This is a genomic window from Caballeronia sp. Sq4a (genome assembly GCF_023170545.1).
GTDB lineage: Bacteria > Pseudomonadota > Gammaproteobacteria > Burkholderiales > Burkholderiaceae > Caballeronia.
This window is the reverse complement of the sequence record NZ_CP084250.1, coordinates 451,294-508,413: the sequence shown is the minus strand read 5'-3', so window position 1 is coordinate 508,413 and position 57,120 is coordinate 451,294. Positions and strand designations below refer to the sequence as shown.

51 protein-coding genes and 1 tRNA gene (2 of these 52 cut by a window edge) are annotated in these 57,120 nt (G+C 65.2%); 24 read left to right on the top strand and 28 right to left on the bottom strand.

Annotated features, from left to right (window positions below):
• The 3 genes from LDZ24_RS02375 to LDZ24_RS02365 all read right to left on the bottom strand — a co-directional run.
• Positions 1–774, bottom strand: the 5' portion of a protein-coding gene (locus tag LDZ24_RS02375; RefSeq protein WP_248321328.1) for a DegQ family serine endoprotease. It extends 729 nt beyond the left edge of the window; the window shows 774 of its 1,503 coding nt (coding positions 1–774); its start codon is at positions 772–774; its stop codon lies off the left edge, out of view.
• 812 nt (positions 775–1,586) lie between these two features.
• Entirely contained in the window at positions 1,587–2,912 is a 1,326-nt protein-coding gene (locus tag LDZ24_RS02370; RefSeq protein WP_248321326.1) for an ATP-binding protein, read from the bottom strand.
• A complete protein-coding gene (locus LDZ24_RS02365; RefSeq protein ID WP_040051669.1) occupies positions 2,912–3,574 on the bottom strand; it encodes a response regulator in 663 nt (220 codons plus the stop codon). The genes LDZ24_RS02370 and LDZ24_RS02365 overlap by 1 nt, the downstream gene beginning before the upstream one ends.
• Positions 3,575–3,776: 202 nt before the next feature.
• On the opposite strand from LDZ24_RS02365, the gene dacB reads away from it, so the two are divergent.
• Positions 3,777–5,381 carry a D-alanyl-D-alanine carboxypeptidase/D-alanyl-D-alanine-endopeptidase gene (gene dacB, locus LDZ24_RS02360; protein ID WP_248321325.1) on the top strand — a complete coding sequence of 535 codons (1,605 nt, stop codon included), beginning with the start codon at positions 3,777–3,779 and terminating at the stop codon, positions 5,379–5,381.
• A 309-nt stretch (positions 5,382–5,690) separates the two neighbouring features.
• Positions 5,691–6,797 carry an SGNH/GDSL hydrolase family protein gene (locus LDZ24_RS02355; protein WP_248321324.1) on the top strand — a complete coding sequence of 369 codons (1,107 nt, stop codon included), beginning with the start codon at positions 5,691–5,693 and terminating at the stop codon, positions 6,795–6,797.
• A gap of 200 nt (positions 6,798–6,997) precedes the next feature.
• Here the strand turns inward: LDZ24_RS02355 and LDZ24_RS02350 are convergent, their stop codons facing one another.
• From LDZ24_RS02350 to LDZ24_RS02300, 11 genes are all read right to left on the bottom strand, one after another.
• Positions 6,998–8,659: a hypothetical protein gene (locus LDZ24_RS02350; protein WP_248321323.1), complete on the bottom strand. Its 1,662-nt coding sequence runs from the start codon at positions 8,657–8,659 to the stop codon at positions 6,998–7,000.
• Positions 8,660–8,842: 183 nt separating this feature from the next.
• The gene (locus LDZ24_RS02345; protein ID WP_248321321.1) at positions 8,843–9,652 is read right to left on the bottom strand and encodes a hypothetical protein; all 810 of its coding nucleotides are present in this window, start codon (positions 9,650–9,652) and stop codon (positions 8,843–8,845) included.
• 363 nt (positions 9,653–10,015) lie between these two features.
• Positions 10,016–11,047: an L-threonylcarbamoyladenylate synthase gene (locus LDZ24_RS02340; RefSeq protein WP_248321319.1), complete on the bottom strand. Its 1,032-nt coding sequence runs from the start codon at positions 11,045–11,047 to the stop codon at positions 10,016–10,018.
• A 33-nt stretch (positions 11,048–11,080) separates the two neighbouring features.
• Positions 11,081–12,277, bottom strand: a complete 1,197-nt coding sequence (locus tag LDZ24_RS02335; protein ID WP_248321317.1) for a 5-(carboxyamino)imidazole ribonucleotide synthase — start codon at positions 12,275–12,277, stop codon at positions 11,081–11,083.
• Between the two features lie 78 nt (positions 12,278–12,355).
• The gene (gene purE / locus LDZ24_RS02330) at positions 12,356–12,877 is read right to left on the bottom strand and encodes a 5-(carboxyamino)imidazole ribonucleotide mutase (protein WP_248321315.1); all 522 of its coding nucleotides are present in this window, start codon (positions 12,875–12,877) and stop codon (positions 12,356–12,358) included.
• Between the two features lie 61 nt (positions 12,878–12,938).
• On the bottom strand, positions 12,939–13,829 hold the full coding sequence (locus tag LDZ24_RS02325; RefSeq protein ID WP_175939569.1) for a phosphoribosylaminoimidazolesuccinocarboxamide synthase: 891 nt from the start codon (positions 13,827–13,829) through the stop codon (positions 12,939–12,941).
• Positions 13,830–13,977: 148 nt separating this feature from the next.
• Positions 13,978–15,042, bottom strand: coding sequence for a class II fructose-bisphosphate aldolase (fba, locus tag LDZ24_RS02320; protein WP_248321314.1), 1,065 nt, complete (start codon positions 15,040–15,042; stop codon positions 13,978–13,980).
• A 184-nt stretch (positions 15,043–15,226) separates the two neighbouring features.
• Positions 15,227–16,663, bottom strand: coding sequence for a pyruvate kinase (gene pyk, locus LDZ24_RS02315; RefSeq protein ID WP_175940593.1), 1,437 nt, complete (start codon positions 16,661–16,663; stop codon positions 15,227–15,229).
• Between the two features lie 345 nt (positions 16,664–17,008).
• A complete protein-coding gene (locus tag LDZ24_RS02310; protein WP_248321313.1) occupies positions 17,009–18,199 on the bottom strand; it encodes a phosphoglycerate kinase in 1,191 nt (396 codons plus the stop codon).
• 381 nt (positions 18,200–18,580) lie between these two features.
• Entirely contained in the window at positions 18,581–18,904 is a 324-nt protein-coding gene (locus LDZ24_RS02305; RefSeq protein WP_175939566.1) for an AzlD domain-containing protein, read from the bottom strand.
• Complete coding sequence (locus LDZ24_RS02300) at positions 18,901–19,695, bottom strand: AzlC family ABC transporter permease (protein ID WP_248321311.1); 795 nt, start codon at positions 19,693–19,695, stop codon at positions 18,901–18,903. The genes LDZ24_RS02305 and LDZ24_RS02300 overlap by 4 nt, the downstream gene beginning before the upstream one ends.
• A gap of 333 nt (positions 19,696–20,028) precedes the next feature.
• Between LDZ24_RS02300 and LDZ24_RS02295 the strand changes: the two genes are divergently transcribed.
• The 6 genes from LDZ24_RS02295 (at position 20,029) to LDZ24_RS02270 (ending at position 24,801) form a co-directional block, all read left to right on the top strand.
• A complete protein-coding gene (locus LDZ24_RS02295; RefSeq protein WP_244847975.1) occupies positions 20,029–20,949 on the top strand; it encodes a branched-chain amino acid transaminase in 921 nt (306 codons plus the stop codon).
• Positions 20,950–21,016: 67 nt separating this feature from the next.
• Positions 21,017–21,211: a zinc-finger domain-containing protein gene (locus LDZ24_RS02290; RefSeq protein WP_244847974.1), complete on the top strand. Its 195-nt coding sequence runs from the start codon at positions 21,017–21,019 to the stop codon at positions 21,209–21,211.
• Positions 21,212–21,391: 180 nt separating this feature from the next.
• Entirely contained in the window at positions 21,392–22,465 is a 1,074-nt protein-coding gene (gene waaF, locus LDZ24_RS02285; protein ID WP_248321310.1) for a lipopolysaccharide heptosyltransferase II, read from the top strand.
• A 167-nt stretch (positions 22,466–22,632) separates the two neighbouring features.
• Positions 22,633–23,076: a nuclear transport factor 2 family protein gene (locus LDZ24_RS02280; protein WP_175939561.1), complete on the top strand. Its 444-nt coding sequence runs from the start codon at positions 22,633–22,635 to the stop codon at positions 23,074–23,076.
• Between the two features lie 48 nt (positions 23,077–23,124).
• Entirely contained in the window at positions 23,125–24,216 is a 1,092-nt protein-coding gene (locus LDZ24_RS02275) for a YheT family hydrolase (RefSeq protein WP_248321309.1), read from the top strand.
• A gap of 3 nt (positions 24,217–24,219) precedes the next feature.
• Positions 24,220–24,801 (top strand): DUF2946 family protein, encoded by a 582-nt coding sequence (locus LDZ24_RS02270; RefSeq protein WP_248321307.1) that lies wholly within the window; start codon positions 24,220–24,222, stop codon positions 24,799–24,801.
• Between the two features lie 4 nt (positions 24,802–24,805).
• On the opposite strand, the gene LDZ24_RS02265 is transcribed toward LDZ24_RS02270, so the two are convergent.
• A complete protein-coding gene (locus LDZ24_RS02265; RefSeq protein ID WP_248321306.1) occupies positions 24,806–27,622 on the bottom strand; it encodes a M48 family metalloprotease in 2,817 nt (938 codons plus the stop codon).
• A 157-nt stretch (positions 27,623–27,779) separates the two neighbouring features.
• On the opposite strand from LDZ24_RS02265, the gene moaC reads away from it, so the two are divergent.
• On the top strand, positions 27,780–28,271 hold the full coding sequence (moaC, locus tag LDZ24_RS02260) for a cyclic pyranopterin monophosphate synthase MoaC (RefSeq protein WP_248321305.1): 492 nt from the start codon (positions 27,780–27,782) through the stop codon (positions 28,269–28,271).
• A gap of 19 nt (positions 28,272–28,290) precedes the next feature.
• On the opposite strand, the gene LDZ24_RS02255 is transcribed toward moaC, so the two are convergent.
• The 8 genes from LDZ24_RS02255 to recA form a co-directional block, all read right to left on the bottom strand.
• The gene (locus LDZ24_RS02255) at positions 28,291–30,114 is read right to left on the bottom strand and encodes a Wzy polymerase domain-containing protein (RefSeq protein WP_248321304.1); all 1,824 of its coding nucleotides are present in this window, start codon (positions 30,112–30,114) and stop codon (positions 28,291–28,293) included.
• 136 nt (positions 30,115–30,250) lie between these two features.
• Positions 30,251–30,844 (bottom strand): pilin, encoded by a 594-nt coding sequence (locus LDZ24_RS02250; protein ID WP_256465379.1) that lies wholly within the window; start codon positions 30,842–30,844, stop codon positions 30,251–30,253.
• A gap of 121 nt (positions 30,845–30,965) precedes the next feature.
• Entirely contained in the window at positions 30,966–31,664 is a 699-nt protein-coding gene (locus LDZ24_RS02245; protein ID WP_248321302.1) for a TerC family protein, read from the bottom strand.
• Between the two features lie 124 nt (positions 31,665–31,788).
• The gene (gene sucD / locus LDZ24_RS02240; RefSeq protein WP_175939552.1) at positions 31,789–32,670 is read right to left on the bottom strand and encodes a succinate--CoA ligase subunit alpha; all 882 of its coding nucleotides are present in this window, start codon (positions 32,668–32,670) and stop codon (positions 31,789–31,791) included.
• A 99-nt stretch (positions 32,671–32,769) separates the two neighbouring features.
• On the bottom strand, positions 32,770–33,936 hold the full coding sequence (gene sucC, locus LDZ24_RS02235) for an ADP-forming succinate--CoA ligase subunit beta (protein ID WP_248321301.1): 1,167 nt from the start codon (positions 33,934–33,936) through the stop codon (positions 32,770–32,772).
• A 120-nt stretch (positions 33,937–34,056) separates the two neighbouring features.
• Positions 34,057–34,683 carry a DUF2889 domain-containing protein gene (locus LDZ24_RS02230; RefSeq protein ID WP_248321299.1) on the bottom strand — a complete coding sequence of 209 codons (627 nt, stop codon included), beginning with the start codon at positions 34,681–34,683 and terminating at the stop codon, positions 34,057–34,059.
• Positions 34,684–34,804: 121 nt separating this feature from the next.
• Positions 34,805–36,100 carry a recombination regulator RecX gene (gene recX / locus LDZ24_RS02225; protein WP_371747376.1) on the bottom strand — a complete coding sequence of 432 codons (1,296 nt, stop codon included), beginning with the start codon at positions 36,098–36,100 and terminating at the stop codon, positions 34,805–34,807.
• Positions 36,003–37,073, bottom strand: a complete 1,071-nt coding sequence (gene recA / locus LDZ24_RS02220) for a recombinase RecA (protein ID WP_175939548.1) — start codon at positions 37,071–37,073, stop codon at positions 36,003–36,005. Before recA ends, recX begins: the two co-directional genes overlap by 98 nt.
• A gap of 261 nt (positions 37,074–37,334) precedes the next feature.
• Between recA and LDZ24_RS02215 the strand changes: the two genes are divergently transcribed.
• The 5 genes from LDZ24_RS02215 (at position 37,335) to LDZ24_RS02195 (ending at position 42,404) form a co-directional block, all read left to right on the top strand.
• The gene (locus LDZ24_RS02215; protein ID WP_248321297.1) at positions 37,335–38,051 is read left to right on the top strand and encodes a response regulator transcription factor; all 717 of its coding nucleotides are present in this window, start codon (positions 37,335–37,337) and stop codon (positions 38,049–38,051) included.
• Positions 38,052–38,062: 11 nt separating this feature from the next.
• Positions 38,063–39,658 (top strand): sensor histidine kinase, encoded by a 1,596-nt coding sequence (locus LDZ24_RS02210; protein ID WP_248321295.1) that lies wholly within the window; start codon positions 38,063–38,065, stop codon positions 39,656–39,658.
• A gap of 229 nt (positions 39,659–39,887) precedes the next feature.
• The gene (locus tag LDZ24_RS02205; protein ID WP_175939545.1) at positions 39,888–41,546 is read left to right on the top strand and encodes an MFS transporter; all 1,659 of its coding nucleotides are present in this window, start codon (positions 39,888–39,890) and stop codon (positions 41,544–41,546) included.
• Between the two features lie 96 nt (positions 41,547–41,642).
• Positions 41,643–41,719: transfer RNA gene (locus tag LDZ24_RS02200), tRNA-Met, on the top strand.
• 43 nt (positions 41,720–41,762) lie between these two features.
• Complete coding sequence (locus LDZ24_RS02195) at positions 41,763–42,404, top strand: hypothetical protein (protein WP_248321294.1); 642 nt, start codon at positions 41,763–41,765, stop codon at positions 42,402–42,404.
• A gap of 270 nt (positions 42,405–42,674) precedes the next feature.
• Here LDZ24_RS02195 and LDZ24_RS02190 read toward each other — a convergent pair whose 3' ends face one another.
• The 3 genes from LDZ24_RS02190 to LDZ24_RS02180 are packed head-to-tail and all read right to left on the bottom strand — an operon-like array spanning position 42,675 to position 44,572.
• The gene (locus LDZ24_RS02190; RefSeq protein ID WP_248321293.1) at positions 42,675–43,061 is read right to left on the bottom strand and encodes a hypothetical protein; all 387 of its coding nucleotides are present in this window, start codon (positions 43,059–43,061) and stop codon (positions 42,675–42,677) included.
• A gap of 36 nt (positions 43,062–43,097) precedes the next feature.
• A complete protein-coding gene (bamE, locus tag LDZ24_RS02185) occupies positions 43,098–43,649 on the bottom strand; it encodes an outer membrane protein assembly factor BamE (RefSeq protein WP_248321292.1) in 552 nt (183 codons plus the stop codon).
• 14 nt (positions 43,650–43,663) lie between these two features.
• On the bottom strand, positions 43,664–44,572 hold the full coding sequence (locus LDZ24_RS02180) for a peptidoglycan DD-metalloendopeptidase family protein (protein ID WP_248321290.1): 909 nt from the start codon (positions 44,570–44,572) through the stop codon (positions 43,664–43,666).
• Between the two features lie 529 nt (positions 44,573–45,101).
• Between LDZ24_RS02180 and LDZ24_RS02175 the strand changes: the two genes are divergently transcribed.
• Complete coding sequence (locus tag LDZ24_RS02175) at positions 45,102–45,353, top strand: GlsB/YeaQ/YmgE family stress response membrane protein (protein WP_248322250.1); 252 nt, start codon at positions 45,102–45,104, stop codon at positions 45,351–45,353.
• Positions 45,354–45,431: 78 nt separating this feature from the next.
• Here the strand turns inward: LDZ24_RS02175 and LDZ24_RS02170 are convergent, their stop codons facing one another.
• Positions 45,432–46,091, bottom strand: coding sequence for a VTT domain-containing protein (locus tag LDZ24_RS02170; RefSeq protein ID WP_206467606.1), 660 nt, complete (start codon positions 46,089–46,091; stop codon positions 45,432–45,434).
• A gap of 169 nt (positions 46,092–46,260) precedes the next feature.
• Between LDZ24_RS02170 and mutL the strand changes: the two genes are divergently transcribed.
• From mutL to LDZ24_RS02155, 3 genes are all read left to right on the top strand, one after another.
• Positions 46,261–48,198, top strand: a complete 1,938-nt coding sequence (mutL, locus tag LDZ24_RS02165; RefSeq protein ID WP_248321289.1) for a DNA mismatch repair endonuclease MutL — start codon at positions 46,261–46,263, stop codon at positions 48,196–48,198.
• Positions 48,195–49,160 (top strand): tRNA (adenosine(37)-N6)-dimethylallyltransferase MiaA, encoded by a 966-nt coding sequence (gene miaA, locus LDZ24_RS02160; RefSeq protein WP_248321288.1) that lies wholly within the window; start codon positions 48,195–48,197, stop codon positions 49,158–49,160. The genes mutL and miaA overlap by 4 nt, the downstream gene beginning before the upstream one ends.
• A gap of 115 nt (positions 49,161–49,275) precedes the next feature.
• Complete coding sequence (locus LDZ24_RS02155) at positions 49,276–50,541, top strand: hypothetical protein (protein ID WP_248321286.1); 1,266 nt, start codon at positions 49,276–49,278, stop codon at positions 50,539–50,541.
• A gap of 107 nt (positions 50,542–50,648) precedes the next feature.
• On the opposite strand, the gene purM is transcribed toward LDZ24_RS02155, so the two are convergent.
• On the bottom strand, positions 50,649–51,704 hold the full coding sequence (gene purM, locus LDZ24_RS02150) for a phosphoribosylformylglycinamidine cyclo-ligase (protein WP_248321284.1): 1,056 nt from the start codon (positions 51,702–51,704) through the stop codon (positions 50,649–50,651).
• Between the two features lie 234 nt (positions 51,705–51,938).
• On the opposite strand from purM, the gene hda reads away from it, so the two are divergent.
• The 6 genes from hda to panB form a co-directional block, all read left to right on the top strand.
• Positions 51,939–52,754 carry a DnaA regulatory inactivator Hda gene (gene hda / locus LDZ24_RS02145; protein ID WP_248321283.1) on the top strand — a complete coding sequence of 272 codons (816 nt, stop codon included), beginning with the start codon at positions 51,939–51,941 and terminating at the stop codon, positions 52,752–52,754.
• 11 nt (positions 52,755–52,765) lie between these two features.
• Positions 52,766–53,452: an HAD family phosphatase gene (locus LDZ24_RS02140; protein WP_175939534.1), complete on the top strand. Its 687-nt coding sequence runs from the start codon at positions 52,766–52,768 to the stop codon at positions 53,450–53,452.
• The gene (gene pcnB / locus LDZ24_RS02135; RefSeq protein ID WP_248321281.1) at positions 53,445–55,100 is read left to right on the top strand and encodes a polynucleotide adenylyltransferase PcnB; all 1,656 of its coding nucleotides are present in this window, start codon (positions 53,445–53,447) and stop codon (positions 55,098–55,100) included. Before LDZ24_RS02140 ends, pcnB begins: the two co-directional genes overlap by 8 nt.
• A 117-nt stretch (positions 55,101–55,217) precedes the next feature.
• Positions 55,218–55,781 (top strand): 2-amino-4-hydroxy-6-hydroxymethyldihydropteridine diphosphokinase, encoded by a 564-nt coding sequence (gene folK, locus LDZ24_RS02130; protein ID WP_248321280.1) that lies wholly within the window; start codon positions 55,218–55,220, stop codon positions 55,779–55,781.
• Complete coding sequence (locus LDZ24_RS02125) at positions 55,778–56,458, top strand: deoxynucleoside kinase (protein ID WP_248321279.1); 681 nt, start codon at positions 55,778–55,780, stop codon at positions 56,456–56,458. Before folK ends, LDZ24_RS02125 begins: the two co-directional genes overlap by 4 nt.
• A 55-nt stretch (positions 56,459–56,513) precedes the next feature.
• Positions 56,514–57,120 carry the 5' portion of a 3-methyl-2-oxobutanoate hydroxymethyltransferase gene (panB, locus tag LDZ24_RS02120; protein WP_248321277.1) on the top strand. It continues 209 nt past the right edge of the window, so only the first 607 of its 816 coding nucleotides appear in the window; it begins with the start codon at positions 56,514–56,516; its stop codon lies off the right edge, out of view.

The following is a 57,120-nucleotide window of genomic DNA, read 5'->3' as shown; positions in this document are numbered from 1 at the left end:
GATCACTTCGCCTTGCAGGTTGAAGAGCGGCCCGCCCGAATTGCCCGGATTCACCGGCACGTCGGTCTGGATGAACGGCGTGTAGTTTTCGTTCGGCAGCGCGCGCGACTTCGCGCTGATGATGCCGGAGGTCACGGTGTTGTCGAAGCCGTACGGCGAACCGATCGCCACGACCCACTGCCCGACCTTGCTACCGTTCGGATCGCCGATCTTGACCGTCGGCAGGTTCTTGGCGTCGATCTTCAGCACGGCGACGTCGGACTGCTTGTCGGAGCCGATCACTTTCGCGCGATACTCGCGCTTGTCCGTGAGCTTGACGGTGACGACGTTCGCGTTATCGACGACGTGCGCGTTCGTCAGAATGTAGCCATCGCTGCTCACGATGAAGCCCGAACCGAGCCCTTCGCTCGGACGGTCCGCGCCGGGGCCGTTGTCGCCGCCGCCGAAGCCCGGCATGCCGCCGAAGCGCTTGAAGAACTGGTAGAACGGGTCGTCCGGGTCCATCGGCAACTGGTTCTGGCTGCGGCGCGCGGACGTCTGCTTGACGAGATGCTTCGCGCTGATGTTGACCACGGCCGGGCCGTACGTTTCGACGAGGCCGGAGAAGTCGGGCACGCCCGTTTTGGCGGCGGCTTCCGCCGGCATCATCGCGGCTTGCGCGGGGGCAATGACCTGCGGCGCGGGCATGTTGTTGTGACCGGCGACATAGCCTGCCGACAAGGCAACGGCGACGGCGGCTGCGACGGCGCTGCGGGTAAGGATCTTCGCTTTCATCGTGTGCTCCTGACGGATTGCAATGCGCTTGTGAAGTTCGCGCAGTGGGATGAACGAAGATTACGGGGCGTGGCTTAAACGTCTCTTAAATGGTTCAAATGGCGTGAGATGGGTTTGCTTTTGCTGTCGTGGCTGCTGCGGTTGTGGCGAGGTTCGAGGCGCGGTGAGAAGCGGCAATCAGTTCGGATGACTCGTTGGTTGGGCTCTTGGGTTCTCTACCCGCTTGCGCTGCTCGGGTCGGTGCGGTCGCGCGGGCCGCTTCGCCCCTTTGTCCGCTTCGGTTGCGATGGCGTTTAGAGCCGAACGGACCGCTCCCATGAACTTCGCGGTGCTGCGTAAGCGGCGCGGCATCGTTCACGGGCCATTGGCTGTCGCTGAAACCGATACGTGGCATCAAGCCCGTCGCCGTAATTCATTGTCGCCGACGACTACCGCTGTCTGGCAGGCTCGACCTGAACGTTTGCATGCCCAGCGTGACAACGGCCACGCGTGCTGCGCAGTCGCGTCGGCGCAGTTTGCACCGCGTTCATCTGATCAGGCTTGTGCGCGTCCATGCCGTGGACGCCCGGCTGAACGTTCGTTGCGCGAAGATCGAATCGACCGGGCGCGGACGCTGCCACCTCGCAATATGAGGAATGCAAACAAAGCCTCGGGGCAGCGTAAGCACGACGAAGCCTACACGCATATTCCGTTGTTTCCAGAAGGTCTACCGATGTCCCTCAAGGTTCGTGCTTGCAAACAAGGAATTCTCCTGCCGCCGACCGACGCCGATGCTGCCGCTCCAGCACGCGCCAAGGCAGAGCAAACTCCCCTCAATCCCGCCCGTGCATTCCCGCCGCGAACTCGACCGTGACCTTCAACCCGCCCGCAACCGATTCGCCCAGCGACACGACCGCGCCATGCTGAACCGCGATCCGCCGCACGATCGCGAGCCCGAGCCCGCTGCCCGCCACGTCGGTACGCGCGCGATTCACGCCTCCGCCCACGCGATAAAACCGGTCGAACACTCTCTCGCGTTCTTCTTCGGGAATGCCCGGCCCGCTATCCGCGATCTCGACGACCGGCCGCCCTGCCGCGACCTTCAGGCACACGTCGACGCGCCCGCCCTTCGGCGTGTACTTGATCGCGTTATCGATGAGATTGTTGAACATCACGCGCAGCGAATTCGGATCGCCGATGACCGTCGCCGGCTCGCTCGCCTCGACGCCCAGATCGACGCCGCGTTCCTGCGCCACGAGCACGTACGCGCGCACGCAATCGTCGAGGAGCGCGCGCAGGTCGAAGGCGGACGCGACCGCCTTGCCGTCCGGCTCCGACCGCGCGAGCGCGAGCAGTTGCTCGGCAAGCCGCGTCGCGCGCCCGATGCCTTCGTTCAGATCGTCGAGCGCCTCGCGGCGCGCGGCGTCGTCCTGCGCGCGCCCGACGAGTTGCGCCTGAATCTTCACGGCGGCGAGCGGCGTGCGCAGTTCGTGGGCGGCATCCGCGACGAAGGCCTTCTGCGTGTCGAGCGCCGCGGAAAGCCGCGCGAGCAGCGCATTGAGCGCGCGCACGAGCGGCCGCACTTCCTGCGGCAGTCGCTGGTCCGACAGCGGATCGAGCGCCTCCGGATGCCGCGAGTCGAGCGCGCGCGTCACGCGTTGCAGCGGCGCGAGTCCCCGCCCGACGATAATCCAGATCGCGAGCCCGAGCAGCGGCAACAGCAGCACGAGCGGCCATAGCGTGCGCCACGCGACGCCCGCCGCGACACGGTTTCGGATCGACAGCGGCTGCGCGAGCTGCACTACGTTGTCGCCGACGATCGCGCTATACACGCGCCACTCGCCGCGCGGCGTCATCTCGGTGGAAAAGCCCAGTTCGGCATGCGGCGCAAGCGGCACGCGCGGGTGCGAGTAGTACATCAGCACGCCGTTGCGGTTCCATATCTGGATGACGACGCCCTCGTCCGTCTCGCTGCGCGAACTGAGCACCGACGAGAACGGCTCGGAAGGCAGCGCCGCGGCGATCTGTTGCAGCTGATAATCGAAGAGTTCGTTGGCTTCGGCGAGCGCCTGCCGGTAGATGAGCCATCCGGCGAAGCCCACGCCCACGAGCACGAGCGCGAGCAGCCAGACGAGAAGCTGGCGGCGAATCGACCGCATCAGGCGTCCTTCGCGACCATGTAGCCGAGGCCGCGCACGTTGCGGATGAGATCGGCGCCGAGCTTCTTGCGCAGCGAATGGATGTAGACCTCGACCGTGTTGCTGCCGATTTCCTCGCCCCAGCCGTAGATTTTTTCTTCGAGCTGACTCTTGGAGAGCACCGCGCCGGGCCGCGCCATCAACGCTTCGAGGAGCGCGAACTCGCGCGCCGAGAGCGCGACGGGCGCACCCGCGAGCGTCACCTGATGACCGACCGGATCGAGCGTGAGATTGCCATGCCGCACGAGCGATTCGCCCCGGCCCGCGTGACGGCGGATCAGCGCGCGCATGCGGGCGCCGAGTTCGTCGAGATCGAACGGCTTGACGAGATAATCGTCCGCGCCGGCGTCGAGACCTTTCACGCGATCCGCGATGGCATCGCGTGCCGTGACGATCAGCACCGGCAGCGCGTTCGCGCGGGCGCGCAGCGTCTTCAGCACGTCGAGGCCGTCGCGCTTGGGCAGGCCGAGGTCGAGCAGCATCAGGTCGTAGGCCTCGCCGCTGACGGCCGTGAGCGCGGCCTCGCCGTCCTGCACCCAATCGACCGCAAAGCCGTCCGCGCGCAGCGCCTTGCGCACGCCCTCGGCGATCATCCGGTCATCTTCGACTAGCAGGATTCGCATGGTGATTCGGGAAGATTGGTGTGCGGCTCATTTTAGCCGCGCGGCTCGGCGGCAGGCTTAAGCCGGACTTAACGGCAAGCGCGCTCGGCCCGCCGCGTACGATTTCCGCAAGCCGGCTTGTCTACAATAGCCGCTTCGCCCGCGCGGCCCGGCCCAGCCGCGCGGGGCAGTCTCAGAACTCACACCAAGAACGCACGTCCGTATGCCGCTCTTTTCCGCTATTCCCCGTTCACTTTCCGCGCGTCTGTCGACGCTCGCTTTCGCGGCGGCGCTCGCCTGCGCCGGACTGTCCCACGCACCGGACGCCCACGCCCGCGGCGGCACGCGGTCCGACTCGCAGAAGCACGCGCCCGAGCGCGCGGCGCGCGGCGCTTTCGGCGCGAAGAAAAGCGCCAAGGCGGAGAAGGTTGCACGCGTCGCGCCGGCCGGTCCGCTGCCCGCCTCCGTGATGAGCGCGCTCGCCCACGCGCATGTGCCGCTTTCGTCGATGAGCGTCGTCGTGCAGCGAATCGGCGCGCCGGAGCCGCTCGTCGCGATCAACGCCGACCGGCCGATGCTCCCGGCCTCGACGATGAAGCTCGTTACTACATATGCGGGCCTTTCGCTGCTCGGGCCGGACTACCGCTGGAAGACGACCGCCTACGCCGACGGCGACGTGGACGCGCAAGGCGTCTTGCACGGCAACCTGTACATTCAGGGCACCGGCGACCCGAAGCTCGTGCCGGAAGAATTGATCGATCTCGTCGAGCAGATTCGCAAGAACGGCATCACCGGCATCGACGGCACGCTGGTGCTCGACAAGCGCTACTTCGACGCCTCCACGCGCGATCTGCCCGCCTTCGATAGCGACGAAGCCGCGCCGTACAACGTCGGCCCCGATCCGCTGCTGTATGCGTTCAAGTCGCTCTCGTTCACGCTGACGCCGAATCCGGACGGGCAAGTGTCCATCGACGTGCTGCCTCAACTCGCGCAGCTTCAGATCGACAACGAACTGCGCGTCACGCGCGGCGCGTGCGCGGGCACGCTGCCGGCGGCGTCGCCGAGCGTCGCGCAGACGCAGGGCGGCTTCGTGCAGGCGTCGTTCATCGGCGACTATCCGCTGCGCTGCGGCTCGCGCACCATCAACGTCGCCGCGCTCGATCACTCGACCTTCTTCGCGGGCGGCTTTCTCGCGTTATGGAAGCAGGCGGGCGGCACGTTCCAGGGCGCGACGCGCGAAGGCCCGACGCCTTCGAGCGCGCGGCTCGTCGGCACGCATCGCAGCCCGGTGCTGTCAGACATCGTGCGCGACATCAACAAGTTCAGCAACAACGTGATGGCGCGCAACCTGTTCCTGACCATCGGCGCGGTGCAGTCGAAGCCGCCCGCGACGACCGCGAAGTCCGCGCAGGCCATCCAGACCTTCCTGCGCCGCAGCGCGCTGCCGATGGACGGCCTTTCGCTCGACAACGGCTCGGGACTCTCGCGCGACGAAGCAATCTCCGCGACGTCGCTTGCCGACGTGCTTCAGGCCGCGAACGCCAGCCCGGTCGCGCAGGTCTTCGTCGAATCGCTGCCGATCGCGGGCGTGGACGGCACCATGCGCAACCGCCTGACGAACGCGGGCGCGGGCGGCAACGCGCACATCAAGACCGGCACGCTGCGAGATGTGCGCGCCATCGCGGGCTACGTCGGCGCGGCCAACGGCGAAAGCTATGTCGTGGTGAGCTTCATCAACGATCCGCGCGCGGAAGCGGCGCGCGCTGCCCATGACGCGTTGCTCGAATGGGTCTACGAAGGCGCGCGCAAGCCGGGCATCGAAGACTAGGCGGGCATGCACGACGTCGCGGGAGCGGCAATCCTGCAAAACCCGCGATTTCGCGAACGATCGTGCGCGAGAGCCGAAGATTTCTTCTACGAAGTCGCGCGCGCCGGGGCTCGCGCGCCGTGTACGCTGTCGGGACGGCGCGCGTCGCCGGTCGCGCGTCCTGGCTGAGCGGATGAATGAGCCGCCGGCCGCATCGCTCGACATTCGCCTGCTTTGCGGCACAATGAGACGCGGCAGTGACACAGCAGCAACGCGGCCGCGAGCGCCGCGAGAAACAAATACAAAACACCGAAAACGGAGACGAGGTCCATGAAGAAGCAACTCTCGATGCGCGCCGCATTCGTACGCACCACGCGCATTGCGGCCGCGAGCGCGGCATTCGCCTTCATCGCAGCGTGCGGCGGCGGCGGCGACAACAACAATTCGACGCCCGCGGGCGGCATCAAGCTGCAAGTCGTGTCCTTCGGCGACAGCCTCTCCGATGTCGGCACGTATTCGCCGGTCGCGGCCGCGAATTTCGGCGGCGGGCGCTTCACGACGAACCCCGGCGAAATCTGGGTGCAGGACGTCGCGAAGTATTACGGCGACACGCTCACGCCCGCGATGAGCGGCGGCTTCGGCGCGCCGCCGACCACGCTCACCGGCTTCGGCTACGCGCAAGGCGGATCGCGCGTGACGAATCCTATCGGCGTCGGCCATCAGAGCACCGACCCGGCGAACTACGCGGGCGCGCTGACGGTGCCGGTCGTGCAGCAGGTGACGAACTATCTGTCGTCGCATGGCAGCTTCAATTCGAATCAGCTCGTGATCGTTAACGGCGGCGCGAACGACATCCTCTACAACCTGACCGCGGTGCAGGCCGGGCAGATCAGCCCCGCGCAGGCGCAGGCGGCGATCGGACAGGCGGCGATCGATCTCGCGGGCGTGATCGGCAAGATCGTGCAGAGCGGCGCGACGCACGTGCTGGTGTCGAATGTGCCGGATATCGGCGCGACGCCGCAGGGCGTGGCGAGCAATGCGTCGACGCGCGCGCTGCTCACGCAGGCATCGCTCGGGTTCAATCAGGTGCTCGCGGGCGCGCTGACGCAAACCGGACTCATGTCGAAGGTGATCTATCTCGACATCGTGCCGGCGCTCGCCAATATCACGGCGAACTATCAGCAGTACGGGTTCGCGGTGTCGAATACGGGCACCGCGTGCAACCTTCAGGCGATGGCCGCGGCGGCGCAGAAGTTCGGCGAGCCGAATCCGCAGGCGTTCGCCACGTCGCTGTTCTGCTCGCCGCAGACGCAGACCGTGGCCGGCGCGGACCAGACGTACATGTACGCCGATACCGTGCATCCGACGACGCATCTGCATGCGCTTTACGCGCAGACTGCCGAGCAGACGATCGCGAAGTCGGGACTGGGGAAATAACGTCTCGCGTTGATGCGCTTTAATGAGCCGCCCTGGTTTCGGCCTGGGCGGCTCTGTTTCTTGTTGCTTTTCAGCGCTTTTACGCACGCGGTCGAATGCGAAGTCAGCTAGCTCTCTCTGCCGTTACACCTCAAGCGCTGCTATTCGTCAGGGATACTAAATAAGTAGAGCGAAGAAGCGCGTTGATATCATCCGTCCGCTTACCAGCGGTATCCGACTTGCGCCTTGATGCCCGCCGATCCGCTATCGGTCGTCGAAACGCCCATTCCGACGTTCAGATTCGCCGACGCCTGATACGCCGCCGCCACGCCGATGCCGACGCGGCTGCCATACGCGCCCACGCTCGTCCCCACCCATTTTTCGCCCGCCTGGAGCATCGGAATGCTCGGCATGGCGAGAACCGTCGCCACGGCTTTGTCGGTGTAGTTCCTGGACTGTTGGACGCCCGCCGCGACTGCCCTGTCCGTGTAAGCGTTCGCGCCCGACACCGCTCGGTCCGTATAGCCGTTCGCCTGCTGCACCGCGCCGTTCAACTGATTGACGTTGACGGCATCCGTGCCTTGGGTGCCGGCCGCCACATTCACGATCTGCCGCTCGTCACCCGCCGAGCCGACGGAAACGGTATTCGCGCGATCCGCACGCGAGTTCGCGCCGATCGCGACCGAATTATCGGCGGACGCCGTCGCGTTCGCGCCCATTGCCGTCGCATGGATGCCGCTTGCGACGGCCGCTTCTGTCGATGCGTTGCCGTCAGCCGCGAACAGCGGATTGCCGCCGCCCGCCACCGACAGATTCGCGATCCTGCTGCTGATCGCGGACATCGCTGAGTCGAGTTGGCCGAGATTCACGGCGTCCATGTCGGCCGAACCGGCCGCGAGGTTGTGGATCGCCGTGCCATTCGCCCCGCCGAGCGTCACGTTGTCGAAATCCGGCGACGAACCGCCCTTCGTGTCGTATCGCACGGCGCCGGTGTCCGTCGCTTGCGCTGCACCGTTGGCGCCGTTCGTCGAGCTCGCGATGTTCGCAATGGCCGTGTTGATGTTCGTGAGGGAACTGTCCACGCCGTTGAGCGCGCTGCCGACATCGCGATACGTGACGCCGTTGACGACATACGACGGCGCCATGATGCTTCCATCGGGCAGCGCCGCCGCGCCGCCGCCCAGTGCCGACGCCGTGCCATCCGCCAGGAGCAGCAGCTGGTTCACGTTGACTGCGTCCGTGCCTTGCGTGCCGGCCGACACATTGATGATGCGTCGCTCGGCCCCGGCTCGCCCGACGCTCACGACATTGCTCTGGCCGCCGTCGTAGCTGCTCGCGCCGATAACCACGGAGTTCTGGCCTTTCGCGAACGCATAGTTGCCAATAGCCACCGAGCTCTGTCCGGCCGAGGTCGTACCGTTGCCGATGGCAACCGACGTCGCGCCCTGCCCGTAGGCATTGCTGCCGATCGCTACCGCACCGCTGCCGCTTCCGCTTGCATTGCGCCCTACTGCAACCGCGGCGTTCGATGCGGTGCTGCCTGCGCCGGCCGCAACGGCCGCGTCCGCCGCTTGGGAATCGATGCCCAAGGCGAGCGCGCGAAAGCCCGCGTTGGCGTTATCGCCGATAACGGTCGCCTGATTATTCATCGCGATTGCGTTGCGGCCGATCACCACGCCGTTCTCCTGCGATCGCGCACCGAAGCCGATCGCGACGGCGGCTTGCGCTGGCGCCTGATTTCCCCCGTCCACGATTGCGCCATCCCCGACGACCACGCTTTCCTCGATGCTGTTATGCGTCCCGTTGTTACCGATCAGCACGCCGGTATTCGCGGTCGTCGTTCCATTACCTTCAATGATGGCTTGTCCGGAGGCCGAGTTCATCGCTAAACCTGCGAAACTTGTGGCGAGAGCGACGAGAATGGGTTTAAGCGGGAAATTGGTTTTATTCATATCAACTATTCCTTACAATGTACGATGCGTGCGTACCTCCTCGTTTCACTGCGTTTCGGCTTCCGGCCAGGGCGCCCGAATGCAGTGAAGTTTCGTGTGGCGAAAATCAATCGGTCAGTTGAATTGTGAATCCGGCTTCGGTGCGAAATGAAGCCAGGTCATCGGCTTTGCGCGCCCTTCCGAACATAGGAGCCAACGGTCGGAGTCGGTCCAGTGATCGGCAATTAGCGGAATGCGCGACAAGTCGCGGGCGCCGGCTTTGATCTCGGCGACATCAAAAAATTCGCTTGCGCGGGCGATGAGACTCGGCAGCCATTCGTGCCGCTGCGGGCCCACGATCATAAAGTCGTGAATCTCGACGATGACATGCGCATGCCTCAGCGTGCGAAGGCATTCTCCCGTGAGCGTCTCGAATTCATGGCCTTCGATATCGCAAAGCACCACCGCGTCTTTGAAATCGACGCCTTGTGCGGCGAGTTCGTCGGCAAAACCGGAAGTGGCGGCGCCCCGAATATCCACCCGGTTCGCGATTCCGCGTTCGATGGCGAGGTGTCGCAGGTTGTCGCGGCTCGCTTGATCGATCTCGTAGCAAATGGAACGCTCGAAGAGGCCCGTGGAGACGAGTCCTATCCCGTAGAAACCGTCGGCCGCGCCGAGGTCGATGAATGTGCTGCGGCCACCATGAATCCTGCCGATGAGTTCACAGACCTCGAGTTCGTAAAGTCCGAGCAGTTTCGTTCCGGTGTCTTCGTAACGCCAGGTGGCGCGTTCACCGAGAAAGTAGCCTTTGAGAAGTCCATGTTGAACAATACCGTTCGTCGCGCGCCAGAGCCGGCGTCCGTTATACATGCGTCGCGCTTCCACGACTTCGGCGCTCATTTTGATGAAATCGGTCGAGTCCAGAAATGAATCGGCAGGGTTCATCGAGTACCAGCAGCGGGTAAGGTTGTTGATTCGGCTAAAGCGGACGAGATGCTTTTAACGCACGCGAGAAAGCGAAATGGGAATTCATGATCCTTTCGCAGTGCGTGATATTACCGCGTGACCGAAGGACTCGATTCACGCAGACTGGCGATTTTTTTCCGAGCGATGCGCTTTTATCGGCGATATTGCCGCTGTTAATCAAGTCAACGAGTGATTACTTTGCGCCAAGACAACCGCTTATCAGAAAGGTCCGATCAGCAGCGCTGAATCAACTGGCCGACATAATGGATGTCAGCACGCAGCCGCGCGTTGCGCGCGGCAGACGGTTGTTTTATCGCCCGATAAAATATTCGAAGCGCCGATTTATTCCTGCGCCTCGAACGCCGCGGCCGCCCTTCCCAGCCGATCGTTCACCGCGACCCACTCCGCCGTCTCGGGCAACTTCTCGATCAAGATGCGCTCGACATTCGCCCGGTCCAGCGCCCGCAGCAAGCCGTATAGCTCGCGCGCATAGCTCTGTGGGTCTTCCGGCGCGGCGACGAAATGCACGTGCGGCGCATGCGCCCACTCCCCCGCGCTCGACGGCCGCGCGACCAACGCAAGCTTCCCTCCACCCGCGCGATCGAACGCCGCGAGCAGCGGCTCGATCGCCGCGAACGGCAACAGCGCCAGCGGCGTGCGCGGCGCGTAATGCGCCTTGAGCGTGCCCGACGCGCGCGGCGCGGTCGCATCGCCGCCATCGGGCAGACGCGGCGCGGTGCCGATCACGTCGGCAATGGCCTGCGGGCTCACATGCCCCGGCCGCAGCAACGCCGGAAAGCCGCGCGACAAATCCAGAATGGTCGATTCGATGCCGACATCCGCCGCGCCGCCATCGAGCACATGCACCGCGCTGCCGAACTCATCGCGGACGTGTTGCGCGGTAGTCGGGCTGACGTGGCCGAAGCGGTTCGCCGAAGGCCCGGCCACGCCCGCTTGCCTGCCTGATCCCTGACGCCGCGCATGAAACGCCGACAAAAGCTGCTGCGCGACCGGATGCGAAGGACAGCGAATCCCGACCGAGTCCTGCCCGCCGCTCACCGCCGCCGGAATATGCGCGGCACGCTTCAAAATCAAGGTCAACGGACCGGGCCAGAAGGCATCGATGAGCTTTTGTGCATCGGCGGGCAACTCGCGCACCCAGTAGCCGGGATCCGCCTGCGGCGCGAGGTGGACGATCACCGGATGATTCGCCGGCCGGCCCTTCGCGGCATAGATTCGCGCGACCGCCTCCGGGTTCTCGGCATCGGCGCCGAGGCCGTACACCGTTTCGGTCGGGAACGCGACGAGTTCGCCCTCGTCGAGCAGAGCCGCGGCTTCGTCGATCTGCGCCGCGCTCGGGTAAATGATGGTCATTGCCTAACTACTGCTTAAGGGTTGCCTGAGAGTTCAGTCGGTCGCGATGTGCAGCATGCGCGCGCAGTCGCGCGCCGCCGTGCGCGCTTCTTCGAGCGTCGCCGCCGTGAAGTTGATGTGCCCCATCTTGCGGCCCGGACGCGCTTCCTCCTTGCCGTAGAGATGCAGCCGCGCCGCCGGCATCGCCACGACCTCGGTCCACGCGGGCGGGCGCGGCTTGTCGTCCTGGCCATCGTCGAACCAGATATCGCCGAGCAGGTTCAGCATGGCGGCCGGCGAATGCTGGCGCGTGTCGCCGAGCGGCATGCCGGTCATCGCGCGGACCTGCTGCTCGAACTGGCTCGTGGCGCAGGCATCGACCGTGTAGTGGCCGGAATTGTGCGGACGCGGCGCCATTTCGTTCGCGATCAGCGTGCCGTCTTCCAGCACGAAAAATTCGACGCACAGCACGCCCACGTAGCCGAGCTTCGCGGCGATGGTGAGCGCCGCGTCCTGCGCCTGCGCGACGAGCGCGTCCGACGCGTCCGGCGCGGGCACCACCGTCTTCGCGAGAATGCCGTTCACGTGCGAGTTCTGCGCGAGCGGAAACACGGCGGACTTGCCGTCGCCGCCACGGGCGATCAGCACGGACACTTCGTATTTCAACGGCATGCGCTTTTCCAGCACGCACGGCACGCCCGAAAGCGACCCGTACGCCGTGCGCACTTCGTCGACGTTGCGCACGCTTACCTGGCCTTTGCCGTCGTAGCCCAGGCGCGCGGTCTTGAGAATGCCCGGCAGCACGGCGGCGATTTCATCGTCGGACAACGCGGCGAGTGCTTCCGGCGATTCGATCACCACGTGCGGCGCGACCGGCACGCCGGCTCGCGCGATAAAACGCTTCTCGGCGACACGATCCTGCGCAATCGCGACGCAACTCGCCGCCGGACTCACGAACGTGAGCGACGCCAGAAAATCGAGGCTCGTGGACGGCACGTTCTCGAATTCCGTCGATACCGCCGCGCACAGACGGCCGAGTTCGGTGAGCGCAGCTTGGTCGTCGTACGCCGCGCGGATATGGCGATCCGCCACCGCGCCCGCCGGGCTGGTTTCGTCCGGATCGAGCACGGCCACGCGATAGCCCATGGATTGCGCCGCGAAGCAGAACATGCGGCCGAGCTGGCCGCCGCCGACCATGCCGAGCCACGCGCCCGGCAGAATGGGGGAATTCGGGGAGTTTTGTGGGTTCATCGTGGGACTGGCGGATAACCTGTATGGGGAGTTTCGCCGACGCCGCGCACGAGACGCGCGGCCCGGCCGACGGAACGCTCAGAGCGGCGGCAGCGTCATGGCGTGCGCGGCCTGATTCTGCTTTGCGCGAAACGCGGCGAGCGCTTCGGCATAGCGCGCATCCGTCACGCTCAGGATGGACACCGCGAAGAGCGCCGCATTCGCCGCGCCCGCCTCGCCGATTGCAAACGTCGCGACCGGCACGCCCTTGGGCATCTGCACGATTGAATGCAGTGAATCGACGCCCTTCAGATACTTGCTCGCCACCGGCACGCCGAGCACCGGCACCGTCGTCTTCGCAGCGAGCATGCCCGGCAGATGCGCCGCGCCGCCCGCGCCCGCGATGATCGCGCGCAGTCCGCGCTCGCGCGCGCTTTCCGCGTAGGCGAACATCTCGTCGGGCATGCGGTGCGCGGAGACGACCTTCGCCTCGTACGGCACGCCGAAATCCTGCAGGATCGCGACCGCGTTCTTCATCACGTCCCAGTCGGAACTGGAGCCCATCAACACGCCGACGAGCGGCGCATCGTGCGCATGCGCTCCGGTCTGTACTTCGCTCATTGCTTTTCCCTCGATCCGAGCGCGCCGTGCCGGTGTCGGTGCCACGGCGCGCGTGCCGACATTACGACAGCGTCTTGCCCGTGATGCGTTGCAGCGCTTCCTGATACTTCTCCGACGTCTTCGCGATCACGTCGTCCGGCAGCTTCGGCGCGGGCGGTTCCTTCTTCCACGGCTGCGTTTCGAGCCAGTCGCGCACGAACTGCTTGTCGAACGACGGCGGATTCGTGCCGACCGTGTAGCCGTCCGCCGGCCAGAAGCGCGAGGAATCGGCGGTGAGCACTTCGTCCATCAGGAACAGTTCGCCCTTGTTGTCGAGGCCGAACTCGAACTTCGTATCCGCGATGATGATGCCGCGCGTGGCCGCGTACTCGGCCGCTTCCTTGTACAGCTGGATGGAGATGCGCTTGATGGTCGCCGACAGTTCCGTGCCGATGCGGCGCTCCATCTCGTCGTAGGTGATGTTTTCGTCGTGGTGGCCCATCTCGGCCTTCGCCGCCGGCGTGAAGATCGGCTCGGGCAGCTTCTCGGCGTTTTGCAGGCCCGGCGGCAGTTGCACGCCGCAGACGGCGCCCGTCGCCTGATAGTCCTTCCAGCCGCTGCCCGCGAGATAGCCGCGCACCACTGCTTCCACGAGAATCGGTTCCAGGCGCTTCACGACGACCGCGCGACCCTTCACCTGCTCGACTTCGTCCGGCGCGACCACCGAAGCCGGATCGATGCCCGTATTGTGGTTCGGCACGATATGGCCGAGCTTTTCGAACCAGAAATCGGCCATCTGATTGAGCACGCGGCCCTTGTTCGGGATCGGCTCGCCCATCACCACGTCGAAGGCGGAAAGGCGGTCGGTCGTCACGATCAGCAGCTTGTCGTTGCCGACGGCGTAGTTGTCGCGGACCTTGCCACGGCCGAGGAGCGGCAGCGATTTGATCGTGGATTCGTAGAGCGTGGACATCGTCATGTACCGAAGAGGTGCCGAAAAAAGTGAATCGCCGCCGCGAGCCTTGCGCGGCGGCGATGGAAAAAAAGCGAACGGGTCCCGTTGCCGGAACCCGTTGATTTTACTTTACAAATGAAGCGAGCTTAATTCAGACCTGCGCCGCTCACCGGACAATCTGCGCGAGTTCGCCGGATTTGTACTTGTCGGCCATCCTGTCGAGCGTGACGGGCTTGATCTTGCCTGCCATGCCCTCGCAGCCGAACTGCATGTACCGCTGACGGCAGATTTCTTTCGCTGCCTCGCGCGCGGGCTTCAGATAGTCGCGCGGATCGAACTTCGACGGATTTTCGAACAGATAACGGCGTATCGCGCCGGTAATGGCGAGACGCAGGTCCGTGTCGATGTTCACTTTGCGCACGCCGTGCTTGATGCCTTCCTGAATCTCCTCGACCGGCACGCCGTAGGTTTCCTTCATGTCGCCGCCGAACTCGCGGATTTCGGCCAGCAACTCCTGCGGCACCGACGACGACCCGTGCATCACGAGATGCGTGTTCGGAATGCGCTGGTGAATTTGCTTGATGCGGTCGATCGCGAGGATATCGCCGGTCGGCTTCTTCGAGAACTTGTACGCGCCGTGCGACGTGCCGATGGCAATGGCAAGCGCATCGCACTGCGTGAGCTTCACGAAGTCGGCGGCCTGCTCGACGTCGGTCAGCAACTGCTCGCGCGTCATCGTGCCTTCCGCGCCGTGGCCGTCTTCCTTGTCGCCCTTCATGGTTTCCAAGGAGCCCAGCACGCCGAGTTCGGCTTCGACCGTGACGCCGATGGAATGCGAGAACTCGACCACCTTGCGCGACACATCGACGTTGTACTCGTAGGACGCGACCGTCTTGCCGTCCGCTTCGAGCGAGCCGTCCATCATCACGCTCGTGAAACCGGAGCGGATCGCCGCCATGCACACGGCCGGCGACTGTCCGTGGTCCTGATGCATCACGACCGGAATGTGCGGATACGACTCCACCGCCGCTTCGATCAGATGCCGCAGGAACGCTTCGCCCGCGTACTTCCGCGCGCCGGCCGACGCCTGCATGATGACGGGCGCGTTGACTTCGTTCGCCGCCGACATGATGGCCTGCACCTGTTCCAGATTGTTCACGTTGAATGCCGGGAGGCCGTAGCCGTGTTCGGCTGCGTGATCCAGCAATTGACGCATTGATACGAGAGGCATTGCGAAACTCCAGGATGTGAAACGAAATCCTTCGCGCGCACGGTTCTGCTCTTTGCTTCCTGTCAGCATCTTTGGCAGCTTCCGCCTTCTTCGTGGCGACGACTTGCGTTCGAATCGTCCAGCGCGCTCTTGGGCGTTCGCGGATCGGACCGCGAACGCCTTGCCATGCGTTGAAACGCGCCGATCAGAAATGGTCGCCGACGCGCACGATCTTCAGCGTGTTCGTGCCGCCCGCCTGTCCCATCGGCTCGCCGACGGTGAGCACGACCATGTCGCCGCGCGCCGCATAGCCTTTGGACACGACCACTTCGAGCGCCTGATTCAGCGCCGTGTCGCGATCCATGTTGGTGTCGAGATGCAGCGGCGTGACGTTGCGATACAGCGCCATCGTCCGCTCGCTGCCCACGCGCGGCGTCAGCGCGAAGATCGGCACATGGGTCCAGTGACGCGACATCCACAGCGCCGTCGAGCCGGATTCCGTCAGCGCGACAACGGCCTTCGCGCCCAGATGAAATGCGGTGAACAACGCGCCCATCGCGATCGACTGATCGATGCGCGTGAACGTGCGGTCCAGAAAATCGCGGTCCAGTTGCGATTCCTCGGACTTCTCGGCTTCGATGCACACGGCGGCCATCGTTTCGATGGTCGTGACCGGGTATTTGCCCGCCGCCGTTTCGGCGGAAAGCATGACGGCGTCGGTGCCGTCGAGCACGGCGTTCGCCACGTCGGAGACTTCGGCGCGGGTCGGCACGGGCGCGTGGATCATCGATTCCATCATCTGCGTGGCCGTGATCACGAGCTTGTTCGACTCGCGCGCCATGCGGATCATGCGCTTTTGCAGCGCGGGCACCGCGGCGTTGCCGACTTCCACCGCGAGATCGCCGCGCGCCACCATGATGCCGTCGGAGGCATCCAGAATGCCTTGCAGCGCCGGAATGGCCTCGGCGCGCTCGATCTTCGCGATCATCTTCGGCTTGATGCCGTACGGCGCGCCCGCGATGTTCGCCAGTTGCCGCGCCATTTCCATGTCCGTCGCGTTCTTCGGGAACGACACCGCGACGAAATCCGCGCCGAGCGACATCGCCGTCTTGATGTCCTCCATGTCCTTCTCGGTCAGCGCGGGCGCGGTCAGGCCGCCGCCCTGCCGGTTGATGCCCTTGTTGTTGGACAGCTCGCCGCCGACCTTCACGGTCGTGTGGATCTCCTCGCCGATCACGCGCGTCACGTCGAGCACGATCAGGCCGTCGTTGAGCAGAAGCACGTCGCCCGCGCGCAGATCGCGCGGCAAGTCCTTGTAGTCGAGGCCCACGCGATCGTTGTTGCCCATCTCGCAGTTGGCATCGAGGATGAACGTGTTGCCCGCGACCAGCATGGTTTTGCCGTTCTCGAACTTGCCGACGCGAATCTTCGGGCCTTGCAGGTCCGCCATGATCGCGACTTCGCGGCCGACCTGCCGCGCCGCCTCGCGCACCCACTCGGCGCGCTGGCGATGATCGTCGGCGGTGCCGTGCGAAAAGTTGAAGCGAACGACGTCGAGCCCGGCCTGCATCATCTGCAGCAGGATTTCCGGATTACTCGACGCCGGACCGATGGTGGCGACAATCTTGGTGGCGCGATGCATGTCTTTCCTCGTCTCTTTGGGAACGGCCGTAACCAGGCTGCGAGCACGTTGCGCTTGCAGTGACGTGTTGCTCACTGGCTGCGCGCGCGCGCCGGTTCGTGCCGGCGTCGCTTTATCGATGGGCTGCGCGGCATGAACGGGCATGCCGCCTATGGTGACGACAGCAGCCGTCTGTTCTTCCAAATGCGGCTCTTCGCTCAGAGCCGCCTCCTCGATGATCGAAGCAGCAACGGCGGCGGCATCGGGTTGACTGCCGTTACCGATCACATCCGCTTGCGCGCCGCCGGCTGCTTGCGCGCCCTTCCTTGCTGCTTTCGCCGGATTGTCTCGGGCCGTCACCGGGCGTTACGCACGCGACTCGAGCACTTCCACCGCCGGCAGCGTCTTGCCTTCGAGGAACTCGAGGAACGCGCCGCCGCCGGTCGAGATGTAGCTGACTTTGTCGTGGATGCCGTACTTCGCGATGGCCGCGAGCGTGTCGCCGCCGCCCGCGATCGAGAACGCCGACGAATTCGCGATGGCCTGCGCCAGCGTCTTCGTGCCGTTGCCGAACTGGTCGAATTCGAACACGCCGACCGGGCCGTTCCACACGATGGTGCCCGCCGTCGCGAGTTGCGCGGCGAGCGCGTTGGCAGTATCCGGGCCGATGTCGAGAATCATGTCGTCGTCGGCGATATCGGCGACGGGCTTCGTTTCGGCCTTCGCGATCGCGGCGAATTCCTTCGCGGTCACGACATCGCTCGGAATGGGCACCGAGGCACCGCGCGCACGGGCCTGCTCAATGATTTCCTTCGCCTCGCCGACGAGATCGGCTTCGGCCAGCGACTTGCCGATCTTGAGGCCCGACGCCAGCATGAACGTGTTCGCGATGCCGCCGCCGACGATCAGCTGATCGACCTTCTCGGCGAGCGACTTCAGAATGGTGAGCTTGGTCGACACTTTCGAACCCGCGACGATGGCCACGAGCGGGCGCTTCGGGTTGCCGAGCGCCTTGCCGAGCGCGTCGAGTTCGGCGGCGAGCAGCGGGCCGGCGCACGCGACGGGCGCGTATTTGGCGATGCCGTGCGTGGTCGCTTCGGCGCGGTGCGCGGTGCCGAAGGCGTCGTTGACATAGATGTCGCAGAGCTTCGCGAGCTTCTGCGCGAGGCCGTCGTCGTTCTTCTTCTCGCCCTTGTTGCAGCGGCAGTTTTCGAGCAGCACGACATTACCCGGCTGCACGTCGACGCCGTCCACCCAGTCGGCGACGAGCGGCACGTCGCGGCCGAGCAGTTCCGACAGGCGCGCCGCGACCGGCGCGAGCGAGTCTTCCGGCTTGAACTGGCCTTCGGTCGGGCGGCCCAGATGGGACGTGACCATCACGGCCGCGCCGGCGTCGAGCGCTGCCTTGATCGCCGGGACCGAGGCGCGCACGCGCGTGTCCTCGGTGATGTTGCCGGCGTCGTCCTGCGGCACGTTGAGGTCCGCGCGGATGAACACGCGCTTGCCGGAGACTTTGCCTTCGGCGATCAGATCGGTGAAACGCAGTACTTTCGTCATGGGAGTCAACGTTAGTCAGAAAAGCGGTTCGGGCGAAGATGGCCGGACGAGCGCCGGCCGGTTCGTTGAGAGTTTGGCGCGAGGCCTGAAAACCGAAACTGGGAACTGAAAGACGCGCAAGCGAAACGAGCGGACAGCGTCTGTCGCGCGGACGTGCCGAGGGTCGAGTGGAGTGAGACGCGGAGAAAGATACGCGCCAAGCGCGCAGACACGGACGCAGCGGACAAGCCGGAGGCGGCGAGCTTCGGAACCGTTGCGGTGACTGCCGGACTCACTTTCGACCTCGCTCCATGCGACAGGAAAGACCGACATTTTAACCGATCACCCCGCCCGCTATTAGCCGGTGATTCTTGATGATGCGTATTTGACGCGCAGCGCGCCTCACGCGGCGAGGCGCAGCAGCGTGAAGACGATCATGCCGACCGCGATGGTGCCCATCATGCCGCGCCGCCACACGTAATACGCGAGGCCGGCGAGCGACGCCCACACCGCATGATTCGAGAACGCGATCGAGAAGCCCGCGGACGTTTCGAGCAGATCGGGCACGACGACGCCCGCCAGCGCGGCGGCCGGCGCGTAGCGCAGCACGCGTTGCACGCGCGGCGGCAGCACGGTGCGCTCGCCGCCGATCAGGAAGAACGCGCGCGTCGCCGCGGTCACCACGCCCATGCCGAGAATCGCGAGCCAGATTTGGAGCGTGGTCATCGCGCGGGCCTCGCGGGTTCGGGCTCGGCCGCTGCATCCGGCGCGGCGGGCGCTTCGGCGTCGCCGGAAAGCAGAGCGGCCGGGCGCGCCTTTTCCGCGATCAGATCGGCGAGCGTGCCGGCCAGCAACGCGGCGAGCACCGCGAGCGGCAAGCCGAAGCGATACGGCAGATGAAACGCGAGCAGCGCGACCACGCTCGCGACGACGACCGCGGCGAGCGTCGAGCGCGTGGCGATCGCGGAGACGATCAGCGGAATCAGCGCCAGCGTTCCCGCCAGTTCCAGCCCCCAGTTGTCGGGGATGAGGCTCGCGAGCAGAATCCCCGCCACCGACGACGCCTGCCACGCGAGCCAGCACGTGAACGCGAGTCCCCAGAAGAACGCTTCCTTCCCGGGCTGCCGGCCGACGGGAAAATTCCGCGCGGAGAACATCAGATAGATGATGTCGCCGTTGAAGTAGCCGATCGCGAGGCGCCGCCACATCGGCAGATAGGAGAAGTGCGGCGCGAGCCCGGCGCTGAAAATGACGAAGCGCAGATTCACCATCGCTGCGGTGAGGAGCACGGTCCAGAGCGGCAGCCCGGCGGCCAAGAGCGGCAGCACCGCGAGTTGCGACGACCCAGCGTACACCGCGAGCGACATGCCGAGCGCCTGCGGCACGGTGAGCACCGATTTCGTCATGGCGACGCCGGTGACGAGTCCCCACGAGAACGTCGCCATGACGGCGGGAGAGAAAGCGCGGGCACCGTCGAGAAATGCGCGGCGATTCGTGTCGGATAGCCGGTGGAGCATGCAAGGGTGCGCGGCCGGGTTGCCGCGATGACGAAATGGGGAAACGGGGGAAACGCCGCGCGCCGGCGTCGAAGAAACGGACGACTCGGCGCAGCTTGCCGCTTGCCCGGTCGGCACGACGCTTTCGGGCGGCTTTGCCGGTTCGCGGCGAAAGGCAAAGTATAGCCGCGTGAAAGGCGCTTCCTATCCGGTTTGGTCGCGAAAAGACGCTAAAATGACGAACTTTGACCGCTCTTGCAGCCGGCAGCGCCGGCAACGCGCGGAATAGGAAGATTCACCCGGAGATTCACCCGGATTCATCGAATTTCTGAACGAGACAGCTAGGAGAACCGTATGTCAATGGCCGACCGCGACGGCAAGATCTGGATGGATGGCAAGCTCATCGACTGGCGAGACGCTAACATCCACGTTCTGACGCACACGCTGCACTACGGCATGGGCGTATTCGAGGGCGTGCGCGCGTACAAGACCGCCCAGGGAACGGCCATTTTCCGCCTGAAGGAGCACACCAAGCGCCTTCTGAACTCGGCGAAAATCTTCCAGATGGAAGTCCCGTTCGATCACGCGACGCTCGAAGCCGCGCAACTCGAAGTCGTGCGCGAGAACAAGCTCGAATCGTGCTATATCCGCCCGATCATCTGGGTCGGTTCGGAGAAGCTCGGGGTCTCGGCCAAGGGCAACACCATTCACGTGGCCATCGCCGCGTGGCCGTGGGGCGCGTATCTCGGCGAAGACGGGCTCGCGAAGGGCATCCGCGTGAAGACGTCGTCGTTCACGCGCCATCACGTCAACGTGTCGATGGTGCGCGCGAAGGCGTCCGGCTGGTACGTGAACTCGATTCTCGCGAATCAGGAAGCCGTCACCGACGGTTATGACGAAGCCCTGCTGCTCGACGTGGACGGCTACGTGTCCGAAGGCTCCGGCGAAAACTTCTTCCTCGTGAACAACGGCAAGCTGTACACGCCGGACTTGTCGTCGTGCCTCGACGGCATCACGCGCGACACGGTCATCACGCTGGCGCGCGACTTCGGCATCCCGGTCATCGAGAAACGTATCACGCGCGACGAAGTCTATACGTGCGACGAAGCGTTCTTCACCGGCACGGCCGCCGAAGTCACGCCGATCCGCGAACTCGACAATCGCACGATCGGCGAGGGCAAGCGCGGCCCGATCACGGAGAAGCTGCAAAGCGCGTTCTTCGACGTGGTCGGCGGCAAGAACGAAAAGTACGCGAGCTGGCTCGCGAAAGTCTGAGGCTGCGAGGGCTCCGCTGCCCTCGCGCGACAGACGACAGCAACGAACGACATTGAAAGAGATAGCAATGAGCGACCTGAAGGAAATGCCGCTGGTGGAATTGTCGGCGAAAGATATCCCCGCGTTCTGCCCGAATCCGAAGATGCAACGCTGGAGCGCGCATCCCCGCGTGTTTCTCGACGTCACGCACGGCGAAGCGCGCTGCCCGTATTGCGGCACGCGGTACAAGCTGAAGGACGGCGAAGTCGTCAAAGGCCACTAAGCTCGCCGAAGCACTCTCCGAGCCTCGTCGATGCGCGCGTTTCGGGCTCGTCCCGAGCGCGCGCTTTCGTTCGCTCTCGCTTGTTTTTGCCGCATGGCCGCCGCGCCATGACACCACACGACCGACGCCCCGCCGCCCGATGCGGCGAGCCGCCACTATTTTGAGACCGGAAAACGACTGATGCGCCGTGCGCTGGTTATAGCACCGAACTGGATCGGTGACGCGTTGATGGCGCAGCCGCTGTTCACGCTTTTGCGAAAGCTCCATCCGCGCATCGCGATCGATGCCGTCGCGCCAAGTTGGGTCGCGCCCGTGCTCGAACGCATGCCGGAAATCCGCGACGTCTACGCGACGGATCTCGCGCACGGCAAGCTGCAACTGCTGCGCCGCTGGCAGCTTGCGAGCGACCTGCGCGATGTCGGCTACGACGCGGCGTACGTGCTGCCCAATTCCGCCAAGTCCGCGCTCATTCCGTGGATGGCGGGCATCCGGCTGCGCATCGGCTACAAGGGCGAGGCGCGTTACGGGCTCTTGAACGTGCGCCACCCGAATCCGCCGAAGACCGAGCGCCCGCCGATGACCGCGCAGTATGCCGCCCTCGCCTATGCGCCGGGCGCGAAGCTGCCGTTCATCGACCGATACGCGCAAGCTCACGACGCAGCGGCAAGCGACGCGCCGCTGTTGCCGGTGCCGCGCCTCGAAGCCGATCCGAACGAAGCGGCCCGCGTGTCGGCGCGCTTCAATCTGGATACGCGCGCGCCGCTCGTCGTGTTCTGCCCCGGCGCGGAGTACGGCCCGGCCAAGCGCTGGCCGCCCGAGCACTTCGCGTCGCTCGCGCAGTTCGTCGCGCAGTCGTTTCCGTATGCCCGCATCGTCGCGCTCGGGTCGAAAAAAGATTCGGCGGTCGCGCAGGCCATCGCGGACCGCGCGCCGAACGTGCGCAATCTGTGCGGCCAGACATCGCTCGGCGAAGCGTGCGCGCTGATCGCCCGGGCGAGCGCCGTCGTCACCAACGACTCGGGGCTCATGCACGTGGCGGCGGCGCTCAAACGTCCGCTCGTCGCGGTGTACGGCTCCACCGATCCGCGCCACACGCCGCCCTTGTCCGACGTCGCAAAGGTACAATGGCTTCACCTTGAGTGCAGTCCGTGCTTTTCCCGCGAGTGTCCGCTCGGCCATCTGAACTGCCTGCGCGAACTCTCTGCCGAACAGGTTTTCGCCGATCTGCGCGGCATGTTGCTCGCGCATCGCTGAGGCGTCACGCCTGCCTTGCAGCGGCGGCTTTGCGGCGGCATCGGCATTTTCGTGTGCGGGCGCGGACACGCGAGTGTCTCCGAACGGAGGCATGCTTTGAACCATGACCGATGCGGCACGCCATCGTGACACGGCGTTGCGCGCGAATGCCAGAGACCCACGAGCCCATGCCACGTTTCGCCCGCCTATTCGAAGCCGCCGCCGACACTCTCAACGCTTACTATCAGGCTGTCGCGGACAACAGCATCGACGCTGTGATGTCGCTTTGGATCGACGAGGAGTTCGCCACCTGCATCTGCGCGGACGGCACGCATCTGCATGGCCTCGAAAGCATTCGCGCGGGCCTCGGCAAGCAGTTCGGCGCGCAGGCCGTCAGCATCGAGCCGCTCGATATTCGCGTGTACGACAGCTTAGGCACGGTGGTCTATGCCATCGCGGAGGCGCATCAGCCGGCGGGCACCGCCGCGCCGCGCATGATTTTTTCGACTTACGTGATGGTTCACGAACGCGGCGAATGGCGCATTGCGCATATTCACGCGAGCGAGATGCCGATGGAAGCGGCCGGCCAGTTCGCCGCAAAGCTGCGTCACGGGCAGGGACCGTTGCACTGAAATACCGCAGTCACGAAGCATAGAAAGACGTTCGCCGGGGAGAAGGCCATGAAGCGCGATCCGTTGTTGAAACACGATTCGTCGTTCGTGGACAAGGCGCCCGCCGTCGCGCTGAAGGAAACCGCGCAAGCCGCAGGCAGCGTGCTCGCCGAACCCGTCTCGCAATGGCTCTACAGCGCGCCGCGCTGGCTGCCGACGAGTCACGCGCAAACCATCGTGCCCGCGCTCTTCGGGCGCAAGCCGGCGGTCCGTTACCGGCGCGAACGCTGGGATACGCCGGACGGCGATTTCATTGATGTCGACTGGCTCGCGCACGATGACGCGGCTCGCCCGGCATCGACCGCTCCGCTTTTCGTGCTGTTTCATGGCCTCGAAGGCAACTCCGACTCGCATTACGCCCGCACGATGATGGCGGCCGCCCAGGCGCGCGGCTGGCACGGCGCGGTGCCGCACTTTCGCAGTTGCAGCGGGCCGATGAACCGGCTGCCGCGCTTTTATCACCTCGCCGATAGTGCGGAGGTCGACTGGATCCTGCGGCGTCTGCGCGAAAGGCATGCGGGCCCGATCGTCGCGGCGGGCGTGTCGCTCGGCGGCAATGTGCTTCTGCATTGGCTATGCGAGCGCGGCACGAACGCTTCGATGATCAGCGGCGCCGCCGCCATTTCCGCGCCGCTCGATGTCCACGCGGGCGGTCACGCGATCTCGCAAGGCTTCGGCATGGTCTATACGCGCAGCTTCCTGAAGTCGCTCAAGAAGAAGGCGCTCGCGAAGCTCGACCAGTATCCGGGTCTGTACGACCGCCACGCCGTGCTCGCCGCGCGCACGCTCTATGAATTCGACAACGTCGTGACCGCGCCGCTGCACGGTTTTCGCGATACCGACCATTACTGGACGACGGCGACCATCCGCGCGCATCTGAACCGCATCGAAGTGCCGGCGCTCGTCTTGAACGCCCGCAACGATCCGTTCCTGCCCGAGCGCGCGCTGCCTTCGCAGGCCGAAGTGTCGGCCTCTGTCACGCTCGATCAGCCGAACCACGGCGGCCATGTCGGCTTCATGACGGGCCCGTTTCCGGGACGCATCGACTGGCTGTCGTCGCGCGTGTTCGGCTACCTCGAACATTTTCTTCCGGGCGAATGAATCATGGATGAGATCGTCAAGCAGGCGCTGGCCAAGTGGCCGAACGTTCCGCATTGTACGGGCTGGCTGTTGCTGGACCGGCGCGGTCAGTGGCGCATGCGCGACGAGGCGGCGCAGGCCGCGGGCGCGCTCGGCGATGCCATTCGCCATGAAGCGCTGATCGGCTTCATCAACCGCAATTACGAGCGCGACGCCGACGGCCAGTGGTTCTTCCAAAACGGGCCGCAGCGCGTGTATGTCGAACTGGCTTATACGCCGTGGATCGTGCGTCTTTCCGTGACTGACGGCGCATTGCGGCTGACGGATCACACCGGCGCGCCGTTCGAGCCGGCGCACGCATTTCTCGACGACGAAGGCGCCCTGCTCTTTTCCGACGATGCCACGCCGCCGCGCGTAGCCGCCCTGCACGATCACGATCTCGATCTGTTCTCGAGCCACGCGACGTTCGATGACGCGTCGGGCGGCGGCGTCTTCCATTGGCGCGATGGAACCGATCTGCCTTTACAGCGTATCGCGCGCGCCGACGTCGAGACGCGTTTCGGTTTCGTCGCCAGTCCGGCTGCGCGCGCGGCGTCGAAAGCCTGAGGCGTCAGCTCTTTTTCTCCTCGTCGCGCTCTTCCCTGTAGCGCGCTTCGAAGTCGCGCAGCCGCGCGGAAATCGTCGAAAGATCGTAGAAGCTCGCGGTTTTGACATCGCGTGCTTCCTTCAACTGGCGAATGGCGGACGGCCAGGCGCCGTCGAGCGCCAGTTTCTCGGCCATCGCCTGATGCTGGCCCAGCGGATCGTTCATGCCCGCGCTCGCCTGCGCCAGATACAGCCACCAGTCCGCGCGCTGCGGTTCTGCGCGCGTTTCGCGGCGCGCGAGCGTCTGCGCTTCCTCGTAGCGATGCGCGGCCATCAGCGCTTGCAGATGCGCGTCGATCGCCGCGTGCGAGTTCGGCCAGCGCGTTTGGGCGAGGTCGGCGAGGCGCACGGCGTCGTCGTAACGGCCCGCGCGACGCGCGATGTCGGCGGCGAGCACGTCGAGGCTGGGCGTGCTGCGGGCGGCTTGCTGGGCGGTCACGCGCACGGGCGGGAGCGCGATGGGCGCGCTTGCCGCGGCGGGCGCGGCGGCATCTGCGTTCAGCGCGCCGTATGCGCTGCTGCTCAGGAGCGAGGACATCGAGACGGCCGGGGCGGAGGGGGTCGCGGTTCGTGGCGTCGAGTGCGGGTTGGCGTTGTCCTTGGACGCGCCTTGCATGGTGGACGTTTGCGCGGAGAGCGGTCCGTCGCCACGCGCAGGTGATACTTCCTTTCCGGCGCGTGCATTCGTCGTTGAGGCGAACGTGCCTTGCATATTGGCTGCTTGCGAAGACGGCGCTTCGTCGCCACGCGCAGGCGCAGTTCCAACGCCCGCGCGAGTGCTCGCCGCCGAGCCCGGCACGCCGCGCAGCGATGCGCCAAGGCTTTCGCCTTGCGCTTTCGACGCAGGCTTTTGCTGCTGCGCGTGGCGCTTGTCATCGGAAGGCGCATCGCGGCTCTGACCGCCCTCGACCGTCTGCGCCAGTTCGCGCCGCGCCTCAACCGAAGCCGCCGCCGCGCTCGCCTCCTCGCCTTCGAAGAGCCGCCGCGCGTTGGCGAGCGCATCGTTCGCGGCGGTGTAATCGCCCGTCAGCGAACGCGCGAGCGCGATGCCGTACCAGTTCGCGGCGGGATTGAGCGCGGTCTGATCGTCGATTTCGGACTTCAGACGGCTCGCGACCTCGCGATAGTCGCTCGCATAGTTCACCTGAAGCACGCGCGAGCGCGCACGCACGAACGCATATTCCGGCGACTGCCGCGGCTGCCGGTACGGCACGCGTCGCGCGCGATCCTCCATGTCGGCGATACGCTCGGTCGTCAGCGGATGCGTGCGCGCGTAAGCCGGCACGCCGTTGTCGGCCATCGACGCGCGGTCGAGCCGCTCGAAGAACGCGGTCATCGCGTACGGGTCGTAGCCGGCGGCCGCGAGCATTTGGAAGCCGACGCGGTCGGCCTCGTGCTCGGCGGCGCGCGAGAAGCGCAGCTGGTTGTCGACGGCGAAGGCCTGTCCGCCCATCGCGATGCCCATGCCGAGATCGCCGCTGTGCGTCATGACGCCCGCCAGCAGGCCGGCGAGCATGGCCGCTAGCGCCGCGTACCCGCTTTTTTCCTGCGCGCCGATCATGCGCGCGATGTGACGCTGGAGCACGTGCCCCATCTCGTGGCCGACCACGGACGCCAGTTCCGATTCCGTCTGCGTCGCCGAGATCAGCCCCGTGTTGACGTCGACGAAGCCGCCCGGCATCGAGAACGCGTTGATCTGCGGATCGCGCACGGCGAAGAGTTCGAAGTCCGAACGATAGCCGCCGAGGTACTGCGTCGCGGCGGCGGCAGAGAGCTTCGATGCGATGAAGTCGAGGTAATCGCGGATCAGCCAGTCGTCGAGGTAGTCGGGATCGGCGCGGACTTCGCGCATCATGCGCTCGCCGAGCTTGCGCTCCGCCTGCGGCGAGAGCGTGCCGCCGGAGCCGTCGCCCAGATCCGGCAGTTGCACGGACGAAAGCGGCGCGCGCAGGCCGGCCATCGCGCCCGGCCGATTGGCGAAGCGGCTTTCCGCGCCGCCGTAGACGCCGAATATGCCGTCGGCGACGGTGTTGGGTGGCGTGGTGGCGGTGGAGGTTGCGGGTGGGTCGGTGATTGCGTTTGCCGCAGTTGGCCCGTTCTTCGCGTTTGGTGCGTTTCCGCCAACTTGTCCGTTCAATCCGCTTGCTGCGGTTGCTGCGGTTGCCACGCTTGCTGCGGCCGTCGTGTTCCTCGCGGTCGTCGCGATCGGCGCGTTCCCCGAATATTTCGCGTTGGTCGGGTTTGCTCCGTTGGTCGACCTGGTCGCGTTGGTCGCGGTCGCCGCGATTGACACGTTCCCCGGATATTTGGCGTTGGTCGAGTTCGCTGCGTTTGCTCCGCTGGTCGAACTGGTCGCGTTGGTCGCGGTCGCCGCGATTGACACGTTCCCCGGACGTTTCGCGTTGGTCGGGTGTGCCGCGTTTGCCCCATTGGTCGAACTAGTCGCGTTCGCCTCGTTCTCCGCGTTCGTCGCGGTCTTCGCGTTGGTCGCGTTGGTCGCGTTCGCCGCGTTGGTCGAGTTCGTCGAGTTCGCCCCGTTCGCCGCGTTCGACGCGTTCGACGCGTTCGACGCGTTCGCCGCGTTCGCCGCGTTCGCCGCGTTCGTCGCGTTCGTCGGGTTCGTCGCGTTCGCCGCGTTCGCCGCGTTCGTCGAGTTCGTCGAGTTCGTCGCGTTCGTCCCGCGACCCTCAACCGCGCCCCCCTGCGCCGCAGCGAACGGCGGCATGGCGAGACTGAGACACAACGCGAACACGAGCCCGCGGCTCGGACGATTCAGGAACATGGCGCGAAGCCGGAGCGTCGCCGGCGGTCAGCGTGAGGACGGAAACGCGCTTATCGTATCAAGTGTTGCGCGCCCGGCGGTACCTGTGGACACGGCTTCGCGCCGTTTTTGCCGAAGGCCCCGCTGGTAAGATAAGCGCCCACTGCAAGGAGACGCTATGTCCGGACTCACACATTTCGATGCCTCCGGCGAGGCGCACATGGTCGATGTCGGCGGCAAGAACGAGACGCGGCGCATCGCGGTGGCACGCGGCTCCATCGTCATGCGCGACGACACGCTCGCGCTGATCCGCGAAGGACGCGCGAAAAAGGGCGATGTGCTCGGCGTCGCGCGCATCGCCGCCATTCAGGGCGCAAAGCGCACCGCCGATCTGATCCCGTTGTGTCATCCGCTTGCCCTGACGCGCGTGGCCGTCGAGTTTTCCGTCGATGACGCGCTGCCCGGCGTGCATTGCGAAGTGCGCGTCGAGACCGTGGGGCGCACGGGCGTCGAGATGGAAGCCCTCACCGCCGTGCAAGTCGGCCTGCTGACCATTTACGACATGTGCAAGGCCGTCGATCGCGGCATGACCATCACGAACGTGCGCGTGATGGAAAAGCACGGCGGGAAATCCGGGGACTGGGTCGCGGACTCGCAGCCGTCCGCCTGAATCGCGCCCGGGCCGGCGCTTACTCGTCGGCGTCGTCGTCCGTCGAGGAATCCGTTCCCTCCGGCGCCCCATACCGCTTGACCAGATCGGCCCTGAAGCCCGCCAACGGCGCACCGATTTCATCGACGGATCGATACACCGACGCAAGCTGCGTCGGCCAGTCATGGAGTTGGGTCGCGAAGATTTGCAGACGCGCCATCGTATCCATTGCTTCGCTGCGCTGACCCGCGAGCGCCTGCAACACCGCGTAACGGCGCAGCACCGTCTCGCCGGGCAACAACGCGATGGCCTGCCGATGCGCCGCCAGCTTCGCTTCGATGTCCTGCGCGTTCATCGGCAGCAGCGTCGCCGCGCCATACTCGCCCCACGCGCCGAACAGGAACGAAGGATCGTCGCGATACTGCTCCGCCGGCCGCGAGCCGTAGTACAGCACCTCGGCGCGGTTGTAGTCGCGCATCGTCGGATACAGCGCGATCAGACCCGCCACGACGAGAAAGACGTAACCGCCGTACGAGACCGGCCGCGCCACGAGCCGCAGCGGCCGCGTCTCGAGAAGACCGATCACGAGCATCGCGGGCATTAGAAAGAACATGTACTGCTGCGGATACTCGACGAGCGCGTGCATCATCAGCACGCCGAGCAGCGAAAGCGCGAAGACGCGCGCCGGCGTGTGCGGCGCCCGCAGCACGCGGATCAGCCACAAGACGATGCCCGCCACGAGCACCGCCACGCCGAGCAGCCCGGTCTTCGCCAACAGGTCGATGAAGATATCGTGCGCGTTGTTCGCAATCTCGACGCCGCCGAGCTCGCGCACCATGTCGAACTGATAGCGCGGAAACTCGCCCCAGCCGACGCCGAGCAGCGGATGCGTCTTGAACATCGTCCAGCCATACTTCCACAGCGCGAGACGCGGCGCGATCTGATTGGCGTCCTGCATGCGCTCCGCCGCCGATTGCGCGAGATCCAGTTGATAGCGCACGTTCACCCAGCGCACCACGGCATTCACCGCCACGAAGAGCACGGCAAGCACGAACGGCACGACCCATGCGCGGAGGTCGCGCCCCTCGCGTCCTTCGCTTCCGGTCGGGCCGTCGAGGTCGTCAGCCGCGCCGGGGCGTCGGCGGATGAAGGCCATCCACAATCCGGCGACGACGATCACCGCCGTTTGCAGCCACGGTCCGCGCGACACGGTGAGCGCGAGCCCGAACGAAAGCACCGCCGACACCACGAGCCAGATCACGAGCGGCATGCGGCGCGTCTGCACGAGATACATCGCCCCTGCCAGGCCGAACGAGATGACGGTCGCGAGATGGTTCGCCTGCGCCATGTTCCCGAAGAGCCGCCGTTCCGTCGCGACGTTGTAGGCCACGACCAAAGGCGCGAATCGCGCTTCCATATGGAACAACTGCACGGTCTGGCAGAACACCGCGAAAAGGCCGCCCGCCAGCAACGCGGCAGCGCCGATGCGCAACGCCTTCTCCGACAGCCCCGCGCGCACCAGCCCGAACCCCGTATGCACGGCCACGAACGATGCGAGCAGATAGGCGCCGCCGAGCCAGTTCATCGAAGGCTGCGCGACCGGCAGCAGCACCGTCTGCGCGACGAGCACGATGCCGAACGCGAGCGGCATCAGCGCGACCACCGGCGACGCGAACGGCACGCGCGGTTCCGAAACGCGCACGAGTATGGCGACCGTGGCTCCGAGCGCAAGATACAAGGCCAACGCGCTGTATTCGGCGTAGAACGTCGGGATCGGATACGTATGGTTGACGACGCCGAACGGAATCGTCAACGCAAGACACAGAACGGCAAAGCAAAGGTAGCGCGCGAATTGGGAAGGCATGAGGGGCTGGGAACGTCGGGAACCGGCGCACTATACAAAACTTTGCGTCCGCTGTGCGCCGCGCACCCGCAAATGCTACGAAATCCACCGGTTCCCGCGCCGCGCTCACGCCTCCCGTTTACCGCATGCACGTCGCTCAGGCGCGGCACTCCGGCGGCGCGAGATTCGCCGGCAGCGTCGCGGCTTGCGTGGGCGCAGGTCCCGCGCCCGGCGCAGGCAGCGACGAAGCGGCCTTGCCTGCCGCGAAGCATTCCCACGTGATCGTGCCCGCCTGCACCGAGCCACGCGTCAGCGCGACGCGAGCCGTCGGTGTATCGGCGTTATCGGGCGCCGAAGGCACGAGCACCAGCGTATTCGATCCGGCCGGCGCGACGCGCGTCGTGTAGGCGATCGTGATCTGGCCGGTGTCGCTGTCGACGTGGATGGATTCGATATTGCGCGTGGCCGGCGGCGACGCATACGCGCTCGCCAGATCCGCGCCGCTCGCGGCATTCTCGGCCACTGCGAGCCGCGCAGACGACGCGAGCGACATGCCCTCGCCCACGCGGCTACGCGACAAATAATCCTGATACGCGGGAATCGCGTAAGCCGCGACGACGCCCACGATCGCCAGCACGATCATCAACTCGATCAGCGTGAAACCACGCGCGCCTGCCTGCGCGCGTTTCAGCCATGCACCGAAGCCGTCGCCCTCGCGCGGCGCATTTACATCCGAAACCATGCTCGTCATTGCCACTCCCTGAAAGACACGAAGCGTCGGCCGCGATATGCGAACCGAACGCTTCGATGGTAGGGAGGGCGCGCAGGCCGCGACAGTCGGCCATTCGGCTAACGCCGGCGTGGGTGGGAAGTCAGCCCGTGCTCGCGAGCGCGCGGCGCTTCATCAGCCAGCCCGCCGCGATCACGAGCGCCGCGCCGGCGAGGCGCGCGGCATACCCCGCCACTTCGGTGTTGAGCGCGGGCCAGCGGTCGATGAACGGATCGTCGATGATGAGTCCGCCCGCGATCCATCCGAGCAAGCCCGCGCCGAGCAGCACGACGATCGGGAAGCGGTCGAGCAGCTTCAGCACCAGCGTGCTGCCCCACACGATCAGCGGAATGCTCACGACGAGCCCGAAAATCACAAGCACGAAGCGGTGCTGTGGGTCCGCGGTCTCGGCCGCGCCCGCGATCGCAATCACGTTGTCGAGACTCATCACCGCGTCCGCGACGATGATCGTCTTGACGGCGGCCCAGAGCTTGTCCGACGAACTGATGTGAGGCTCGTCGTGGCCGGGTTGCAGGAGCTTCATGCCGATCCACAGAAGCAGCAAGCCGCCGACGAACTTGAGGAACGGGATATCGAGCAGGAACACCGCGAACGCGATCAGCACGACGCGCAGAACAATGGCGCCGAGCGTGCCGAGCACGATGCCGCGCGTGCGCTGCGTGGCGGGAAGATCGCGGCAGGCGAGCGCGATCACGACGGCGTTGTCGCCCCCGAGCAGAATGTCGATGACGATGATTTGCAGAACCGCGCCCCAATGGAGCGTCGAGAAGAATTCGAGCATGGGCAGAACGAGCTGTGACCGGAAACAAAAAAGCGAGGAAGCCAACGCTCCCTCGCTTTTTCTTCGGCTTTAACGAAAGGATTCAGTAAGAGTACCAAACCCTCGTGTTGCGCGCCCGACTGCCTTAGATCACCGACTTCAGCAGGCGGCCCATCTCGGACGGATTCTTCGTGACCTTGATGCCGCACGCGTCCATGATTTCGAGCTTGGCGTCCGCCGTGTCCGCGCCGCCCGAGATCAGCGCGCCAGCATGGCCCATGCGCTTGCCCGGAGGCGCCGTCACGCCCGCGATAAAGCCGACGACCGGCTTTTTCATGTTGTCCTTGATCCAGTAAGCGGCGTTCGCTTCATCCGGACCGCCGATCTCGCCGATCATGATGACGGCGTCCGTTTCCGGATCGTCGTTGAACATCTTCATCACGTCGATGTGCTTCAGACCGTTGATCGGATCGCCGCCGATGCCGACCGCCGACGACTGGCCGAGGCCGAGCGCCGTCAGTTGGCCGACTGCTTCGTACGTCAGCGTGCCCGAACGCGACACGACACCGATGCGGCCCTTCTTGTGAATGTGACCCGGCATGATGCCGATCTTCAGTTCGTCCGGCGTGATCGTGCCGGGGCAGTTCGGTCCGAGCAGCAGCGTCTTGCGATTTTCGCGGCGCATGCGGTCCTTGATTTCGAGCATGTCGCGAACCGGAATGCCTTCCGTGATGCAGATGGCGAGATCGAGATCGGCCTCGACGGCTTCCCAGATCGCGGCGGCTGCGCCCGCGGGCGGCACGTAAATGACCGAAACGGTCGCGCCGGTTTCCGCCTTCGCTTCCTTGACGGACGCGTAGATGGGAATGCCTTCGAAGTCTTCGCCGGCCTTCTTCGGGTTCACGCCCGCAACGTACGCTTCACGGCCGTTCGCGTATTCGCGGCACGCGCGCGTGTGGAACTGGCCGGTCTTGCCGGTGATGCCCTGCGTGATGACCTTCGTGTCTTTGTTGATCAGAATCGACATGTAGTGACCTCTGTTCGTTTGGCGTCGCCAAAGCAGTTGCCTTGCGCCGCCATTCGTATCTGGTGGAACGCTCTCTTAGGCTCGGTAAGCGAAGCGCGCTTACTTGCCTTCGGCAGCCGCGACGACCTTCTGCGCGGCTTCTTCCATGCTGTCGGCCGAAATGATCGGCAGTCCCGACTCCGCCAGCATCTTCTTGCCGAGGTCTTCGTTGGTGCCCTTCATGCGCACGACGAGCGGCACCTTCAGGTCCACGGCCTTCGACGCCGCGATCACGCCTTCCGCGATGACGTCGCAGCGCATGATGCCGCCGAAGATGTTGACGAGAATCGCCTTCAGGTTCGGGTTCTTCAGCATCAGCTTGAAGGCTTCGGTGACCTTTTCGGTCGTCGCGCCGCCGCCGACGTCGAGGAAGTTCGCCGGCTCGCCGCCGAACAGCTTGATGGTGTCCATCGTCGCCATCGCGAGGCCCGCGCCGTTCACGAGGCAGCCGATGTTGCCGTCGAGCGAGATGTACGCGAGGTCGAACTTCGACGCTTCGACTTCAGCCGGATCTTCTTCGTCCAGATCGCGATACGCGACGATTTCCGGGTGACGGAAGAGCGCGTTCGAATCGAAGTTGAACTTGGCGTCGAGCGCGATCACCTTGCCGTCGCCGGTCAGGATCAGCGGGTTGATTTCGGCGAGCGATGCGTCGGTTTCGTAGAACGCCTTGTACAGGCCTTGCAGGATCGCGCGGGCTTGTGGGATCGATGCGTCAGGAATGCCGATCTTGCGCGCGAGGTCGTCCGCGTCCTTGTCTTGCAGGCCGGTCGACGGCTCGACGGCGAACTTGTGCAGCAGTTCGGGCGTCTTTTCCGCGACTTCCTCGATGTCCATGCCGCCTTCGCTCGACGCCATCACGACGATTTTCTGCGAAACGCGGTCCAGCACGAGGCCGACGTACAGTTCCTTCTTGATGTCCGCGCCTTCTTCGATCAGGAGGCGGTTCACCTTTTGGCCTTCCGGACCGGTCTGGTGCGTGACGAGCTGCATGCCGAGGATCTGGTTCGCGTACTCGCGAACCTGCTCGATCGACTTCGCGACCTTCACGCCGCCGCCCTTGCCACGGCCGCCCGCGTGAATCTGCGCCTTGACGACCCAGACCGGGCCGCCCAGCTCTTCCGCGGCCTTGACCGCATCATCCACCGAGAACACGGGTTTGCCGCGCGGGACCGCGACGCCGAATTTCCGCAGGATTTCCTTACCCTGGTACTCGTGAATCTTCATGCGTGATTCCTTCAGTCTGAGAGTTGGAGTGAACTTCTTCGATTTCGAATTGCTTGAACCGCTGATTGTTTGATTCTTGTCCGGTTGCCGGGAGCGTTCCGCGTTGGGAACGCGCGCGCGTCAGGTGTCCGGCTTTTCGCGTTCCGCCTGGCCACGATCTTCCGCCCGCGATGGCTCATGGCCGAACCAGCGCGGATAGTATTCGCGCACGGCCGGGCCGTCGAAGCGCAGCGCGTGGCAGCGGCCGAGCTGGAACGGCGGCTGAGCCGACGTCGCCTCGGCTCCGCCTTGCGCGAAAGGACTGCCGCTCTCGATGGACCACACTTCGCCGGAGAACGCCTGGATAGCGGCGGTCGGCAACACGGCGCACAGCTCGGTGAGATGCGTGCAGCCCGCCGTTCCGCGCAGGCGCGCGCCGGCTTCGCGACGAAAGTTCTGGAGCAGATTGAGTCCGATGAGCGCGCGATACGCGGAATTCGACTCGGCGCACAACGCCGCATAAGGCGCCCATTCGGAAGACGCCTCGGCGTTGACGATGGTGAGCTTGCGGTCGATGGTGATGCGCAGCCAGAGTTCATGGATCGGCAGGCCTTGCGGCCGGACGCCCGCCGCGAGCGGAAAGTCGCGGGGCTTGTCATCGGTTAGACAGGCTTCGATGTCCCACAGGCCGTCGTCCCGCTCGAACGCTTCCAGCCGAATCGCGCGACGATGGCGCAACTGTCGGGAAACGGGCGGAGAAAGAGGCATGGGACCAAAGCCGGAACGGGGAAACCGTTGAATTTTAGCATAGCGAGTATTTCGGGCCGTGCATGCGCCTGATGATTGGCGGATGCCGGCGCACGGCGCGTGGCGTGGCGTGCAGGGTGCGTCAATCGTCGCTTGGCTCGTCGGTCCAGTCTTCGTCGCCGCCTTTCAGTATTTTTCCGATGGTGCTGGCCGAAAAACCGCGCGCCGCGAGAAAGCGAGCCTGTTTTCCACGCTCGGCGGGCGTCTCGGGCACGACGCCGTACTTCTTCTCCCATACGGCCTGAGCGCGCGCGGTTTCGGTTTGCGCGAGCTTGTCCGCCGTCTCGCCGATCAACGCCTCGCCCACCGCGTGCCGCTTCAATTCGTTGATGATCCGGCTGCCGCCCATGCGCGGCGCCCGACGATGAACGACGCTCTCCACGAAACGTTCGTTGGACAGCCAGCCGTCGCGCTCCAGGCTGTCGAGCGTGTTTTCGAGCGAGTCGGCTTCCTGCACGTACGGACGCAGTTTGCGCGACAGCTCCGCACGGCTGTATTCGCGGCGCGAAAGGTAGGCCAATGCGCGGCCTTTCAGCGAGCGTTGAGGCCGTCTTGGGTTGTTCGCGTCCGGTGCCTTGCGCGCTCGTTCGGTCGAGCGGCTGTACGCCGGGTCTGATGGTGGTTCGGGCGCGCACTGCTCGAATGGCTCGAACGGATCGGCGTCTTCGAAGGGATTGGAGAAGGGATCGGCGCTGTCGTCCGGTAAGCGGGCCTCTTTCGGCGGCTTGGGCGGCGCGTCGAGCTTCTGGACGGGTTGCGTCGTGGCCTGAGCGAGAAGCGAGCGCGCCTGCGCGAGACGCGCGGCGCGGTCGGGGTCTTGCGCCGCGAATGGCTCACGTGCGGCGCGTGCTGGCGCGCCCGGATTCGCATCGAGCGTCGGGTTTGCGGTCTTTGGCGACTTGGCAGCCGAGCGCGGCGACTGGACCGTCGCGAATGTTTCCGTTGCCGGTGCCCGCTCGGGTTCCTTTACGAGCCCTCGCGCCGCTCCAGATACACCGCGCGCCGGCGCGAATGGCTTCGCGTCGGCGCGTGATGTAGTGCTTCGAGTGGACCAGCGTGATTTCGTCGCTACGGCGCGCCGCTCGCTACTGCGCTCGTAACGGTCGATGCCATTGGCGTGATCGGCCGACTCACCGACGCCGCGCGCAGAAGACTCGAACGCAGCATCGTCGCCCGATTCGCCCGCGCCGTCAGACCGGCCCGCACGGCCCCGCCGAACATCGGCGCTGCCAGCCTTCGATCCGAACCGGCGCTTGAACATCGACGGTGCGGCGCGACGCTTATTCGTCGTCCGCGACTGCTGCGCCCGCGGCGACGCCATCTGCCAGCGCGGCCACACCCAGCGATTCGCGTATCTTGTTCTCGATCTCGCGTGCAATGTCCGGGTTCTCGCGCAGGAATTCCCGCGCGTTGTCCTTGCCCTGACCGATGCGATCGCCGTTATAGCTGTACCACGCGCCCGCCTTGTCGACGAGCTTGGCCTGCACGCCCAGATCGATGATTTCGCCCTGACGCGAAATGCCCTCGCCGTACAGAATGTCGAAGATGGCTTCGCGGAACGGCGGCGACACCTTGTTCTTCACCACCTTCACGCGCGTTTCGTTGCCGATGACTTCGTCGTTCTTCTTGATGGACCCGATACGGCGAATGTCCAGACGCACCGACGAATAGAACTTCAGCGCGTTACCGCCCGTGGTGGTTTCCGGGTTGCCGAACATCACGCCGATCTTCATGCGGATCTGGTTGATGAAGATCACGAGGCAGTTCGTGCGCTTGATGGTACCGGTGAGCTTGCGCAGCGCCTGCGACATCAGGCGAGCTTGCAGACCCGGCAGCGAGTCGCCCATTTCGCCTTCGATTTCCGCCTTCGGCACGAGCGCCGCGACGGAGTCGATCACGATCATGTCGATGGAACCCGAGCGCACCAGCGCGTCCGCGATTTCCAGCGCCTGTTCGCCCGTGTCCGGCTGCGAGATAAGCAGTTCCTGCACGTTCACGCCGAGCTTCTGCGCGTATTGCACGTCGAGCGCGTGTTCCGCGTCGATGAATGCCGCCGTGCCGCCGATCTTCTGCATTTCGGCGATCACCTGCAGCGTGAGCGTGGTCTTGCCCGACGATTCCGGACCGTAGATCTCGACGACGCGGCCGCGCGGCAGTCCGCCCACGCCGAGCGCGATATCCAGTCCGAGCGAGCCGGTGGACACCACCTGAATGTCTTCGACCGCCTCGCCCGCGCCGAGCCGCATGATCGACCCTTTGCCGAATTGCTTCTCGATCTGCGAGAGCGCGGCAGCGAGGGCCTTGCTTTTTTCCGCAGTCATGCCAGCCGGGCCTTTCTTGCTTTCTTCCATGAATCGTCCTTTGCTATGATGAACGGCGTCTGAGGCTTGTGCTTACGGGCTGTGATGCGGATTCCGCATACTTTCGCCCGCTTTTCGCACAGATGCAGACACTGTATAAAAAAACAGTAGTTTTTGCAAGCCCGATTGCGGCGACGTGGCGTTTTTCCACGTCGCCCGAACCGCGCAAAAACCGCACAACACCCTGGAGACCGCCGCGCCGGGCGAAATGCGGTGCCGGCAATGCGCTACCGCGCATCAGGCGCACAGACGATGCGAATCCTCATTGCCGAAGACGACAGCATACTCGCGGACGGCCTCGTCCGATCACTCCGCCAATCGGGATACGCCGTCGACCATGTGAAGCATGGCGTCGAGGCGGACACCGCGCTGACGCTTCAACCGTTCGACCTGCTGATTCTCGATCTCGGGCTGCCGCTCATGCCCGGCCTCGAAGTGTTGCGCCGGCTGCGCGCGCGCAATTCGCAGATGCCCGTGCTGATCCTGACCGCCGCCGACAGCGTCGACGAGCGCGTGAAGGGCCTCGATCTCGGCGCCGACGACTATATGGCCAAGCCCTTCGCGCTCAACGAGCTCGAAGCGCGGGTGCGCGCGCTCACGCGGCGCGGCGCGGGCGGCGGGCCGACGGTCGTCAAGCATGGTTCGCTGTCGTTCGATCAGGTGGGACGCATCGCGCATATCGGCGATCAGGTAATCGACTTGTCGGCGCGCGAGCTGGGCGTGCTCGAAGTGCTGCTGCAGCGGACCGGGCGCCTCGTGTCGAAGGAACAGCTCGTCAATCACTTGTGCGAATGGGGCGAAGAAGTCAGCAACAACGCGATCGAGGTTTACGTCCACCGGCTGCGCAAGAAGATCGAGCCGAGCGGCGCGCGCATCATCACCGTGCGCGGGCTCGGCTACACGCTCGAAAAAGCGTCGAGCGGCGTAACCGGGCCGGGCGCGAGCGCGCCGTTGCCGGGTCATCACTGAGCCGGCAACGCATGGCCTCGCCCGTTTCCAGCGAACGCGCAGACGAGCCGGCGCGCACGCCGCCCTCGTCCGCGACCGCAGCCAACGCAGCCACGGCCGATTCCGACGCGCTGCGCGACGCGCGCTACGCCAATCCCTTCGCCCCGCAGGACGAGCTGGAACCGGACAGCGAGACGCATCCGCGCTCGCTCTTCGGCGAGATTCTCGACTGGATGCTCGCGCCGCTTCTGCTGCTCTGGCCGATGAGCATCGCGGTGACCTATCTGGTCGCGAAGTCCATCGCGAACGGACCGTTCGACCGCGCGCTCGAAGCGGATGCCTATGTCATCGCGCGTCAGATCCAGCCGGTCAACGGCGTCGCGGAACTGCGCCTGCCCGACGCGACGCGTGATTTTCTGCGCGCCGACAACGTCGACAGCGTGTTCTTTCAGGTGCTCGGCACGCGCGGCGAGCTGGTCGGCGGCGACCGCGACATGCCCTTGCCGCACGAAGACGACCGGCCGCAGCCGGGCGTCGTGGAGTTTCGAGACGACGTGCTGCGCGGCAACGATATTCGCGTCGCCTACACGACCGTGGACCTCCCCGCACTCGACGCCCAGAACGCGCAGCCGGTGCTCGTGCAAGTGGCCGAAACGCTCGACAAGCGAAGCCAGCTCGCCAACGACATCATCAAGGGCGTGATCCTGCCTCAGTTCGTGATCTTGCCGCTCGCCATCGTGCTCGTCTGGTTCGGGCTGTCGCGCGGGCTCGCGCCGCTGCATGCGCTGCAATCGAATATCCGCGCTCGCCGCCCCGACGATCTCTCGCCGCTCGAAGCCGGCCGCGCGCCGCCCGAGATCGCGCCGCTCGTCGCGTCGTTCAACGATCTGCTGACGCGACTCGAACAGAACATGGAGTTCCAGAAGCGCTTTATCGCCGATGCCGCGCATCAAATGAAAACGCCGCTCGCCGGCCTGCGCATGCAGGCGGAACTCGCGCTGCGGCAGGACGTGTCGAACGAAGTGCAGCGTTCGCTCGAACAGATTGCGACCAGTTCGGAACACGCCGCGCGGCTCGTTGCGCAACTGCTCGCGCTGGCCCGCGCGGAAAATCGCGCGAACGGGCAGATCTTCTCGCACGTCGAGTTGACGGATCTCGCGCGCCTCGCCGTGCGCGACTGGGTGCAGGCGGCGCTCGCCAAGCGCATGGACATCGGCTACGAGGAGCCGCCGTATCCGGTCGAAGTGGAAGGCAACGCGGTGATGTTGCGCGAGATGCTCTCCAATCTGATCGACAACGCGATCCGCTACACGCCGACCGGCGGGCGCATCACCGTGCGCGTGCGGGCCGACGACACGAATCTCGATCTCGTGCATCTGGAAGTGGAAGACACCGGCCTCGGCATTCCGCCGGCCGAACGCGAGCGCGTGGTGGAGCGGTTCTATCGCATTCTCGGCCGCGAAGGCGATGGAAGCGGCCTCGGCCTTGCCATCGTCAAGGAGATCGCGACGATTCACGGCGGCACGCTCGCCATCGAGGATCACGTCTATCAGGAAGCGCCGCGGCTCGCCGGAACGCTGGTTCGCGTCAGCTTGCAGCGGGTTTATCCTGCCCGGGACAAACCCTGAGCGCGCATCCTGACACATGCCGATGAATCAGCGCGATACGCGCGGTTTGCCTGCCGATCTCAGCGCTTTATCGACCAGTTAGCAGAATTTCAACGGTCCGCCCACGCCAAGAACCCAAATAGCCCGAGTCAGAACGCCGTAAGTTTTCGTTCCAATAATCCTTGCACCGGCGCCGCGCGTGCGGCCCGATGGAATCGGGAATCAGACGGAAAACCTAAGGAGACGATTCATGGCAACGGTCGAAGGGCGCATTTCGCACGCGCCGATGACGAACGAGGAGCGGAAGGTCATCTTCGCCTCGTCGCTCGGCACCGTGTTCGAGTGGTACGACTTTTATCTCGCGGGCTCGCTTGCGATCTACATCAGCAAGACGTTCTTTTCGGGCGTCAACCCGACGGCCGGCTTCATCTTCACCTTGCTGGGCTTCGCGGCGGGCTTCGCCGTGCGTCCGTTCGGCGCGATCGTGTTCGGGCGGCTCGGCGACATGGTCGGCCGCAAGTACACGTTTCTGGTGACGATCGTCATCATGGGTCTTTCCACGTTTCTGATCGGCTTTTTGCCCGGCTATGCGACCATCGGCATCGCCGCGCCGATCATCTTCATCGCGATGCGCCTGTTGCAAGGGCTCGCGCTCGGCGGCGAGTATGGCGGCGCCGCGACGTACGTGGCCGAACACGCGCCCGCCAACAAGCGCGGCGCGTGGACCGCGTGGATTCAGACGACCGCGACGCTCGGCCTCTTCATCTCCCTGATCGTGATTCTGGCCGTACGCACGGCGACCGGCGAAGAGCAGTTCGGCGCGTGGGCGTGGCGCGTGCCCTTCCTCGTGTCGATCCTGCTGCTCGCGGTGTCGGTCTGGATTCGCATGAAACTGCACGAATCGCCGGTGTTCGAGCGCATCAAGTCCGAAGGCAAGACGTCGAAGGCGCCGCTCACGGAAGCGTTCGGCGAATGGAAGAACCTGAAGATCGTGCTGCTCGCGCTGTTCGGTCTGACGGCGGGCCAGGCGGTGGTGTGGTACACGGGCCAGTTCTACTCGCTCTTCTTCCTCACGCAGACGCTGAAGGTGGACGGCACGAGCGCGAACATCATGGTGGCGGTCGCGCTGCTCATCGGCACGCCGTTCTTCGTGTTCTTCGGATCGCTGTCGGATCGCATCGGGCGCAAGCCGATCATCATGGCGGGCTGCCTGATCGCGGCGCTGACCTTCTTCCCGCTCTTCAAGGCGCTGGCGCACTACACGAACCCGACGCTCGAAGCCGCGACGCAGAAGTCGCCGATCACGGTAATCGCCAATCCGGACGAGTGCTCGTTCCAGTTCAATCCGGTGGGGACGTCGAAGTTCACGTCGTCGTGCGATATCGCGAAAAGCGCGTTGTCGAAGGCCGGCCTCAACTATCAGAACGTGGCCGCGCCCGCCGGCACGCTGGCGCAGATCAAGGTCGGCGAAACGGTCGTGAACACCTACGACGGCAAGGCCGCCGACGCCAAGGCGCAAGGCGCGGCGTTCGACAAGACGCTCGCCGGCACGCTCAAGAGCGCGGGCTACCCGGCGAAGGCCGATCCGGCGCTCATCAACTGGCCGATGGCGATTGTGATTCTGACCATCCTCGTGATCTTCGTGACGATGGTGTACGGCCCGATCGCCGCGATGCTCGTCGAGATGTTCCCGGCGCGGATTCGCTATACGTCGATGTCGCTGCCGTATCACATCGGCAATGGCTGGTTCGGCGGCTTCCTGCCTGCGACGGCTTTCGCGATCGTGGCGGCGCGCGGCGACATCTACTCGGGCTTGTGGTACCCGGTGGTGATCGCGCTCGCGACGTTCGTCATCGGCATGTTGTTCGTGAAGGACACGCGCAAGTCGAACGTGTACCACGAGGATTGATGGCGCGGGTTTAGTCTGCCCTGCCGCCGTGTCAGGAAAAACGCGCGGCAGGGGTTGACAGACGTTTCAACCGCCGCCATAATCTCGGCTTCTTTCGGCGAATTAGCTCAGTCGGTTAGAGCGACGGAATCATAATCCGCAGGTCCGGGGTTCGAGTCCCTGATTCGCCACCAGCTTCAAGAAAAAGCCGCTGCTCCCACAAGGACAGCGGCTTTTTTGTCGTCCGCATCCGCTGCAACGCCGCCCTTCCCGCAGAATCAGCCGAAGCGTCTTAATACGCCGCTAAGTCTTCGATGCCATCATGGTGTCGACGTCAAGCAGCCAGCGGCCCGCAGCCATTCGCACCGGTCCGCATGCAACTTCTTCGGGAGCTTATCCGTGAGAAAGACACCGCCGATCCGCCACGCCGCGCGCCCTACCCTGTCACCGCTTATGCGAGCGCTCAGCCAGAGCCGAGTTGCCCGTGAGCCGGTCATCGATCTGATGCTGTTGAAGTGCTACGCCGCTCTCGACGCATTCTGCCGCGCGCAAGGATCACATGCGCTTTCGACGACCCTGCGCAGTCATGTGCTAATTGCGCGGGAACTTGCTCGCATCGGTTATGCGAGCGAACGCGTGAACGAGCTCGAACGCGCAGAAGAAACGCTGACGGCGCTCGACGCCTCTCGCGCCGCGACCTCGCAGTGGAACCTCGGCGCCGCCGCGCATCGTCGCCTGTGCGATGCCCTCGCGCTCTTCGCAGCACAGCTCGACGCCGCGTCCCTCGAACACATCGCCCGGGCGCAAGCGAGCGCCGTCACCCAATCGCTGATGACCGCGCGCGCAACTCCCCGCGAACTCGCGCCATCCCCAACCTGATCTGGCACGAAATGTTGCTCACCGTACATTCATACAATTCGCCCGGCGCGATACTGTTTTTGCGCACGGGGGATGTTTCAGCGCGCAACGAGAGACCAAGAAGACGGGCGGCACTCGACCGAGCCGTGGGTAAAGAATGGGCGCGATGTCTCGCGCAGGTCTTTGCCAACGTCCCGGCGAGTAGCAGGCGAAGAAGTGAACAGCCATCGCCCCGACAACGAAGTTAAAAGCCGGCAATCGCCGGCTTTTTCTTTTTCGCGAGTCGTGCGCTCAGCGGTAACGGGCGAAGATGGTCCGCGCGCACTCGTCGCACCAGCGACGCTGGGCCGCATCGGCATCCGCTTGCCAGACGTGACCGAACGCGCATTGCCACGTCAGCGACGACGCCGCGCCCGCGTGACGCGACGGCAGGAGCGCGCCGCCACGGACTTCCGCGATTGCGCGCGCCCGAGTCATTTCGGCCTCGCGCCGCTGCGTCGCGCAGTTCATGCAGCGCACGTTCTGCGACGCATCGAGCGCGTCATCCCAGTCATGCCCGCGCGTGCATGCCCAGCGGACGAACGCGTCGTCGTTCGCTTCCGCGGATGCGCGCTCGCGGTATCGCAACGCTTCGTTCATCAATGCGCGTTGTCTCTTGCCGATATATTGTTCGCTCATTGCCTCAACGCCTTCGCCCCTTCTGACGCCCTGTCGTCAATGCCGTCCGCCGCCCTCCGCCTCCGAACGCGATGTGGTGACCACCGTGCCGTCCGGGCCGAAATGCGCGTTGAACATGGCGTCGCGATTCACGCCGTCTTCGAGCCAATGCCAGCTCCACACGCGTTCCTGCTTCAGCCGGTATTCAGCGACCGTCGTCGGCTTGCCGAGGAGCCGCCGCACTTCGTCCTGCGTCATGCCCGGCCGCACTTTCGCGATGTTCTCGGCCGTCAGAACCTGTGTGACCGAAACGAGCAGGCCATCCGGGTCCAGATCCACCATGTAGGTGTTCGTGCCGGCCGGGCCACGCGGATATTCGAGGCGCTTCGAGCCGTCCGTGTAGGTGCGCTCGGTTTCCGGCTCGCCCATCTGCTTGCGGATCTGCGCTTCGTTCGTGACGCCGGGCTTGAGATCTTTCAGCAGCAGTGTGTCCGGCTTCACCGAGTTGAAGAACGAACTGAGTTTGTTCATCGCTTCCCCGCTCTGTTGCTGGTCGCAGCCTGCGAGCAACGACGCCGCGACGAACGCCGCGCACATGATTCTCTTCATACGGCTCCTTCGACTCAACTGCCCGCGCCGAGCAGCGGCACGGGATCGACGGCGGCGCCCGCCTTTCTGATTTCGAAATGCAGCACCGGCGACCCGCTCGGGCCGGTTCCCATATCGGCGATCGTCGCGCCCTGTTTGACCGTATCGCCTTCGCGCACAAGGAGCTTGTCGTTGTACGCGTAAGCGGTCAGATAGTCGTTGCTATGCCGGACGATGATCATGCGCCCGTACGACCGCAAGCCGCTTCCCGCATACACGACCTTGCCGGGCGCCGCCGCCTTCACGGGCTCGCCGACCTTGCCGGCAATGTCGATCCCCTTGCTGCCGCTCGCCCCGAAGCCGCGCACGATCTCGCCTTTCACCGGCCAGACGAAGGTGCCCTTGCCCGCCGACGCCGTCGCGGCGGCCTTCTCGGCAGCTTTTTCCGTCGATTTCTCGGTCGCCTTCTCGCCCGATTTCTCGGCCGTCTGCTTGCCCGGCGTCGGCAGAAGCGGCGGCAGGTTCTTCGAGGACGAACTCGACGCCGCAGCCGCCGTCGACATGGACGCACCCGGCGGCACGACGCGCAGAACCTGCCCAACGTTGACCTGCTTGCTCTCGGGCAGGTTGTTCCACGCAGCGAGATCGGCCGGCTTCTGCTTGTACTGACGCGAGATGCCGTACAGCGTGTCGCCCGGCTTCACGCGATAGAAACCCGCCTCCACCGGCGCGAATGCCGACGCTGCCGGCGCCGCGGGAACGGGCGCCGTGCTGACCGGCGAACTCACGACGACGGGCGGCGGCGGGGACATCGAATTGTCGACGATGGGCGCAGGCGTGCGCGGCGTCGACGTGCATCCGGCAAAACCCGCCGCGACGGATGCGGCGAGCCCGAAACTCGCGATGACCACCCGAGTGCGCGGTCCCATGACAACTGTGTGCATCGACTCCAACTTTCCCATGCTTTTGTCTTGATCTAGTGCAATGCTCTTTGATTTTCCCGCCGCCGGCCGCCGCGCTAACACACGGTCAAGCCGACGCCATACACCGAAGTACCGACACATCCGACGATGCCGCAGCCCGGCAGCAGCGAAAGCGCCAGCGCGCAAAACGATATGACCGCAAGCCGCGATCCGCGGCCGCCCGCGCGTTTCGCCTTCGCTTCGGGCGAAACTCCGACAGCATAAAACATTACAGAATCCACTTCCTCAGGCCAGTCGACGAGACACTTTAGGCGAAACTTCGCCCGATCCTTTGGGATTCTAAATTTTTCACGATTCTGCCCGCCCGCGCGTTGACGTCGCGGCACGCCATAGATTCGCACGCCCTAAGCCAAACAGACAATCCACAATCCTTGACACTTTGCGCGCTTTTGGCACCGCGCTTTGGGCTACATTCACTGCGCTCGAAAGCGGGAGCCTCCTGCAGTCCTGCACTTTCCTCATCTTTCCGGAGTACTAGCGCATGCAAATTCTGCATCATGGAATCATCGTCAGCCTCATCATCGGCGGCATCGCCGGCTGGCTCGCCGGCCTCATCATGAACGGCACGGGCTTTGGCGTGTTCGTGCATATTCTCGTCGGCATCGTGGGCGGCGTGCTCGGCAACTGGCTCTTCGGCGCAATCGGCATTTCGCTCGGCGGCGGCTTGCTCGGTTCGCTGCTGACGGCGGTGATCGGCGCGGTGGTGCTGCTCTTCATCATCCGCCTGTTCCGGCGCGCGTAAGGGCGCATCGGCATGTCGGGCCGGGTTTCTTCGCGCTATGCAAAGCGCCGGCCCGGCCGAATTCTCCTCCCGCTGCGCTCACACCTTCGAGCCGCGACGGCTCATCTTCCACAGCGCGCCCAGCGCAATCGGCACGATGGCGGCGCCAATGCCGACCAGCACGATCACGTTCAAATATTGCCGGATGAACGGGATATTCCCGAAGAAGTAGCCGAGCAGCACGAGAAGCAGCACCCAGATGGCCGCGCCCAGAATGTTGAAGAGCTGGAAGCGCGTCGCGTTCATCGCGGATGCCCCCGCCACGAACGGCGCGAAGGTGCGCACGACAGGCACGAAGCGCGCGATCACGATCGTCTTGCCGCCGTGACGATCGTAGAAGTTATGCGTCTTTTGCAGCGCCTTGCGATCCAGAAAACGCTCGAGCACCGGTATGTTCGTATCGAACACCTTCGGGCCGATGGCGCGTCCGATCCAGTAATTGACCGTGTTGCCCGCGACAGCCGCAATGAGCAGCAGCGCGATGAGCGCGCCAAGATCCATCTCGTGCGTGGCCGCGAACGCGCCGCCGATGAAAAGCAGCGAATCGCCCGGCAGAAACGGGAAAACCACGAGCCCCGTTTCGCAGAACACGATCAGGAACAGCACGGCGTACACCCACGCGCCATACGTATGAATGAAGTCACCGAGCGATTTGTCGATGTGCAGGATGAGTCCCAGGAAATGCAGCAGCGTGTCCAAGAAACTGTCCTCGAAGAAGTGAGCCGGCAAGAAGCAGAGGGTCGCGCCATGATACCGAAGTGACCCGGCGCGTCGGTTAAAAAGCACGCATCGAGCCGCCATCTTGCGACGCATTGTCGGAACAATGCGCGCCCCAAAAGCGGCCGATACGAATGGCTATAATTTCGGCATGGCCGACCTCAACGAACTCTCCGCCGGCGCTTCGACCGCCGCCGTCGCGCGCCGTTCGCGCGCCATCGCCCCGCTTCCCGACCAGCTCATCAGCCAGATTGCCGCGGGCGAAGTGGTCGAGCGGCCGGCGTCCGTGGTCAAGGAACTGCTGGAAAACGCGCTCGATGCCGGCGCGCGCAGCTTGCGCGTGACGCTGGACGAAGGCGGCGTGAAGCGCATCGTGATCGCCGACGACGGCTGCGGCATGCCTCCCGAGGAACTCCCGCTCGCGCTCATGCGGCACGCGACCAGCAAGATCCGCTCGCTCGCCGATCTCGAAGCCGTCGCCACGCTCGGTTTTCGCGGCGAAGCGATCGCGTCGATTGCATCGGTGGCGGAGCTGTTCATCACGAGCCGCACAGAAGACTGCCCGCACGCAACGCGCATCGACGCACAAACGGGCGTCATTTCCCCCGCGGCGGGCACGGTCGGCACGACCATCGACGTGCGCGAGCTTTACTTCAACACGCCGGCGCGCCGAAAGTTCCTGAAAAGCGAACAAACCGAACTCGGGCATTGCCTGGAAGTCATTCGCCGCGTGGCGCTGGCGCGGCCCGACGTCGCCATTTCCGTGATGCATAACGGCAAGGCCGTCGAGCACTGGAACGCGAGCGATCCGGCCACGCGCGTCGCCAAAATTCTGGGCGAAGTGTTCGAGACCTCGCATCTGCCGCTCGACGAACGCGCCGGGCCGCTTGCGGTGTACGGCTGCGCGGGCCTGCCGACCGCGAGCCGCGGACGCGCGGACCAGCAGTATTTCTTCGTGAACGGCCGCTTCGTGCGCGACAAGCTGCTCACGCACGCGGTTCGCGCCGCTTACGAGGACGTGCTGCACGGCAACCGCTATCCGGCGTACGTCCTTTTTCTTGACTTGCCGCCGGAGTCGGTGGACGTGAACGTGCATCCGTCGAAGATCGAAGTGCGGTTTCGCGATTCGCGCTCGATTCATCAGTACGTGTTTCACGCGGTGCAGCGCGCGCTGGCGCGGCATGCGGGCGCGTCGCCGGAAACGACAGCGGGCGGGCACGCGGCGCAACTCGAACCGACCGGGCCGGCATCGTTCAGCGCGCGGCCTGTCGCGAGCGCGGGACCGGTAGCCAGGAACGACAACGGCACCACGTGGATGCGCCAGTCGCGCATGACGCAAGGGTCGCTGCCGGTCGCGCAGCCGCTCGCGCTCTACGACGCGTTGTTCGGGCGCAAGGACGCAAGCGCGACGGTCACGCCCGTCGAAGCGGCGTCGCCCGCCGTCGCGTGGGCCAACGACGACAGCGCGCCCGCCTACGCCGCCGCGAGCCACGCACACGCCGACGAGCAGCCGCTCGGCTTTGCCGTCGGGCAGATTCACGGCATCTACGTGCTGGCGCAGAACGCGCGCGGACTCGTCATCGTGGACATGCACGCCGCGCACGAACGCATCCTCTACGAGCAGTTCAAGCACGCGCTCGCGGACCGCTCCATCGCCGTGCAGCCGCTGCTGATTCCCGTCTCGATGACGGCGGATCCGGTGGAAATCGGCATCGTCGATGAAGAACGCGAGACGCTCGACGCGCTCGGCTTCGATCTCGCGGTGCTGTCGCCGACTTCCATCGCGATTCGCGCGGTGCCCGCGCTGCTGAAAGACGCGGACCTCGTCGCGCTCGCCCGCGCCGTGCTCGCCGATCTGCACGCGTACGGCGGATCGCGCGTGCTCACCGAGCGTCAGCACGAACTGCTCGGCACGCTCGCCTGCCACCATGCGGTGCGCGCCAATCGCCGCCTCACGCTCGACGAAATGAACGCCCTCTTGCGTCAGATGGAAGCCACCGAACGCGCCGATCAGTGCAATCACGGCCGCCCGACGTGGTATCAGCTGACGCTCGCGGACCTCGACCGCCTCTTCATGCGCGGACAATGATCAATCCCGCGTTGCACGTGGCCTCGCGCATGGCCTGTCTGCTCGGGCCGACGGCGTCGGGCAAGACGGCGGCGGCCCTCGCCTTCGCGGCGGCGTCGGCGCGGCCGGTGGAAATCGTGAGCGTGGATTCGGCGCTCGTCTATCGCGAGATGGATATCGGCACGGCCAAGCCGAACGCGGCGGAGCGCGCGGCCGCGCCGCATCACCTGATCGATATCATCGATCCGGCCGACGCTTACTCGGCCGCGCAATTTCGCGCCGATGCGCTCAGGCTCGTCGGCGAGATCGTCGCGCGGGGAAACGTGCCGCTGCTGGTCGGCGGCACGATGCTGTACTACAAGGCGCTGACGCAGGGCCTCAACGACCTGCCGCCCGCCGATCCGTCCGTGCGCGCCACGCTCGATGCCGACGCCGCGCGCGACGGCTGGCCCGCGCTGCACGCGCGGCTCGCGGCGGTCGATGCGCAAACCGCGGCGCGCCTCGCGCCGAACGATTCGCAGCGCATCCAGCGCGCGCTCGAAATCTATCTGCTGACCGGCCAGCCGATGTCCGCGCTGCTCGCCGCGCCGCGCGTGCTGGACCAGGAAGCGCCATATGACTTCGTGCCGATCGCGCTGGAACCGTCGGACCGCGCGGTGCTGCATGCGCGCATCGCGGCGCGCTTCGACGCGATGCTCGCGCACGGTTTCATCGACGAAGTGAAGCGCCTGCGCGCGCGCGGCGATCTCGATGTGTCGATGCCGTCGATGCGCTGCGTCGGCTATCGGCAGGCGTGGGAATACCTCGACGGCCTGACCGGCTACGACGAGATGCGCGACAAGGGCATCTTCGCGACGCGGCAGTTGTGCAAGCGCCAGTTGACGTGGCTGCGCGCGATGCCGGAGCGCGTCGTGGTGGATTGCTGCGCGCCCGATGCGACGCAGCAGGCAGTCGAAGCGATAAAAAGAACTGCGAAAGTCTGAAAAAAGAGGCTGAATCTTGCGGGCCGACCTTACGAACGCTTAACATCGTAGGCGGTCGCTCGGCCTTGAGCACGCGATGTTGCCCGGTTTATTTAGTCATCCGAATTAGATGTCGTTGGGCAACGATTCGAGGCAGATTTCAAAAGCAGTCAAAAGGAAAAAAACGATGTTGGCGAGAAACGGGTTGTATGGGAAACGCGCGGCACGCGCGGTCGTCATCACAATGGCAGCGTCTGCGATCGTCTCCGCGCTGAGCGCGTGCGGCGGTTCGGACGGGGGCGCAACTGCCGACGTGGCGAGCGTGGCAAAAAGCGAGAGCGCGCCGTCGGGCGCGTCCGCGAGCTTCTTCGATGGAATCTTCAACACCACGTCCGGCTCGGGCTACTACATATTCGGGTGGAATTCGATACTGGACCCCGAGACCGGCGGCGCGCACGGCGACACGGGCATCACGCGTACACGGTTCGGCGTGATCGACGGTTCCGACACCACGCTACGCGAATCGTACGTTCCGACTACCGGAACCGACGCGCTGCAATACAGCAAGATGGTGTACATCACGGCCGAGGGCGCGTTTCCGGCCGACAGCCTGCCTTACGACGATCTCGGGCCACACACGAAGATCTTTCAGCGCTTGCCGGACGGCTTCGATTTCGGCGTGCAAGGCATGTCGGCGCCGCTTTATCGCGTGACGCTCGATGTGCGAGACGTGGCGGGTCAATCGGTGAAGTCCGTCGTGAAGTTGTTTCAGGGAGGCGATCCGGTCACCTACACTCCCCCGCCGAGCGTGCTGCTGCCGCTCATCACTGTCGATAGCGTTCGGCCCACAGTGGACTACATCGCCAATCCGCTGACTGTGAACATGCCACGGCTCGTGTTTCCTTCCTCGGACACCACGCTCATGCCGGCCGGCTCGCAGGTCTTCGTGCCAACTTACACGGCACAGACGACTTTCCTTCGCATCGACCTTTCGAAGCTCTGGTTTGACGGTAGCATCCAGGACCCGATCCTGAAGCGCTCCGGGATTCCCTTGGCTGGAGAAATCATGACGCTCGGCGGCTACCAATATTCCGCGCTAGTGGGCACTGGCTGGGGTAGCGGTTTCTTCGACACAATGGACGGGCATTATGTCGCCGAATATCAGGGGAAGGTCTATCGGGCCGAAGTGATTTCCGCTGGAGATCGTCTAAGCTCGCCGGTCACGACGGAGGGACGCAAGCACCTGACGGCTCCGCGCCCCGCGTTCAACAAGATCGCCGCCGCGTTTCTCACAAGGCAACTCGGCTCTACGCCCGCGCAGACGCACAACGTCGTGTACCGGCCTACCGATTGTTATCAGAATGTGCAGGCCGGTGCTTTCGTTAATAGCTGCCCCTATTGAGTTGACCACAGCTGGGAGTCGAAGCGCTATTCCGACCGCTGCCGCTTGAGAAAAAAAACCCTCGCGCAACGCGAGGGTTTTCTGTCTTCGAAAGCGACCGGCGACGCTTAAATCACCACCGTCTGCGCCTCGCCCTCGCGGCTCTCGCGCACGACGCCGATCTTCCACACCTGCTCGCCCGCCGCCGAGAGCAGGCCCGCTGCCGCATCGGCGTCCTGGGCCGCGACGATCACCGCCATGCCGATCCCGCAATTGAACACGCGATGCATCTCCGCATCCGCGACGCCGCCGTGCTTTTGCAGCCACGCGAACAGCGGCGGCAACGGCCACGCGCGATGGTCGAGTTCCGCCGTCAAACCCTCGCGCAGCACGCGCGGAATGTTCTCGACAAGCCCGCCGCCCGTGATGTGCGCCATGCCCTTCACCGTGATGCTCTGCATCGCGGACAGCAGCGGCTTCACGTAGATACGCGTCGGCGCCATCAGCGCGTCGGCGAGCGAGCGGCCGTCGAAATCGGCGTTCAGGTCCGGATTCGCGCGCTCGATGATCTTGCGCACGAGCGAATACCCGTTCGAGTGAATGCCGCTCGACGCCAGCCCGAGCACGACATCGCCCGGAGCGATGGTGCTGCCGTCGATGATCTTGCTCTTTTCCACCGCGCCGACCGCGAAGCCCGCGAGGTCGTATTCGCCGTCCGGGTACATGCCCGGCATTTCCGCCGTCTCGCCGCCGATCAGCGCGCAGCCGGCGAACTCGCAGCCCTGCGCGATGCCCTTGACCACGTCCGCCGCGGTGTCCACGTCCAGCTTGCCGCACGCGAAATAATCGAGGAAGAAGAGCGGCTCCGCGCCCTGCACCAGAATGTCGTTCACGCTCATGGCGACGAGATCCTGCCCGACCGTGTCGTGCCGGTTCAACTGGAACGCGAGGCGCAGCTTGGTGCCGACGCCGTCCGTTCCCGACACGAGCACCGGCTCCTTGTACTTCTTCGGCACCTCGAAGAGCGCGCCGAACCCGCCGATTCCGCCCAGCACGCCATCGCGCAAGGTCTTCTTGGCGAACGGCTTGATCCGGTCGACGAGCGCATCGCCCGCGTCGATGTCGACACCTGCATCGCGATACGACAAACCTTGGGTGTCCGGGGCGGATTTCGGTTGATTCATGGGGGGAGAGCGAGAAGGTCGGTAAAATGCGATTTTACCCGATGATGATACGAGGACGGTCGCCCGGCAGCTTTGTCCGCCGCGCGGCAGCGCCTTTTCGAGACAGAACGGCCCGGCCGACGAAACGCGCCCGAGCGCCCGGCCGCTTGCCACAGGCGGCCTCGCGCGCATCGGCGAGCCCGCGCCGCCTGTTTTCGAGAGAACGCAGCATCCAGCCGACGACATCCATTCCCCGTGCAACGCCAACTGACGCTCGACCTCGGCACCCCGCCGCCCGCCACCTTCGACAATTTCTTCGCCGCCGGCAACCACGAACTGGTCACGCGGTTGCGCGAGCTCGAAGGCGCGCTCGCGGCCGGCCCGGTCGCGGATCGCACGTTCTATGTCTGGGGCGAGCCCGGCAGCGGGCGCAGTCATCTGCTGCACGCGCTCGTTTATGAGGCGGGCAGCCGGGCGCGTTACTTGAGCCCGCAGAGCGCGTTGCATGCGTTCGGCTTCGATCCGCAGGTCGCGCTGTATGCCGTCGACGACTGCGACCGCCTCTCGCCCGCGCAGCAGATCGCGGTCTTCAACCTGTTCAACGAAGTGCGCGCGTACCCGGCAAGCGCGCTCGTCGCCACCGGCAACGCCGCGCCGATGACGCTCGCCGTGCGCGAAGACTTGCGCACGCGTCTCGGCTGGGGCCTCGTCTTCCACCTGCTGCCGCTTTCGGACGAAGCGAAGGCGTCGGTTCTCAAGCACGCGGCGCACGAGCGCGGCATCGTGCTCGCGGAGGACGTCCCCGCCTATCTGCTCACGCATTTCCGCCGCGACATGCCGAGCCTGATGGCGCTTTTCGACGATCTCGACCGCTTCTCGCTCGAACAGAAGCGCAGAGTCACGCGCGCGCTTTTGCGCTCGATGCTCTCGCAAACCGGGCGCGTGACGCCGCTCGTGGCCGTGGCCCCTGATACGCCGCAGGACGCGGACGGCGAGCACCGCGCCGCCCCGCCTGCCGGCGCGCCCGACGCCGACGCCGCACCGGACAACGTTCCCACCCGCTTCGAGTAGAATGCGCTCCCATGAACCTTGCCCTCTTCGATCTCGACCACACGCTCATTCCCACCGACAGCGACCACGAATGGGGCCGCTTCATGGTGAAGCTCGGCATCGTCGACGCGACGGAATTCACGCGTCAGAACGACGCCTTCTACGCCGACTACAAAGCGGGCGTGCTCGACATCAACGCTTACCTGCACGCGATGCTCGCACCGCTCGCGAAGTACTCGCGTGAGCAACTCGCCGACTGGCACGCGCAGTTCATGCACGAGGTCATCAATCCGCGCATCGTGCCGGCCGCGGTCACGCTCGTGCGCGAGCATCAGGACAACGGCGATCTGTGCTGCCTCGTGACCGCGACGAACGCGTTCATCACCGCGCCCATCGCGGAAGCGTTCGGCATCGACACGCTGATTGCATGCGAAGTCGAAACCGTCGGCGATCATCCGCAAGGCGCGTTTACCGGCAGGCCGCGCGGCACGCCGAGTTATCGCGAGGGCAAGATCGTGCGCGTGGAGGAATGGCTCGCGTCGCTCGGCAAGACGCTCGGCGACTTCAAGCGCAGCTATTTCTACAGCGACTCGCATAACGACATCCCGCTGCTCGAGCGCGTCACGGACCCGATCGCCACGAATCCGGACGACACCCTGCGCGCGCATGCGCAAGCCAAAGGCTGGCGCATCCTGAACCTCTTCGATACACGTGATTAAAAAACTCATCCGCAAGCTGTTCGGACAAGAGAGCGCCGCATCCAGCGAAGGCGCCTCGAACGACACGCCGGGCGCATCCGCTGCCGATGTCACCGGCGCCACCGAAGCCACCGAAGCGAAAGCCGCCCGCAAGAGCACGCGTGCCCCGCGCAAGAAAGCCGCCGCGCCGGTCAAGCGCGACCCGAATGTGCCGGTGATTCTGTCGTCGGACATCCACGGCATCGATCCGTCGCTCATCTCGAAGAACGCCATCCGCGTGACCGAAGGCTTGCAGCAGGCCGGGCACCGGGCGTTCATCGTCGGCGGGGCGGTGCGCGATCTGCTGCTCGGCGTCGCGCCGAAAGATTTCGACGTCGCCACCGACGCCACGCCCGATCAGGTGCAGCGGCTCTTTCGCCGGGCGCGCATCATCGGGCGGCGGTTTCAAATCGTCCACGTCCAGTTCGGGCAGGAGATCATCGAAACGTCCACGTTCCGCGCGCTCGTCGACGCGCCGCCCGAGCCGGTCGCCGAAGCGCCGCGACGCTACCGGCGCGGCGAGCTCGACATGCGCACGCACGCGGTGGACGCGAGCGGCCGCGTGCTGCGCGACAACGTGTGGGGCGAGCAGCACGAAGACGCGACGCGCCGCGACTTCACCATCAACGCGATGTACTACGATCCGGCAACGCAAACGGTGCTGGATTATCACGACGGCATGGCCGACATTCGCGCGCGCCTTCTGCGCATGATCGGCGATCCGGCCACGCGTTATCGCGAAGACCCGGTGCGCATGCTGCGCGTCGTGCGCTTCGCGGCCAAGCTCGGCTTCGAGATCGATGAAGCGACGCGCGCGCCGATCAAGGAACTCGCTGATCTGATGGACAACGTGCCGGCCGCGCGTCTCTTCGACGAGATGCTGAAGCTGCTGCTGTCCGGCCACGCGCTCGCGTGTCTCACGCGTTTGCGTCAGGAAGGGCTGCATCATGGCGTGCTGCCGCTGCTCGATGTCGTGCTGGAACAGCCACACGGCGAGAAGTTCGTGACGCTCGCGCTCACGAGCACCGACGAGCGCGTGCGCGCGGGCAAGCCGGTTTCGCCGAGCTTCCTGTTCGCCACGCTTTTGTGGCACGACGTGCAGACGCGCTGGCAGAAATACACGGCCGCAGGCGATTATCCGGTGCCGGCGCTGAACCGCGCGATGGACGATGTCCTCGACATGCAGACGGAAAAACTCGCCATTCACAAGCGTTATTCCGCCGACATGCGCGAGATCTGGGGCTTGCAGCATCGGCTGGAAAAGCGCGGCCGCAGCGCGATGAAGCTGCTCGAACACCAGCGGTTCCGTGCGGGTTATGATTTCCTGCTGCTGCGTTGCGAGTCGGGCGAGCTGGATGCGGCCATCGGCCAATGGTGGACCGATTTCATCGAGGGTGATCACGCCACGCGCGAAGCCCTGCTCTCGCAAGGCGGCAAGGAGCGTGCAGCGCCGAAGAAGCGTCGCCGGCGCAGCAATGCGAAGCGCAAAGCCAGTGAAAGCGGCGAAGGCGGTCAAAGCGGTGAAGGCGCAGAACTCGGCGCGGCGGACGGCGAGCGCGAGCCCGAACCACGCCGCGTGACGAATGAAGCCGGCGCGCCACGGAAAAACGAAGACGCAGACAACGAATAAAGCCGGTTTTCGCTAAAGTAGCGGATAACGGTTAGCACCCGGGCAATGTGCCGGCGTTTCGATGTGTTTGGATGCCTCGACGCGCTTCGCCCAGGACCTACGCGTAGGACTTCTGCCATGACGATTGCTTATCTCGGCCTCGGAGCGAATCTCGGCGATGCGCGCCAAACGCTGAAAGACGCAGTCGTGTGTCTCGCGCAGCAGCACACGATCACCGTGCTCGCCAAGTCGAGCCTGTATCGCACCGCGCCCATCGACGCATCCGGCGACGATTACTTCAATTGCGTCGTGAAGCTCGAAACGACGCTGCCTGCGCGCGCGCTGCTGCGCCTGTGCCATGTCATCGAAGAACAGTTCGGGCGCGAGCGGCCGTATCGCAATGCGCCGCGCACGCTCGACCTCGATATCCTGCTGTACGGCGCGTTCAGCATCGACGACATGGATCTCGTCGTGCCGCATCCGCGCATGACCGAGCGCGCGTTCGTGCTCGTGCCGCTCATCGAACTCGAACCCGATCTCATCATCCCGCAACGCGGCCGCGCCGATGCGTTCGTCGCGGGCGTCGCCGACCAGCGCATCGAGAAAGTCGCCCTGTGCCAGTGCGCGGCGCCCGCCGCGCAGCCGGCAGCGGCGCAAGCCTCCAGCGCCTCCACCGCCTCCACCAAAGCCAATTGCCGATGAGCAATCCGCCTCTCACCGTCACGGCGCCGCAGTTGCGGCCGCCGCATCGTTATATCGCGATCGAAGGGCCGATCGGCGTCGGCAAGACGACGCTCGCCACGCGGCTCGCCGAACGCTGGTCCATGCGCACGCTGTTCGAGCGCCCGCAGGACAACCCGTTCCTCGAGCGTTTCTATCGCGACACGACGCGGCACGCGCTCTCGACGCAACTGAGTTTCGCGTTGCAGCGGGTCGCGCAAACGCGGGAAGTGGCGGACATGCTCACGCAGAACACGCCGCTCATCGCCGACTTTCTCACGCAGAAGAGCGATCTGTTCGCGCGCCTCACGCTGCCCGACGACGAGTTCAACCTGTACCGCGATATCGCCTCGCGCATCGGCGCGAGCGCGCCTGCGCCGGATCTCGTCGTGTATCTGCAGGCGAGCCCGGAAGTGCTGTTCTCGCGCATTCAGAAACGCGCGCTGCCGATGGAACTGCAAATCTCCGACTCGTACTTGCGCGCGCTGTCCGACGCCTACAACGACTTCTTCTATCACTACGACGCGACGCCGCTGCTCACGGTGAACGCGGAGCATCTGAATCCCGTCGCATCGGACGACGATCTCGAACTGCTCGTCGAGCGAATCGAGACCATGCGCGGGCGCAAGGAATTCTTTGTCAAAGGCGTCTCGGTGTGAGTTCGAACTTCATGTTCGTGCTGCATGCCCGCGCGCCATTTCAAGCGAAATCATCATGACGTATCTGCAGGAAACCAGCCGCTCGACGATCACCGTTCCGAAGCTGCAAGCCATGCGCGAGGCGGGCCAGCGCATCGCGATGCTCACGTGCTACGACGCGAGCTTCGCGGCGCTGCTCGACCGCGCGGGCGTCGATGTCATGCTGATCGGCGATTCGCTCGGCAACGTCCTGCAAGGCCACAGCACGACGTTGCCGGTGACGCTGGACGACATCGCGTACCACACGGCATGCGTTGCGCGCGGCACCAAGAGCGCGCTGATCGTCGCGGACATGCCGTTCGGCACCATCGGATCGCGCGAAGAAGCGTATGCGAATGCGGTAAAGCTGATGCGCGCGGGCGCGCACATGGTGAAGCTCGAAGGTGGCGAGTGGCTCGCGGATACCGTGCGCTTTCTCGTCGAGCGCTCGATTCCGGTGTGCGGCCACGTCGGGCTCACGCCGCAGTCGGTCCATGCATTCGGCGGCTTCAAGGTGCAGGGCAAGTCAGAAGCGGCCGCGGAACAGATGCGCCGCGATGCGCTCGCGCTTCAGCAAGCGGGCGCGCAACTGCTCGTGATCGAAGCGGTGCCGACGCTCGTCGCGCGCGAGGTCACGCAACAAC

Bases quoted from the DNA above. Each gene is read 5' to 3' on its own strand.
- LDZ24_RS02370 (WP_248321326.1), bottom strand. From the start codon at position 2,912: ATGCGGTCGATTCGCCGCCAGCTTCTCGTCTGGCTGCTCGCGCTCGTG.
- LDZ24_RS02365 (WP_040051669.1), bottom strand. From the start codon at position 3,574: ATGCGAATCCTGCTAGTCGAAGATGACCGGATGATCGCCGAGGGCGTG.
- dacB (WP_248321325.1), top strand. From the start codon at position 3,777: ATGCCGCTCTTTTCCGCTATTCCCCGTTCACTTTCCGCGCGTCTGTCG.
- LDZ24_RS02355 (WP_248321324.1), top strand. From the start codon at position 5,691: ATGAAGAAGCAACTCTCGATGCGCGCCGCATTCGTACGCACCACGCGC.
- LDZ24_RS02350 (WP_248321323.1), bottom strand. From the start codon at position 8,659: ATGAACTCGGCCTCCGGACAAGCCATCATTGAAGGTAATGGAACGACG.
- LDZ24_RS02345 (WP_248321321.1), bottom strand. From the start codon at position 9,652: ATGAACCCTGCCGATTCATTTCTGGACTCGACCGATTTCATCAAAATG.
- LDZ24_RS02340 (WP_248321319.1), bottom strand. From the start codon at position 11,047: ATGACCATCATTTACCCGAGCGCGGCGCAGATCGACGAAGCCGCGGCT.
- LDZ24_RS02335 (WP_248321317.1), bottom strand. From the start codon at position 12,277: ATGAACCCACAAAACTCCCCGAATTCCCCCATTCTGCCGGGCGCGTGG.
- purE (WP_248321315.1), bottom strand. From the start codon at position 12,877: ATGAGCGAAGTACAGACCGGAGCGCATGCGCACGATGCGCCGCTCGTC.
- LDZ24_RS02325 (WP_175939569.1), bottom strand. From the start codon at position 13,829: ATGTCCACGCTCTACGAATCCACGATCAAATCGCTGCCGCTCCTCGGC.
- fba (WP_248321314.1), bottom strand. From the start codon at position 15,042: ATGCCTCTCGTATCAATGCGTCAATTGCTGGATCACGCAGCCGAACAC.
- pyk (WP_175940593.1), bottom strand. From the start codon at position 16,663: ATGCATCGCGCCACCAAGATTGTCGCCACCATCGGTCCGGCGTCGAGT.
- LDZ24_RS02310 (WP_248321313.1), bottom strand. From the start codon at position 18,199: ATGACGAAAGTACTGCGTTTCACCGATCTGATCGCCGAAGGCAAAGTC.
- LDZ24_RS02305 (WP_175939566.1), bottom strand. From the start codon at position 18,904: ATGACCACGCTCCAAATCTGGCTCGCGATTCTCGGCATGGGCGTGGTG.
- LDZ24_RS02300 (WP_248321311.1), bottom strand. From the start codon at position 19,695: ATGCTCCACCGGCTATCCGACACGAATCGCCGCGCATTTCTCGACGGT.
- LDZ24_RS02295 (WP_244847975.1), top strand. From the start codon at position 20,029: ATGTCAATGGCCGACCGCGACGGCAAGATCTGGATGGATGGCAAGCTC.
- LDZ24_RS02290 (WP_244847974.1), top strand. From the start codon at position 21,017: ATGAGCGACCTGAAGGAAATGCCGCTGGTGGAATTGTCGGCGAAAGAT.
- waaF (WP_248321310.1), top strand. From the start codon at position 21,392: ATGCGCCGTGCGCTGGTTATAGCACCGAACTGGATCGGTGACGCGTTG.
- LDZ24_RS02280 (WP_175939561.1), top strand. From the start codon at position 22,633: ATGCCACGTTTCGCCCGCCTATTCGAAGCCGCCGCCGACACTCTCAAC.
- LDZ24_RS02275 (WP_248321309.1), top strand. From the start codon at position 23,125: ATGAAGCGCGATCCGTTGTTGAAACACGATTCGTCGTTCGTGGACAAG.
- LDZ24_RS02270 (WP_248321307.1), top strand. From the start codon at position 24,220: ATGGATGAGATCGTCAAGCAGGCGCTGGCCAAGTGGCCGAACGTTCCG.
- LDZ24_RS02265 (WP_248321306.1), bottom strand. From the start codon at position 27,622: ATGTTCCTGAATCGTCCGAGCCGCGGGCTCGTGTTCGCGTTGTGTCTC.
- moaC (WP_248321305.1), top strand. From the start codon at position 27,780: ATGTCCGGACTCACACATTTCGATGCCTCCGGCGAGGCGCACATGGTC.
- LDZ24_RS02255 (WP_248321304.1), bottom strand. From the start codon at position 30,114: ATGCCTTCCCAATTCGCGCGCTACCTTTGCTTTGCCGTTCTGTGTCTT.
- LDZ24_RS02250 (WP_256465379.1), bottom strand. From the start codon at position 30,844: ATGACGAGCATGGTTTCGGATGTAAATGCGCCGCGCGAGGGCGACGGC.
- LDZ24_RS02245 (WP_248321302.1), bottom strand. From the start codon at position 31,664: ATGCTCGAATTCTTCTCGACGCTCCATTGGGGCGCGGTTCTGCAAATC.
- sucD (WP_175939552.1), bottom strand. From the start codon at position 32,670: ATGTCGATTCTGATCAACAAAGACACGAAGGTCATCACGCAGGGCATC.
- sucC (WP_248321301.1), bottom strand. From the start codon at position 33,936: ATGAAGATTCACGAGTACCAGGGTAAGGAAATCCTGCGGAAATTCGGC.
- LDZ24_RS02230 (WP_248321299.1), bottom strand. From the start codon at position 34,683: ATGCCTCTTTCTCCGCCCGTTTCCCGACAGTTGCGCCATCGTCGCGCG.
- recA (WP_175939548.1), bottom strand. From the start codon at position 37,073: ATGGAAGAAAGCAAGAAAGGCCCGGCTGGCATGACTGCGGAAAAAAGC.
- LDZ24_RS02215 (WP_248321297.1), top strand. From the start codon at position 37,335: ATGCGAATCCTCATTGCCGAAGACGACAGCATACTCGCGGACGGCCTC.
- LDZ24_RS02210 (WP_248321295.1), top strand. From the start codon at position 38,063: ATGGCCTCGCCCGTTTCCAGCGAACGCGCAGACGAGCCGGCGCGCACG.
- LDZ24_RS02205 (WP_175939545.1), top strand. From the start codon at position 39,888: ATGGCAACGGTCGAAGGGCGCATTTCGCACGCGCCGATGACGAACGAG.
- LDZ24_RS02190 (WP_248321293.1), bottom strand. From the start codon at position 43,061: ATGAGCGAACAATATATCGGCAAGAGACAACGCGCATTGATGAACGAA.
- bamE (WP_248321292.1), bottom strand. From the start codon at position 43,649: ATGAAGAGAATCATGTGCGCGGCGTTCGTCGCGGCGTCGTTGCTCGCA.
- LDZ24_RS02180 (WP_248321290.1), bottom strand. From the start codon at position 44,572: ATGCACACAGTTGTCATGGGACCGCGCACTCGGGTGGTCATCGCGAGT.
- mutL (WP_248321289.1), top strand. From the start codon at position 46,261: ATGGCCGACCTCAACGAACTCTCCGCCGGCGCTTCGACCGCCGCCGTC.
- miaA (WP_248321288.1), top strand. From the start codon at position 48,195: ATGATCAATCCCGCGTTGCACGTGGCCTCGCGCATGGCCTGTCTGCTC.
- purM (WP_248321284.1), bottom strand. From the start codon at position 51,704: ATGAATCAACCGAAATCCGCCCCGGACACCCAAGGTTTGTCGTATCGC.
- LDZ24_RS02140 (WP_175939534.1), top strand. From the start codon at position 52,766: ATGAACCTTGCCCTCTTCGATCTCGACCACACGCTCATTCCCACCGAC.
- folK (WP_248321280.1), top strand. From the start codon at position 55,218: ATGACGATTGCTTATCTCGGCCTCGGAGCGAATCTCGGCGATGCGCGC.
- LDZ24_RS02125 (WP_248321279.1), top strand. From the start codon at position 55,778: ATGAGCAATCCGCCTCTCACCGTCACGGCGCCGCAGTTGCGGCCGCCG.